We start from the raw sequence: 56,060 nt of genomic DNA on the forward strand, positions 1-56,060 counted from the left end.
TAGCTCAGGAAGCTGAAGAACGGCAGCAGCACCTGGCCGGTGGCGAACATGTGGTGCGCCCAGACGCTCATCGACAGCGCCGCGATCGCGATCGTGGCGCCGACCAGACCCTTGTAGCCGAACAGCGGCTTACGCGAGAAGACCGGGATGACCTCGGTGACGATGCCGAAGAACGGCAACGCGACGATGTAGACCTCCGGATGGCCGAAGAACCAGAAGAGGTGTTGCCAGAGCAGCGGGCCGCCGGCCGACGGTTCGTAGACCTTGGCGTCGAGTATTCGGTCGGCACCGAGCGCCAGCAGGGTCGCGGCGAGCAGCGGGAACACCAGGATGACGAGCAGGCTGGTGATCAGGATGTTCCAGGTGAAGATCGGCATTCGGAACATCGTCATGCCGGGCGCCCGCAGCGTCACGATCGTGGTGATCATGTTGACGCCACCGAGGATCGTGCCCAGGCCGGAGATCACCAGGCCGAAGAGCCACATGTTGGGGCCGATGCCGGGCGAGTTCTCCACGTCGCTGAGCGGCGTGTAGGCGAACCACCCGAAGTCGGCGGCACCGCTGGGCGTCGCGAACCCGAGGACTACCAGCGATCCGCCGAACAGATAGAGCCAGTACGCGAACGCGTTGAGCCGCGGGAACGCGACGTCGGGCGCGCCGATCTGCAGTGGCACGATGAAGTTGGCGAACGCGAACAGGATCGGCGTAGCGAACAGCAGCAGCATGATCGTGCCGTGCATCGTGAACAGCTGGTTGTACTGCTCGTTCGACAGGAACTGCAGCCCCGGCCGGGCCAGTTCGGCCCGCATCAGCAGCGCCATGATGCCGCCGGCGATGAAGAAGCCGAACGCCGTGGTGAGGTAGAGAATGCCGATCTGCTTGGCGTCGGTGGTCCGGATCAGGCGCCCGAGTGCGGATCCGCGGGTCTGTTCCCGCACCGGCCACGGCCGCGTCACGATCGGCTTTGGAACTACGGACGTCAAAACGTGCCCCCGAGGGTCGTCTGCCAACCAGCCTTGGGCCTAACGACCCGGACCGGCCGGCAGACGTGCCCCCGAACGGGGGAACCTCTCGGGAGGCTGTCCTCGCCCGGCTACGGATAGTCGGGCAGGTCGGCCGAGCTGGCCAGTGAGGTCGAACTGCTCACCAGCAGCCGGCGGACCGCGGCGCGGCGGAACATCGTGTTGCGCAACCACAGGCCGGGCCGGGACGACGGGGCCAGGAAGTGGCCCGGGCTGGCGCCCTTCTGCCACCGGCCGGCGAAGGAGCGCATCCATTTCTCGTACGCCGGGAAGGCCGTCGCCGGGTCACCGCCGGCTCGGGCCAGCTCCCCCGCCAGCACGTAGGCGCCGACCACCCCCGTGCCGACACCCATGCCGCCGAGCGTGACGCCCCAGGCCGCATCGCCGAGCAGCGCCACCCGGCCGGCGTGCCAGCGGGGCACCGAGACCCGGCTGATCGAGTCGAAGTAGATGTCGGACACGCCGTCGAGCCCGGCCAGCAGCGAAGGCACGTGCCAACCCAGGCCGGTGAAGGCCGCCCGGACCGCGCGCTTCTGCGCCGCGACGTCGAGCCAGCCCACGCCGAGCGCGCCCGACGACCAGACGAACAGCGCGCCCGCCCGCGCCGGATCCCGGTCGTCGGCGGCGACGCTGGCCATCCGGCCGGGCACGTTGTATTGCTGCGCCGTGGTGATCGCGCCGACGTCGTTGGGCACGTCCCAGCCGGCGATGTGATAGCCGAGGTGCTTGACGAACGCCTCCTCCGGCCCGATGGCCAGCCGGCGGACGGTCGAGTGGATCCCGTCGGCGCCGATCACCGCGTCGTAGGTCGCCTGCCGGCCGCTGCGGAACTCGACCTCGACCCCGGCGGGCCCGTCCCGCAGCGCGGCGATCGAGTCGCCGAACAGGTAGCTGGTGCGCTCGCCGCCGCGCCGGTGCAGGATCGCCGTCAGGTCGCGGCGGCGCACCTCGACGTCACCACCGGCGAACTCGGCCGGCAGCTCGAAGATCGTCTGCCCGGCTGCGTCGACCGTGCGCATGGCGCCGGCGTGCGTCTGGACGGCCTTGAGCTCGTCGAGCACGCCGAGCCGCTCCAGCACCCGCATGTGTGTCGGCCCGCGGAAGTCGACGGCGAACCCGCTGTTGCGCAGCCCCGGGGCGATCTCCACCACGGTCGTCTCGGCGCCGGCTTCGTTCAGGAAGCAGGCCAGTGCCGGCCCCGCGATCCCGGCGCCTGAGATCAACACCCGGAAGCCGCTCAGCTCGGACATTTCGTACCTCCAGCAACTGTGTCTTTCAGATACGGTTTACGATAGACACAGTTTTGAGCGCACGGCAAGCCCTAAGGTGGCGACGATGGACAAGCTGTTGTGGGAGCCTTCGCCCGGCCCGCGGCGTGGGCCGCGGCCGGCGTTCACGGTCGACGACATCGCGCGCGCCGCGATCGCCATCGCCGACGCCGACGGGCTCGGCGCGGTCACCATGCAGCGGGTCGCCGACCGGCTCGGGGTGACCAAGATGGCGCTCTACCGGTATGTGCCCGGCAAGGCCGAACTGGTCGCGCTGATGCTCGACCTCGGTCTCGGAGATCCGCCGGCGCGCGGCGACAAGGGCTGGCGGGCGGCCCTGGATGCGTGGTCGCGGGCACTGTTCGAAGAGTTCGCGGCCCACCCGTGGGCGATCGAGGCGGCCGTCGGCGCCCGGGTGATGGGGCCCAACGAGCTGGGCTGGCTCGAGGAGGCGGTCGCCGCGCTGACCGGCACCGGGCTCGACGGCAGCGAGATGCTCGACGTGGCGGTGACCCTGGTCGGCCACGTCCGCAGCCTGGCGCAGCAGACGGCCGGGTCCCCGGCCGACACCGAGGCCGCGCTCGACGAGGCCATCGCCGGGCTGATCCAGGGCCGCGAAGACCGCTTCCCCGCGCTGGCCGCCGCGATCGCCGAGGCGCGCGCCGGCGGCAAGCAGGACCAGGCGCTGGATTTCGGGCTGGCCCGCATCCTCGACGGCGTCGGCACGCTGATCGCCCACCGCGCTGGCGTCACACCTGCCCATCCCGCCCCGTGAATCGGTGGCGAAATAGTGGGTACGCACAGTCATGGGCGACCGCACCATCGACGCGTTGCAGGCGGAGCGGCGGCGCTACCCACCGCCGCCGGAGTTCGCCGACGCCGACGCCGGGCCTGGATTCCTCGACCAGGACCCGGACGCGTTCTGGGAACGCGAGGGCCGTGAGCGGGTCGACTGGGCGACTCCATTCTCGACACTGCGGGAGTGGACCCCGCCGTACGCGAAGTGGTATCTGGGCGGGAAGCTCAATGCCTGTTTCAACTGCGTCGACCGGCACGTCGATGCGGGCAACGGCGGGAAGGTCGCCTTTCACTGGGAGGGCGAGCCCGTCGGCGACCGGCTCGCGCTCACCTACGCCGACCTGCAGCGCCGGGTGGTGCGGTTCGCCAACACGCTGAAGAAGACCGGTGTCGGGCGCGGCACGAACGTGGCCATCTACCTGGGCATGGTGCCGGAGCTACCGGTCGCGATGCTGGCCTGCGCCCGCCTGGGCGCACCGCACACGGTGGTGTTCGGCGGCTTCTCGGCCGACGCGCTGGCGAGCCGGATCGACGACATGGGCTGCCAGGTGCTGATCACGCAGGACGCGGCCTGGCGGCGCGGCAAGCCGTTGCCACTCAAGGCGATCGCCGACGAGGCGATGGCCGGCGCCCTCGGCGTGCGGCGCTGCCTGGTCGTGCGCCGGACCGAAGTGGACACTCCGATGACCGCGGGCCGCGACCTTTGGTATCACGAGGCCAGCGCGCACGTCGACGACGACGCGGCCAACTGCCCGTGCGAGCCGATGGACGCCGAGGATCCGCTGTTCCTGATGTATACCAGCGGCACGACGGCCAAGCCGAAGGGCATCGTGCACACCACGGCGGGCTACCTGGTCGGCGTTGCGACCACGCACCACTACGTCTTCGACATCAAGCCGTCGACGGTCTACTGGTGCGCGGCCGACATCGGCTGGATCACCGGCCACAGCTACATCGTCTACGGTCCACTGTGTAACGGCGTGACGAGCGTGCTCTACGAGGGCACGCCCGACTTCCCCGACAAGGACCGCTGGTGGGACATCGTCGAGCGCTACGGCGTCACGGTGCTCTACACGGCGCCCACGGCGATCCGTACCCACATGAAGTGGGGTCCGGATTTCGCCCGCCGGCACGACCTGTCCTCGATCCGGCTGCTCGGCAGTGTCGGCGAGCCGATCAATCCGGAGGCCTGGGTCTGGTACCGCACCCACATCGGCGGCGACCGGGCGCCGGTCGTCGACACCTGGTGGCAGACCGAGACCGGCATGATCATGATCAGTCCGCTGCCCGGCGTGAGCACGCTCAAGCCCGGCTCGGCCGGCCGGCCGTTCATCGGCGTGGCGCCGGCCGTCGTCGACGAGCAGGGCTACCCGGTCGAGCCCGGCGAGGGCGGCTTTCTGGTGCTCCGGGAACCGTGGCCGGCGATGCTGCGCGGGATCCACGGCGATCCGGACCGCTTCGTCGCCACCTACTGGTCGCGCTTCCCGGGCAGCTACGCGGTCGGCGACGGGGCGCGGATCGACAGCGACGGCGACTGTTGGTTGCTCGGCCGGATCGACGACGTGATGAACGTGTCCGGCCACCGGATTTCGACGATCGAGGTGGAGAGCGCGCTGGTCGACGACCCGAGCGTGGCCGAGGCCGCGGTGTGCGCCCGGCCGGACCCGCTGACCGGCCAGGCCATCGTCGCGTACGTGACGCTCAAGGGCGGCCGCGAGGGCTCCCGCGAGGCGGTGGCCTCGCTGCGGCAGCACGTGGCGTCGAAGATCGGCAAGCTCGCGATGCCGGCCAACATCGTGTTCACGCCGGAACTGCCGAAGACCCGGTCGGGGAAGATCATGCGGCGGCTGCTGCGGGACATCGCGGCGGAGGGTGCGCTGGGCGACACGACCACCCTCGCCGACCCGTCGGTGGTCGAGGAGATCCGGACCAGGGCGGCCGCGGCCGGCTAGGTTCTCCGTGCACGGGACGCGCTTCGCCCGGTGGCGGGGCCGGCGCTGACCGTCGAGAATGCCAGGTGACCGTTCTTCCCGATCTTGGAGCGAGCGCCGATGGCTGAGGTGAACCCGGTCCGAGTGACCGTGTGGGGCGAGGGCCGGCACGAGAAACGCGACGCCAACGTGGCCGCGCACTATCCCGACGGGATGCATGCCACGATCGCGGCCGGCATCCGGGAACACGCGGGTGGGTCCGTCTCGGTGCGATGCGCCACGTTGGACGATCCCGAACAGGGCCTGCCGGATTCGGTGCTCGCCGCGACGGACGCGCTCGTCTGGTGGGGCCACATCGCGCACGACGAGGTTTCCGACGAGCTGGTCGACCGGGTGCAGCAACAGGTGCTCGCCGGGATGGGCCTGGTCGTGTTGCACTCCGGCCACTGGTCGAAGATCTTCAAACGCCTCATGGGTACGAGCTGCGCCCTCCGCTGGCGCAACGGCGACGATCGCGAGCTGGTCTGGACGGTGGATCCGACCCATCCGGTCGCGGCCGGCGTACCGAGCCCGATCGTCATCCCGGCGCAGGAGATGTACGGCGAGTTCTTCGACATCCCGGCACCCGACGAACTGGTCTTCGTCAGCTCGTTCAGCGGCGGCGAGGTGTTCCGCAGCGGATGCGCATTCCGCCGGGGCCGGGGCCGGATCTTCTACTTCAGCCCCGGCGACCAGGACTATCCCGTCTACCACCACCCCGACGTGCGGCGGGTGATCGCCAACGCGGCGGTGTGGACGGCCGCGCCGGCGCTTTCGGTGACGCCGATCGCGTACGCCCCGGCCGGTTGGTTCGAGGGTTCGTCGTGAGGGCGCTGGTGGTCGGGGCCGGCGCCATGGGCAGGGAGTGGCTGCGGGCCGTCGCCGACTCCCCGTCGGTCACCTTGGCCGGCGTGGTCGACGTCGACCTCGCGGCGGCGAACCGGGCGGCCGCGGGTGCGCCGGCCGCGCGGACCGTCACGGAGCTGGCGCCGGCCGCCGACTTCGTCATCGACGCGACCGTGCCCGCGGCCCACTTCGCCGTGACGACGGAGGCGTTGCGGCTGGGCCTGCCGGTGCTGGGCGAGAAGCCGCTGGCCGAAACGCTCCCGCAGGCCCTGGCCCTGGCCGCGCTGTCGGAACTGACCGGCACGCTGTTCGCGGTGAGCCAGTCCCGCCGCTACGACCCGCACCTGTCGGCGTTCCGGTCACAGATCGAGGGCCTGGGCCAGGTGGGTTCGCTGACGACGGAGTTCTACCGCGGCTCGCGGTTCGGCGGCTTCCGCGAGAAGATGCCGCACCCGCTCCTGCTCGACATGGCGATCCACGCCTTCGACACGGCCCGCTACCTGCTGGCCGACGAGCCGATCCAGGTCTATTGCGACGCCTACAACCCGCCGTGGAGCTGGTTCGACGGCGCCGCCTCAGCCCACGCGACATTCCGTTTCGCCGGCGGCGCCCGCTACCACTATTCGGCGTCATGGTGCGGCACCGGCTTCGACACGTCCTGGAACGCGACGTGGCGCGCGACGGCCGCCCGGGGCACCGCTCTGTGGGACGGCGACCACGCCCCATCCTGCGACACCGACGGCGAGGTCGTGACCGCTCCACCGGGCCCCGCCGCGCTGTTCTCGGAGAGCATCAGCGCCTCCCTGGCGACCTTCGTCGACGCGCTGCGCAGCGGCACCCGCCCGGCGACCGACGTCCACCGCAACGTGCTGAGCCTGGCGATGGTCCTGGCCGCGGTGGACTCCGCCGACACCGCCACCCCGGTGGTCATCGACAACACCCTGGCCACGGCCCACGCGACCGCGACCCAGGCGGCCCCGCCCGACCTGGCCGAAGTACTCCGCTCCTGGCCATCAGTCCGCGAAGCCCTACTGGCCGACCGCCCCACCCCGTCGACGCCCACCACCAGCACCAACACCCCGAAAGACCGGGCGCACAACCCCATTCCGGCCCAAGCAACAGACCACCCGGAACAACCCAGCACGACCTAGGAGCGGTGGTGGTGGTGATACCCGCACGCAGCGCCGCGGCGATCATCTGCAACGCCAAGGGATCGGCCAGGATCCCGCTCGACGCGGACCGGAAATCAGTGCCCGGTCAGGCACACACCGCCTCGAGGATCGACACATCTGATGTCGTCGCGACGACCCGCTCGAGCCGGAAACCGCAGGTCTGCAACAGCGACTCGTGTTCGCTGCGGGTGCGTTGCCTGCCCCCGGTGTGGATGAGCATCATGATGTCCATGGCTTTGGACCAGTCGGGCCCGGGGTCGTCGGGGATGACGCTCTCCACCAACAACAGCCGCGCATGCGGCGGAGCGGCCTTCCGCACGGCGGCCAGGATCGCCGTGGCCCGCTCGACGTCCCAGTCGTGGATCACGTCCATGAGCAGGTAGGTGTCGCAGACCGGCAGCGGGTCCTTGAAGAAGTCGCCGGCTTGCAGCGTGAGCCGATCGGAGGCGATCCCCGCGGCACGCTCGATCACCGGGGGCAGGTCGAAAAGGATGCTCGTGGTTCGCTCGGCCGCGTCCACCACCGCCCGCAGTAGATGTCCTTGGCCGCCGCCGATGTCGGCGATCGTTCCGCAGTCCGAGAAGTCGTAGGCGGCCAGGACACTCGCGACCTGGATACGCGCCTTTGAGACCATCGCGGCGTCGAATGCCCGGCCCGCCTCGGGATCACTCGCAAGGATGGCGAAGAACCCGTCCGGATTCAGCTTGTTCGTGGCCGGGAGTCCAGTCTGGAGTGAGTAGTCGAAGTAACCCAGTTGCTTCGCAGTACGTTCGGTTCCGAATGTTGCCAGGAAGTCACGCCAAGACTGGGGGTGGTCGGAACGGAGCATTCGCGACGCGCCGGTGTGGGTGAAGCGGTCGTCGCTGGCCGCGAAGACGCCATGGGCAGCGAGGAGGCGAAGCACACGACCGAGGGCCTCGGGATTCGCCCCGGTAACTTCGGCCAGCTCCTGGGCCGTCCGCGGCGTGTCGTCGAGCGCGTCCGCGACGCTGAACCTGGCCACGGAGGCCAGACAGTGCGCGACAAACAAGCCCCCAAGCGCCGCGGTCAGTGTGTCGAAGGGCCCTTTCTGTCGATCGAGCGCGGCGTGGTGATCATCACTGGCGGCCATGAAACGCCTCCGATTTGTCCCCGGCACGTGGACGGCGCAATCGTCGTCGCAATCATTGTGCGAGCCGTAAGGCGTCGACAGAGGGATAACCCCGGTTCGATCCCGACGAAGCGTGTTGACTCACCTGCGCCACGACCCGACTGCGTAGCCCTGACACGAGTCGGACCTACCGCGGCGGTCGTATGAGCACCGTGCCCGTACGGCAGCGGCACTCGTGATCTATGTGCTGGTGGTGGCGTCGCGGAGTTTGTAGCGGCTGCGTCCGGCGGTGGCTGGTGGCGTCGTCGCCACAGTGACCAGCGGATGGCGGTGGCCGGCGCGGGCGTGACCGGGGCGATGCTGGCTGCGATCCTGCGTAGTTCGGCGATAGTCAAGGCGATCAGGATGTCGTGGCGTGGGTCGACGTGGTCGGGCTGCTCGCAGGCAGGATGAACCAGTGCCAGGCGATCCAGCCGCGGCATTGGTAGTGGTCCAGCCCGATGTGGGTCTTGGCGGCCTGGAAGGGTTCTTCATTGCTCCACCGCCGACCAGCCACAGCGATAAGAGTGGCCATCGGTACTGGGCGCGGGGTCCAGCGGTGGAAGGCCAGTTCGCCGTCGCCGACGCGGCGGACCAGCAGGCTGGGTCACCCCGCCGTCGTCACTGCTGTGATCGTGTACCCAGGCCCAGTAATAGAAGCGTTCGCCCTTGAACCCGGCCCCACGTAAGCGTCGTTCCGAGGCCAGATCGCCCAGGCCAGCGGCGATGTCGTCCGGGCGCAGCCGCACCGGTTGGGTGGCCTGCACCGGCTGGTTACAGGCGATGGCCAGCACATAGCCCAGGCCCAGCCCCACTCCGGTAGCGGACCGGGGCGAACCGACCCACCCGCTCAGCCACCGCGGATGTCCCACCGCGAAGACCAGCCAATGGACTGTGTCCCCCGAGCCATGATCGTGCTCACGGCCGGCAACTAGGTCAGGTCCGGGGAGGGTGTCATGTGCTGGAGCGTAAAAGCGCTCTCCCCCAGCCCGTAGCTCCAGCGCATGACACCCTCCCCGGACCCAAACCGCAACCAGAGACGGCCGAAAGCCAAGAGAAGAACCGCAACCGATAGCCCGAAAGACCCGCGACCAACGACGAACAAAGAGTCCGGCGGGAGCGACGGCGCGCGCCCCCGACGGACCCGGGACCGTTATTGGTCCGAAAGCGGCACCGCACTCATCTTCGCGTAATCCGCGAAGCTCATGTTCCAGTCGGTCCAGCCGTTGCCGTTTTCGAGTTTGCGCTCGGTGCCCTTGACCGTGATCGGGTCGCCGATGCGGGTCTGGCCGAACAGCCACTCGCCGTCTTTCATCGAGACGTTGACGCAGCCGTGTGAGACGTTGACCGAGCCCTGCTGGCCCTCGGACCACGGCGCGGCGTGGATGAACTCGCCGCCCCAGGTCAGGCGTTGCGCGAAGTCGATGTCGGTGCGGTAGCCGTCGTCGGGGCCGAGTTCCTCGAACGTGTCGAAGACGGTCTTGCGCTTCTTCTCGATCACGATCATCGTGCCGCTGGACGACGGGGTGGTCTTCTTGCCAAGGCTGACCTTGATGGTCTTGATGACCTTGCCGTCCTTGGTGACCGTCATCCGCTTGGTCTTGTTGTCGACGGTCATCACCAGCGACGGGCCGATCTTCAGGTCGACGGTCAGGTCGTTGCGGCCGAACCAGCCGTTGCCCATCGGGAGGCCGCCGGTCTGCAGCTTGTAGTGGACCTTGGTGTTGGCCTTCCAGAACTCTTTCGGGCGGAAGTGGATCTCAGTAGGGCTGATCCACGCCCAGGTGCCCGTCTGCGCCGGCTCGGTGGTGACCTTCATCCGCTTCTGCACGTCGTCGCGGTAGTCCTCCGGGATCGCCCGGCCGAACTTGACGATCATCGGCATGCCGACGCCGACCACCGCGTTGTCGCCGAGGAAGCTGCTCACCGAGATCGTGTTGGCCGGCTTGGCCATCGTGGTGAACGTGCTTTCCGCGGTCGCGGTCTTGCCGTCGTCGCCGGTCGCGCTGACCGTCGCCGTGTAGGTCGCGCCCCACTTCAGGGCGCCGGTCGGCAGCCAGCTCTTCTTGTCGGCGGCCAGGGTGCCCTCGACCGTGTCGCCGTCGGCCGACTTGAGCTCGACCGAGGTGTCGACCGCGTCGACGGTCTCGAACGTGATCGCGGCCGACGCCGGCACGTCGTTGGCGTTGGCCGCCGGGCCGGTGATCGTGGCCTTGGCCTTGGTGTCGGGCTGCGCCGACTGGGAGCTGCCGGGCTGCGCGCCGTTCTGCCACGCAGGGCCGCCGCCCTTGGAGCAGGCGGCCGTCACCGACAGCAACCCCGCCATCACGGCAGCCGCCAGCACCACGCCACGCCGGCGGGTGGAACGGTGCCCTCGGCTGCTCAGCATGAGATCCCCTCACAAGTCCGTGGTTCGCAGCTATGGTGCCCCAAAGACGCTTGGGGACACGTCACGGTTTCGTGCCGTGTGCGGAAACACGCCAGACGAGTGTACGAACGATCGAGCTGAGCAACCGTACCCGAACGTGCCTTTAATCGGTGGTGGTCGGTGTCGGCGTGGCGTGCGAAGCCGGTGCGGCCGTCAAACTGGAGGGCACCGGCAGCGCGCTGCCCTTGATGTATTCGGACCACGTCTGGTTCCACGCAGTCCACCCGTTGCCCGGTTCAAGCTGGCGTTCGGTGCCCTTGATGGTGATCGGGTCACCCACCTTGGTCTGGCCGAACAGCCAGCTCGCGTTGTCGGGTGCGAGGTTGACGCAACCGTGCGACACGTTGCGCACGCCCTGGTCATCGACCGACCACGGAGCGGAGTGGATGTATTCGCCGCCCCAGGTCAGCCGCTGTGCGAAGTCGATGTCGGTGCGGTAGCCCTCTACCGGGCCGAGTTCCGCGATCGTGTCGAAAACCGTGTGCTCCTGCTTGTCCATCACGATCAGCGTGCCGCTCGACGACGGCGTGCTCGGCTTGCCGAGGCTGACGGGGAACGTCTTGACCAGCTTGTCGCTCTTGAAGACCTGCATCTTCTTGGTCTTGTTGTCGACCTTCATGACGAACTTTTCGCCGATCTTGGCGGTCGCCTTGCGGTCTTCGTCGCCGAACCGGCCGTTGGACAGCGGGATGCCCTCCAGCGCCGCCCGAACACTGATCTTCGTGCCGGCCTTCCAGTAGTCGGGCCCGCGATAGTAGGCCTGGGTGCCGCTGCTGACCCACGACCAGACGCCGGGCTGCGGCGGATCGGTCGTGACGAAGAGCCGGCGCTGCACGGCGGCGCGGTCCTTCTGCGGGATGCCCGGGTTGAATTCAAGAACGACAGGCATGGCGACGCCGTACGTCTTGCCGTTGAAGAGATACAGCCCGGAGCCGATGTCGTTGCCCGATTTGCCGCGCGTGGAGAACGACACCTTCTTCGTCTCCACCTGCCCGCTCGCACTGGTGGCGACCACGGTCGCGGTGTAGTCGGTGTCGTACTTCAGCGGCGCGCTCGGCACCCAGCTCGAGCGGTCATCGCGCAGCGCGCCCTTGACCGCCTTGCCGGCCTTGTCGGTCAACGTGACGCTGGTGACGTCGCCGCCCTTGACGCTGGTGCCGATCTCGGTGCTGACCGGCAGGTCCTTCTTCTTGTCGGCGGGCGTGACGGCGAACTCGAACGGCACCGGCGGCGCGGTCGGGCTGGCGGTCGCCGCCGGTGCCGCCGCGTGGTTGACGAAAGCCGGCGCCTTGGAATCCCCACCGCACGCGGCGAGGCTGAACCCGAGAGCACCGACCGCCATGGCGGCCAGGATCTGCCGGGTGGCTGCTTGACGTGTCACGAATCGGCCCATGAGCGTCCCCGTTTCTCCGCAACCTTGGGGTCATCGTGCCCCAGCCGAACCCGCCGTGTACCTCGATCCGGGAGGGTGCCAGATGGCGTCCATCACGCGCCTCAGCCACATGGTCAACGCTGAGGTGCGAACCGGTCGGAACCTCGCACGAGCGACGATTTCCCCGAAGTAACGCCTGGTCAGCACGTACCTGGGCATGCTGAGGGGGACTTTGACCGTATTCCGGGGGAATCATGCCGCTCTATCTGCTCGCGATGGACCACCGCGCGTCGCTTGCCGCCACGGTCTACCGGATCAAGGGCGATCCGAACCCCGCGCAGGTCAAACAGATCGCCGCGGGCAAGGAGCTGGTCTACCAGGGCCTGGTCTCCGCGCTGGGCCAGGGCGCCGCCTCTCCGAGCGCCGCCGTTCTGGTCGACGAGCGGTATGGGGAGCCGGTCGCCCGCCAGGCCAACGCCGCGGCCATCACGCTGGCGATGCCGATCGAAAAATCCGGACAGGAATGGTTCACGCTGGAGTACGGCACGCTGGGCGAGGGCGTCTGGATGGAACACGTCGAGGCCTTCGACCCCCGCTACGTCAAGATCCTGGTGCGAGACAACCCGACGTTCGACGTGCGCGCCCGCCGCCGGCAGATGGACGACCTGGCCACGGTCTCGCAGGTGCTCACCGAGGCCGGCCGTGACCTGCTGCTGGAGTTGGTGGTGCCGGCGACTCCCGCGCAGGAGTCGGCGACGTACGACGCGGATCTACGACCGGAACTGACCGTGCGGTTGATCGGCGAGATGCAGGCCGCCGGCGTCGAGCCGGCGATCTGGAAGATCGAGGGCCTGAGCACCACAGCGGACGCCACCCGCGTCCTGGCAACGGCCCGCCAGGGCGGCCGCAACGATGTGCAATGCATCGTGCTCGGCCGCGACGCGCCGCCCGACGACCTGGACCACTGGCTCCGGGCGGCGGCACCCGCCGGCTTCCTGGGTTTCGCGATCGGCCGGAGCATCTGGCAGGAGCCACTGGAGGCCTTCCTGACCGGCGACATCGGCGAGCAGGAGGTAGTGGCCGAGGTGGCCAACAACTACCTCCACTACGTGGGGGTATATGAGGGCGTTTGAGGCATTCGGCAGGTCGTTCGCCACCAGTTGGAAGATGCCTACAGGCGCGTGCTAACGTACGTGTCGTTGCCGATCGAGCGCCGCTAGCTCAACTGGCAGAGCAGCGGACTCTTAATCCGCGGGTTCGGGGTTCGAGTCCCTGGCGGCGCACCAGCAATAACTCACAGGGACGGCCCACATGGGACCGTCCCTGACCCCTTTTCTGACCCCTACGTCAGGCATCGAAGAGATAACCCAGCTTGTCCGCGGTCAACTTCTACGAAGCACGGGCGGTCGGCGAGCTTCGCCGCCGTCGCACCTGGCCGTTGGCCCGGGCCTACGATCTTTGTATGGCGCAGCCGGCTGACGAACGGCATGAGACCGTCGGTGACGCGGTGGCGCGACGGGTCGAAGATCGGCGTGGTGCGGCCTCGGCGTGGGTGGCGGCGTTGCGGGAGCTGGGCTCGGTCGACCTTGCGGTGTACGAGGCGGTGGCCCGCACACCTACCGCGACGCTGGACGGCCCTGTCCGTCGCCTTTCGCGCGCCGCCGACTACTCACGCCTTTGGCTGGGCATCGCCGCGGCGATCTCCTTGCTCGGCGGTGCGCGAGGACGCCGGGCGGCGGCGGAGGGCGTCCTGGCGATCGGCGTGACCTCAGCGACCGTCAACATGGGCGTGAAAAGCCTTGCCCGACGGCGTCGCCCGGGTGGTGCGGGTCCACGCCGGTTCCCGGCGCGGCGGGTGCGGATGCCGCAGTCCACCTCGTTCCCCTCCGGGCATGCCGCGGCGGGTTTCGCGTTCGCCTACGCCGTCGGCCGGCACATGCCCGAACTCGCGGTGCCGATGCGATTGCTGGCCGGTGGGGTCGCCTACTCGCGAGTGCACCTCGGCGTGCACTATCCGGGTGATGTGGTGTTCGGCTCCATCATCGGAGCCGGAACAGCGGCGATGGTCGCCGTAGCATGCGACCGGTTCAGCCTTCCTTAGGAAGCGAAACCGGGATTGGGCCCTGTATTCATCACTGGGTCGGCCGTTCGGGCGGTAGCAGCACGTGCAGGGCTCCGGGGCGAATCTCGCACACGATGGGTAGGTCGAGCTGCACCGCTTCTCCGTCGATGCCGGCCGGCAGGTGCGCCACCGAGCCGTGCACGGTGATACGGGTGGCCCTCCAGGTGATGAGTCCTTCACCGGGCGGCCCGGCCTGACCCTGTCGTAGCTCGCGGCTGAGGCGGGGAAGCACGTCCGGTGGCGGCGGGTTGGAGGGACGCTTGAGCACGACGCCGCCGAGTTGGCCGGTGTCCAGAGCGAAGCGGCGCCCGAGGTGTTGCGGCGTCGAGATGTGGTACGGGTTGTTGGAAACAAGGATCACCTGGGGAGATTCCACCGGGCCCTGCGGGGTGTCCACCATGGCCTCGACCCATTGCTGCCCGCCGAGGTAGCCGGGCGCGCTTTCGATGAGCGTGCGGGCCTTCGCCTCGCGGTACCCGGATGTCAGCAGGGCGTCCGCGTAGGCGCCGAGCGAGACGTTGTTGACGAACGTGTGCTGGCCGACCTGACCCAGATCGACCATGGCCGGAGCTTCCGCGCGCAACGCGGTCACGGCTGACGCGGGATTGGTGATGTCCAGGCCCAGATCCCGGGCGAAGTGGTTACGGGTTCCAGCGGGGATCACCACCAGCGGCAGTTGGGCCCCGGCGGCGACCGCGGCCACCGCGGCCACCGTACCGTCGCCGCCGGCGACGCCGAGAACGCCTGCCCCTTCGGCGACGGCAGCGGTGGCGAGCGACGCCGCGTCTTGGTCCGGGTCGGTCAGCCTGACCTGCGCGCCCGCCGCCCGGGCCTGCTCCACGAGCCGGAAGCGGGCCACCTTCCCGCCGCCCGAGCGCGGATTCATCACCACCACCGCGCCGCCGGCGGGCAGGTGGTCAGCGGCGTTCGCCATCGGCCTTGGCCGCCACAGCGAGTTGATCCGAGTACTGCATGGACCCTCCCCGTCTTTGGTCTCGGCTCGGCTGCTGGAACCGCCACCGTCGCCAACTCACGGCTCGACACGGGCTTCCGCTCTCGCGACACAGCCCGATATGTGCGGTCAGACATGACCTGGTCGCCTCTACCACGATACGGGCCCGGTTGACCGAACGGCCCGATAGCAGGCGGCGCTCCTCGTAACTAGTTGACACGCATCTAGTTGCACTGACACTATCTGAGCCATCCGAAGGAAGGAGCGAGACATGGGAGCGGTACGCACGGCACTCGTGATCGGGGGCGGCATCGCCGGGCCGGTCACCAGCCTTGCCCTGACCAAGGCCGGCATCCAGGCCACCGTCTTCGAGGCGCACGCCACCGCCGCCGACGGGGTCGGCGCGATGCTGAGCCTGGCACCGAACGGCTTGGCCGCGCTCGAGATCGTCGGGGCCGACAAGGCGGTGCGGGCCATCGGTCAACCTGTGCCCGGGGTGGTGATGGCCGACGGCGGCGGGAACCAGCTCGCCGAGTTCGCCGGTTTCCCCGGCCTGCCGGCGACGCTGGCCATGGCCCGGGCTGACCTGTTCCGCGCGCTTGCCGACCACGCCGTGGCCGGCGGCGTGCCGATCGAGTACGGCAAGCGCCTCGTTGCCGTGCACGAGTTCGCCGACAGCGTCACCGCGACCTTCGCCGACGGCACCACCGCGACCGCCGACGTACTGATCGGTGCCGACGGGATCCGCTCCACGGTGCGCACCCTGATCGACCGTGACGCGCCGGGCCCGCAGTACGGCGGCGTGCTGAGCTTTGGCGGCTTCGCGGCTGCCAGCGAGGTGACGGCGGCGCCCGGTGTCATGTACTTCGCCTTCGGCCGGACCTTCATCGGCTACTGGCGCCTGCCCGATGACCGCATCTGCTGGTTCGCCAGCCTGCCCCGCACCTCACCGCTCAGTTCGGCCGAGGTCCGCCGGGTCGACCCCGCCGACTGGCTGGCGCAGTTGCGCGACCTCTACGCCGGGCACGTGCCCGGCGAGACCCTGCTGCGGCACACCGCCCCCGAGGACCTGATGGTCGTGGGCCCGATGGAGCGCATGCCACCGGTTCCGCGTTGGCACCGGGGCCGGATGGTGCTCGTCGGGGACGCGGCCCACGCACCCTCGTCCAGTTCAGGACAGGGCGCGTCACTGGCCGCCGAGAGCGCCATCGAGCTGGCTCGCTGTCTTCGGGACCTGCCCGATCCCGCCGCGGCCTTCACCGCGTACGAAGGCCTACGCCGCCCCCGCGTGGAAATGATCGGCACCGACGCGGCGGCCAAGAACAAGGCCAAGGCCGGCCATGCCGGCGACCGGCCAGCCATGCCGACGCCGGAGCAGATGTTCGGCCCGGTCCACCGCCACCGGATCGACTGGTACGACACGGTCGGTCACTAACTCCTTCATCGCGGGCAAAGTGGCCTCGCCGGTCGCCAGCGGCACGCTGGCGGCGGTCGCCGGCGATCCGGCGGGCCACCCGGGCTGAGCGGAGACAACGAGCCTTCGCTACGCCCCGAAGAACCGTGCGACTAGCAGTTCGGTTCCGACGTACCCACCGCGCAGACGACGCTGACGCCCGACGAGGCGGTGCCGGACGCGGCCGAGGTGAAGACCGTCTGGGTCTCGGTGTTGAACCTCGGGCCGAACATGTAGGACAGTCCCGAGTAACCGTACGAGTTCACCGAGGTCAGCAGCGTCCCCGCGGTGTAAACGGCCGGGTCGGTCGTGCCGTAGATCCACGGGCCGCCCGACGAGCCGCCGTTCATGTTGCAGGCGATGCCCCATGTCGGTGCCCCGTACGGGTCGTCGCTTGTCGGGCCGGCGCAGTACACGAGGTCGTTGCCCTTGTACTTGCCCTCGGCGGGATACCCGAACGCCCACTTCGTCACGCTGTTGGCGATGGTCGCGGTGTTCAGGCCGTAGCCGCCGGTGGCGGCATCGAGTTCGGCGGTGCCGCTTCCGGCGATCCGGAGTCCGACCCGGGCGAAGCCGTAGTCGACCCGCACCGTCTCGTTCGACCCGAATCCGCCCGGAACGAAGTCGTCGTGGGCGGCGAGCAGGTTCGCCCGCCAGCAGCCATCCGCCCGCGTGGCGCAGTCGTAGCTGGGTTGGGCGTCGAAGTTCGGCAGGTACAGGAAGTTGTAGGACCAGCCGTCGCTGCCGTCGAAGACGCAGTGCCCGGCGGTCAGGACGACCGAGTAGCCGTTGCCGGTCGAGCCGTCGTTGACGACACTGCCGGAACAGATCCAGTCGGAGCCGCCGGAGGAGAACAGGATTCTGCCCGAGCGCTGCTGAATCGCGCCGCCGTTGGCCCATGAGGCGCCCTTGACCACGCCGCCGCCGGGGGCGGGCTTGGCGTTGGGAACCATCTTCCCGTTGTCGGTGCGGACGTAGTCGCGGAACTTCGCGTTGGCGATCCGCGCGGGGGTCCAGTAGGCGAGGACACGGGCGTCCTCTCCGCGGTCGGACGCGGACGGGTTGGCGTGCGCGGGTGTGCCGAGCAAGCCGACAGCGACGAGGACCACCGCGCCGATACGCGCGGCGATCCGGACCGTAGATCTCACACATCCTCCAGGGGGTCGTGGAGTTGTTGGTACTCGGATAGCGCACGCATCGACGAACGTGTTTCACCCCGCCGGACAATGACCGCCATTCATGCGATTTCGGCGGCAGTCGCCGTGGCCCGCCGGCGGCCTACGATGTCGCCCTACGCGTTCACAGGGAAGGCGACATGTCTGCAGGCAACACTGTGGAAAGCCTGATCGCTCTGGCTGATCGCCTACGAGCCACGTCAGCGCCGATCCAGGACCGTCTCGAGCTGGTCAGTGGTTGCGACGGTCTGCCGTGGCTCGCCCATGTTCCGGCTGCCACCGAATCGTGCATCAGCATCCTCGCCCAGTCCGACGCGGCGACCCGCTCGATGCCGTGCGAAGTTGGTATCTCCTCGATGGAGGTGCCCAGCGCCCTGGCCACCTTCCGCCGTTGGTGGCCGGAGTCGTTCATCGCCATGGGCGATCCCGGGCAGCCCGATCCGCGCGAGCCGCTGAAGCCCGGAATCGTGCAGTGGCGCTTCGACGGCGTCAACGCGTCGCCGGCGTTGGCCCCGCCGAGCACCGCTGGTGCTGCGGCCATCGCGGCCCACTTCGCCGGCCTGCCCTGGGAGCCACCGCCGCTCATCTACGACGCGGCCGCTCCTCTCGCGGACGTCGCGGTAGAAGACCTGCTGGCCAGCATGGTGCACCCACCGCCGATGCCGGCAGGCCGGTGGGATCGCCTGCCGGGCCTGTGGGAACGCTACATCCAGGCGTGGTGCTGCCTCGGTCTGCTGCACCATCAACGGGAGCAACCGTGGTCCACGTCGACACGGCGACAGATGTTGGTCGAGCTGGCCTACGGCGTCGAAGACTGGACTACCGAAGCCGCGCTCTACGCACTGGTCGCGGCGGCTTGGGTGGATCCGGCGTGCCGCTCGGATGTCGCCGCGCTGGTCGGAGAACGGTTCCTGATGATGCGTGCGGCGGCCGAGACCAGGCCCGTCACCATCGGCGTTTCCGTGGCGCAACTGGCTTTCATGACCCCGCAAATGCCACGCGAAATCCGTCGCCGCGCGTGGGAAGTGACCGCCGCGCATCAGAAGTGGCCAGGCAATGACAACCCTCTACCTGACGAATCGCCTGCGCCACCACCGCCGCGAAGGTCGCTGCTGGGCCGGCTCCGACGCCGTTGAGCTGGCCGCCCCGCAACAGTTTGCGGGGCGGCTCGCATCAGCCGATTCTGACCGGGGTGGAAAGCAGCTGGTTGTCTGACGGGAGTGCATCCCGGTTGTCCGTCAGCGTGGCGGTGGCCCGGAAGGTGATCTTACCGACGGCCGCGTCGTCGTTCGTGACGGTGTAGTTGAACGAGAACCGGGTGGTCTTGCCCGTCGTCGACACGCTCACCAGTTGGGTGGACGATCCGATGTTGACAAAGCCGTCGGGGCCGCCCTTGTCGAGAGTCACCCGTACGTTGTCCGGGTAGCGGGTGTTCTTGACGTAGACGTTGATGCTGATGGTCTGGCCGACCCGCGCGGTCGCCGGCGCGTTCAGGCGGTCGATCGAGACATCGTGGGTACGCACCCGCACGGGCTCCGTGGCCGTGTCACTGCGCCCGTCGGTCGTCCGCACGGTCAGCACGACGGTGTAGTCGCCGTCCGCGGCATACCGGTGGCTCGCGTACTGCTGCGTCGAAGTCGTGCCGTCACCGAAATCCCAGAGGTACGAGGAGATGCCGACGCCCGCCGGGTCCGTGGCGTAGCTGCTGAACTGCAGCGTGTCGTACGCGCTGGGATCGGACGGGTAGTAGGAGAAGTACGCGATCGGGTCCGGCGCCTCGTCGAGCCTGAAGGTGATCTGCTCGATGGTGTTCGCCTGGACCTGGAAGTAGTACGTCGTTCCGGCCTGGGCCACGAAGGTCAGCGGGTCGGAGCCGTACGTGGTGCGACATCCCACCCGGACGAGGTTGTCGAGCGATGTACCGGTGTAGGCCGCGATGCCCGGGTAGTAGGCGTCGGTACTCGCCGTGATCGGCCCGGTGCTGGTGGCCGTGTACGGACGTTGAACGTCAGCGGTCCACCACCGTCAGATCCGATGCCGCAGCAGCGGGCGATCATGAAGTAGTAGGTGGTGCCGCCGGTCGCGGTGCGAATCCTGACTCCCCGTCCAGGCGGAGAGCACCGTGTCGTACCCGCTGCCGAACGTGTCGGCCTGGATGCGCGTGGTCGAGGATGGCGCGTACGAGTACCACACCGAGCCGTTGCTCGAGCAGTTGGTGGGATCGGTCGGGCTCCACGTGGCGTCGGTGGTGTCGAGGGTGGTGGAAAAGGGCAGGGTGTCCACGGCGACGGCCGCGGTGAACTCGTCGTTCGTTGGCGCGGCGATCGCCGCTGTGGACCCCACGACGACCAGAGCGATCACCCCGGAAAGGGCGACCCCAGCCGTACGAGATGGCGCTTGACCACTGTCTCCTCCTGGGCCTTGACTACGTTGTCATATGGCAAGCGCCAGAGAAAACAGGATCGTTACATATGTCGATCTCGCGATTCAGGCGAGTGTCACCGCGGTCCAGGAGACCGGCGGAAGGGTTATCCGCAGTCGGCCGTCGACAATGGAGTGTGACGTGTTCGGCCCGAGGCCGACGCGCTCCGGGTCGTCGAGCGTGTTCTTCGCGTGGATGTCGTCGTCATGGAGGGTCTGGGCGTCGACGACCTCGACCTGGCCGAGGTTGCTGACGTCGACCGTCAGCTCGACCGGCTCGGTGAGGCTGCGATTGACCATGAAAACCGCGGTGTCGCCCGTGCTCGCATCGTGCGTCGCGACCGCGTCCACCACGCCGACCTCGCCGTGGAGGGCGGTGTCGTAGGTCGGGCTCTCCAGCTTGAGTTCCAGGGTGACCCCGCGGGCGAGCTGAGAGGTCAGGGCGAACGGGAAGAACGTCGTCTGCCGCCAGGCCGGGCCGCCGGGCTCGGTCATGATCGGCGCGATCACGTTCACCAACTGCGCGAGGCTCGCGGACGTGACCCGGTCCGCGTGCCGCAGCAGCGAGATGAGCAGGTTGCCGACGACCACCGCGTCGGCGACCGAGTACGCGTCCTCCAGCAGGCGCGGGGCAACCGGCCAGTCGTCGATCCCGGTGATGCGGTCGACCTCGGCATAGCGCGAGTGGTACCAGACGTTCCACTCGTCGAACGAGACGTTGATCGTCTTGCGGCTGCCGCGCATCGCCTTGACGTGGTCGGCGGTGGCGACGATCGAGTCGATGAACCGGTCCATGTTCACGGCGGACGCGAGGAAGCTGGCGTAGTCACCGTCGTGGGGCTCGTAGTAGGCGTGGCACGAGATGTAGTCCACCTCGTCGTACGTCGCCTCGAGCACGACCCGCTCCCAGCGCGCGAAGAGCGGCATCTGCGCGTTCGAGCTTCCGCACACCACGAGTTCCAGCGTCGGGTCCAACTGCCGCATCGCGCGCGCGGTCTTGACCGCCAATTGCCCGTACTCGTCGGGACTGCCGTGCCCGAGCTGCCAGGGTCCGTCCATCTCGTTGCCCAGGCACCACATACGGATGGCGTACGGCTCGACCGCGCCGTTCGCGATCCGCTGCTCGGAGAGCGTGGTGCCCGAGCGGATGTTCGCGTACTCGAGCACGTCGAGCGCTTCCTGCACCCCGCGCGTGCCGAGGTTCACGGCGTACATGAGCTCGCTGCCGACCTTCTTGAGCCAGCTCGCGAACTCGTCGAGACCGATCTCGTTCGTCTCCGTGGAGTGCCAGGCGAGGTCGAGACGCCGGGGCCGGTTCTCGCGCGGACCGACCCCGTCCTCCCAGCGGTATCCGGAGAGGAAGTTGCCTCCGGGGTAGCGGATCGTGCTCACACCGAGTTCCTTGACGAGCGCGATCACGTCGCGCCGGTACCCCTCTTTGTCAGCGTCGGGGTGCGAAGGCTCGTAGATGCCGTCGTATACGCATCGCCCCAGGTGCTCGACGAAGGAGCCGAAGAGCCTGCGGTTGATCGGCCCCACGACGAAATGCGGGTCGATGGTGAGATGCGCGGAGATCAAGGTGTCCTCGGTTTCGCTAGTGACTGATCGATGGTGGCGATGCGAGCGGGCTACTTCAGGGAGCCAACGGTCAGCCCTCCTCGCCAGTACCGCTGAAGGGAGAGGAACGCGATGATCAGCGGGATGATCGAGACCAGCGAGCCGAGGATGATGATGCTCCACAGGTTGGTTCCCGCGGCGCCGTACGTGGACGCGGTCGACTGCCAGAGCCCGATCCCGACCGTCACCGGGAAGAGCCGGTTGTCCACGAGCATCGCGAGCGGCAGGAAGTAGTTGTTCCACGACGACACGACCGACAGCAGCAGGACCGTGACGATCACCGGTCGCAGGAGCGGCAGCGCGACCTTGACGAACGTCCGGAACTCCCCCGCGCCGTCCACGCGTGCGGCGTCCAGGAGCTCGTCCGGCACCGCGTCACGCGCGTAGAGGTTGACGAGGAACACGCCGAACGGGTTGAGCAGGGTCGGCAGGATCACCGACCAGATCGTGTCCGTCAGGCCCGCCCGGGAGAACAGGATGAACGTCGGGATGACCAGCGCGGTCGCCGGCACCATGACCGCGCCGAGCAGGATCGAGAAGGAGGCGCGGCGGCCCACGAAGCTGTATTTCGCGAAGCCGTATCCGGCCAGCACCGACAGCACCGTCGCCCCGATGCCCCCGGCGAACGCGTAGAGGGCCGAGTTGGCCAGCCAGCGCGCGTAGAGCCCGCCGTTGTAGGTGAAGAGCTGCTTCAGGTTCTCGACGTAGTCGATGTTGGGGGCGAACCAGAGGGCGCTCGTGCCGCCGAACAGCGCGGCCGAGTCCTTCGAGCTGTTCACGATGACCCACCAGAAGGGGATCAGGAAGTAGATCACCAGCGCCGCGAGCACGAGATGCAGCGGGATGTGCCGCGGTGTCCGACGAACTCGCCTGCGCTCGATGTGGTTGGCGCTCATGACAGGAAGTTCCCTCGCTTGCGGGTGGCGAACATGAAGATGTAGACGCAGACGAATACCACGGCGCCGAGCGCGAACGAGATCGTCGAGCTGTAGTTGTTGTTCGCCAGCGTGAACGCCTGCTGATACGCGTACATGTTCGGCGTGAAGTCATCCGGGATGGCGCCGGCGGCGAGTTGCTGAAGGATCTTCGGTTCGTTGAAGAACTGCAGCGTGCCGATGAGGGCGAACACGAGGATGAGGACGAGCGCCGGTGTGAGCAACCGGATCTTGATCCGGACGATGATCTGCCACCGGGAGGCGCCGTCGATGCGGGCGGCCTCGTAGAGGGTCGGATCGATGCCCTGCAGCGCGGCGTACAGAATGATCATGTAATACCCGGCCCACTGCCAGGTCACCACGTTGAGCAGGCCGTAGAAGATCATGTTGCTGCTGAGGAAGTCCGGCCCGGCCGCGCCGAAGGCACCGAAGACGTCCGCGATCGGGCCGAAGTTCTTGCTGTAGAGGAAACCCCACATCAGGGCCCCGATGACGGTCGGGATCGCGTACGGCAGGAAGATCATGAGGCGCGAGAACCGGGCGAACCTGCTCGTCACCTCGTCGAGGATCAGCGCGATGGCCAACGAGATGGCCATTTGGATCGGGATGAGCACCAACGAGAACCGGATGACGAACCACACGCCCTTGAGGAACGAGGGATCGTCGAACGCCTTGAGGTAGTTGTCGAAGCCGGCGAAGGTGGTCCCGGTCATCAGCGTCTTCTGGAACAGGCTCAGATAGAGCGCGTAGCCGATCGGGAGCACGAGCAGGGCGAGGAAGACGATGCCGAAGGGTCCGACGAAGAGCCAGCCGATCATGTTCTGCCGTGCGCTCGTGCGTTGCCGTCGTTTCCTCGTGCGCGCGGTGCCGGGGGTCGAGGCGGTCATGCCGTCGTCCGGGAGGGGCGTGGGTGGGCGCCCCTTCGTCGGGACGGGGCCGCTGGTCGAGGCGGTCATGATGTCTCCGGGTCTGGGAAGACCCGGCTGGCCGGCCCGGGAATGCACGGACCGGCCAGCCGGGTCAGGTCACTTGACGGTGAGCCCTTGCTCTTTCGCGTACTTCACGACGTCTTCCTGCAACGCGTCCGCGGCCGCGGAGCCGGTCTTGGACCCGTCGTTGATCGCGGCGATCTGCTTCGTGAAGGCCGTGTAGAAGTACTGTCCGATCGGCGTGTAGGTCATGCCCTTGTAGGCGTTGGCCGCCGGGACGTAGACCTCCTTGTTGGCCTGCTGGCCGTCGAAGAAGGCGACCTTGGCGTCGATGAACGCCGGGTCCTTCAGCACCTTGAGGTTGAGCGGGAAGATGATCTGGTTCTCCCAGCCGTCCTTCAGCGACGCGTCGTCGGCGTAGACCCCGAACGCGACCTTGGCCGCGAGCGCCGGGTTCTTCGCCTGGGTGGTCACCGAGAATGCGGAGCCACCCCAGTTCACCGACACCGGGTTGGCCGGGTCCCACTGCGGCAGCGGGGCCGTGGCCCACACTTTCGCGTCGGCACCCTTGCCCACGCCGGCACCCTGCAGGTAGCCCGGCGCCCACGCCGCCGAGAGGTAGGTGGCGTACTTGCCACCGATCACACCCGAGATGTACTCGGGGGTGAACTGGTCCTGCTTGCCGACCAGGCCCTTCTTGACCAGCCCGGCCCAGTACTCGAGGACCTTCTTGCTGGCGTCGTCGTTCAGCTTGATGCCGATCTCACCCTTGTTGGCCGGGTCGTACGTGAACGGCTGCGCGCCGTTCTGGTACAGCAGCGCCGTGACGTAGGCCGGCTGGTTCGCCGGGAAGTCGCCGAAGAGCGGGCCGCCGGCGTCCTTCACCTTCTGCGCCGCGCTCTCGTACTCGGCCCAGGTCGTCGGAGGGGTGATCTTGTACTTGTCGAAGATGTCCTTGCGGTAGATCATGCCCATCGGCCCACCGTCGATCGGAGCGCCGTAGACGCCCGAGCCGACCGAGAGGTCCTTCCAGGCGCCGTCACTGAAATTCGCCTTGACGTCCTGGTAACCCTTGTCGGTGAGGTCCACGAGGGCTTTCTGCACCTGGAAGGTCGCGATCCGGTCCGCCTCCAGCATGACGACGTCGGGAGCGCCCTTGCCGGCCGAGATGGCCGTCTGGAACTTGTCGTATTCGTCGCCACCGGCGCCGGCGTTCGTCCAGCAGACCTGGACGTCGTCGTGCGCCTTGTTGAAGTTGTCGACAACCAGCTGCGTGTTCGGATACCAGGCCCAGAGAGTGACAACGGGTGCGTCGGGCTTGGAGATGGTGTTGGTGCAGTTCGTCGGCTTCTCGGCGTTACCGCCGCCGTCGTCGCTGCCACCGCATGCCGCGATCGCGCCTGTCAGCAAGAGGGCCAGCGACGCAGCGAGGACTTGCTTCGTCTTCACTGTTCGATTCCTTTCGGATGCGGGACGTCATCATCGGAGCAGGCGCATCCGCGGACCGGGTGATCGCGAAGGGGGACTCTCCGCTTACCCGCCCCGCGTCCTGGACGCGTTTCTCGCGTTGTATTTCCAACGTTGTAGGAGCGACTATCGCGGAGCGCACGCGCGCTGTCAAGACTGCGAGACACCGCCCAATGCGACCGCCGCAGGCATAGACGCCGGCAAGAGAGACGTGCTTGTGGCGCACAGGGCCGCCAAGAACGCGCCGCTACACTCTTTCAAGACCGCTTCTCTGCGGGCGCCGCGCGATGAGGGAGATTCCAATGGCCGCCACCATGCACGACGTCGCGCGCGTCGCCGGGGTATCGGTCAAGACGGTTTCGAACGTCATCAACGACTATCCATACGTGCGCGACGCGACCCGCGAACGGGTGCGCTCGGCGATCGAGGCGCTCGACTACCGCCCCAATCTCTCGGCCCGCGGGCTGCGTTCAGGGAAGACCGGGGTCATCGGGCTCGCGATCCCGGAGCTGCGGCAGAACTACTTCGCCGAACTCGCGGACGCCGTCATCCGTGCGGCCGAGCGGCGCAACGTGGCGGTGCTCGTCGACCAGACGGGCGCCACGCGGGAAGGCGAGATCGAGGTGCTGGCCGGACACCGGCTGCGGCTGACCGATGGGATCCTGTTCAGTCCCGAGCAGCTCGGTCAGGACGACATCGCGCTGCTGCGGGTGCCGTTCCCGCTGGTGCTGCTCGGCGAGCGGATGTTCGACGGCCCCACCGACCACGTCACGATGCACAACGTGGGATCGGCCCGCGTGGCCACCGAGCACCTGCTGGAAATCGGCCGCCGGCGCATCGCGGTGATCGGCGCGCACCCGACCCATCCAGACGACATCCGGTCCGCCAACCTTCGCGTACGCGGCTACCGGGAGGCCCTGGCCGCAGCCGGCATTCCCTACGACCCGGCACTCGTGCGGGTCGCCGCCCCGTGGCATCGCGAGAACGGCGCCGCCGCCATGCGCGACCTCCTGGCCGACGGCGTCGAGTTCGACGCCGTCTTCACCTTCAACGACACGCTCGGGCTCGGCGCGCTGCGGACGCTGGGACAGGCGGGCGTTCGCGTGCCGGAAGACGTCGCGTTGATCGGGCTCGACAACATCGACGAGGCGCGCTTCTCGGTCCCGTCGATGTCGAGCGTCGATCCGGGTCGGGACCAGATCGCGGAGGTCGCTGTCGACCTCCTGATCGAGCGGATCAACGAGAAGGGCGACCCGGCACCGCCGCGGCAGATCCTTGCCGACTTCCGGGTCGCGGCGCGTGAGTCCACGGGATTCGTGGATCCGGAGCCGGGCATCGCGTCGGCCGTGAGTCCGTCGGTGTTGGCGGAGCACCCTGCCGTCCATGGCGGATGACTAGCTGACGTCGAGAAACCAGACCGGCCGCGCCACCTCTCGGTGACGCGGCCGGTTCCTTACGGGTTGGTTAGGACGCGAGCCGCCAAGGTCCGTAAGGTGTCTCGGGCGACTGGTTGCGGGTCCACCACTGCGCCACGTAGCGCTTGCCCTGGTAGACCACGACATCGCCGCTCAGGAAGATCCGCGTCGGCGTCCAGATCGCGGTGCCGTCACCGTCGACCAGCATCTCCTGCCACGGTCCGTAGGGATCGCCCGGCGCCTGGTTCCGCGTCCACCACGAAGCCAGCCAGGTCGAGCCGTGATAGCTCACCTGGTTGCCCTCCGTGTATACCGTGGACGAACTCCAGGCCGGCACGTCCCGCACCGTGATCGTCACCTGCTTGGTCCCCGACAGGCTGTATGACTTCGTGCCGTCGCTGGCCTTGAAGGTGACCGTGTAGGTGCCCGCCTGGTTGTAGCCAGGAGTCCACGAGAACTCCCGCGTCGCCGGGTCGAAGGTCGCACCCGCCGGCAGGCCATCGGCCGAGTACGTAAGCGCGTCACCATCAGGATCGGTCGCCGCGACGGTGAACGTCAGCTTGCGGTTCTCGTCGACCGACTGCGACTCACCGCCGGCGGCGAACACCGGAGCGCCGTTGACGAACGCACCCCGCTGCCACAGGTAGTCGCGCGCGAATGTGGTGAACAGCTGGTTCCAGGTGTTGAAGTCGTGGGCACCGGCGACCACGACGTTCTTCACGTTCGCGTTGGTCAGTGCGGCCACCTGGCTCGGGTTGGGCAACCCGAAGTCCCATGCCCCGCCGCCGAAGAGGATGTAGGGCACGCCGAGGTTCGGCGTGGTATTGCGGACGCCGACGCCACCGCTCCACACCCCGTAGTAGCCGAACTTCGTCGCGTCGAAGTTGATGAGGTTGGAGGTGACCGCCGCACCCGCCGACAGACCGGCGAACGCCCGGTCCTTCGCCTGCGTCGAGACGTGGTAGTTGCTCTCGACGAACGGGATCACGACGTCGCGCAGGTTGGGGTAACCCTGTGCGGAACTGCCGAGGTAGTTCGTGTTCGTCGTGATGACGACCGCGGGCTCGGTAAGTCCGTCCTGGAGCAGGTTGTCCATGATGACGGGCACGTCGCCCATGTTCATCCAGTCGGACTGGTCCTGGCCGCCGCCGTGCTGCATGTAGATCGTCTTGTACGGCTCGGCCCGGTCAGGGTCGTAACCGGGCGGGACGTAGACGCCCACCGTCCGCGAGGTCGTGCCGATCTGGATCGGCACGTAGCTCCACGTGCCGTGCGGAGCGTTCGGCCGGTAGAGCTCGATCTGCCGCGCGGCCAACGGCGCGAAGTTCTGCTTCTCCGCGTCGTAAGGCACGAAGACCTTGTTGAACGCGCGTCGGGCAGTGCCCGTCAGGCCGTCCGGGGCGTAGATCGGCGAGTTCGCCGGGTCCGTCACCCACAGGCTCGTGTTGTTGTCCACATAGAACCAGTACTGGTTCGCGCCCGCGGCCAGGGGCACGTCGGTCACCCAGTAACCGTCGCCCGCGTTCGTCATCGGCACGTCGTAGCCGCCGCCGCCGCGCATCATGCCGGGCCGGTACTGCTGCGGCTGGTAGACCGTGGTGTCCGTGGGGTCCGCCCAGTTGCGCAGCAGCATGTCCCCGACGAACCGGACACTGGTTGCCGTCGGGTTGTAGTAGACGAAGTGCCCCGTGTAACCCGTCGGCGAGCTCGGATCCGCGATGACATGCGGACCAGGCGTCAGGGAGACCCCGTCCTCGGCATGCGCCACGCCCGACATGCTCAGCACCATCGCCGAAGCTAGCGCGACAGCCGCGACCGACTTGCGGACCAAGGCGCGATTGCCCGAGTCCCCTCCGGGTCGTCTCCGCAATTGCAGAACGCGTATCAACGTTCCTCCTTGAACGGCCGGTGAGCGCCAAACGGCGCCCGAGACCAAAGCTATCGTCGATTTACGACGTTGTAAAGACAGTATTTACAACACCCGATCTGGCCTTTATAAAAACGTCGAACTAGCCGGGGCCGAATACATCGACCCCGGCTCTCATTTCGATATGGAACGGCTACGAGATCAGCGTCCAGGGGCCACTGAGGACCCCCGGCGTCACATTTCGTGTCCACCATCGAGCCTGGTAGACCTGGCCTTGATAGGTGACCTTGTCACCGGCGTGGTAAATCGTGGTAGCGGTCCAGTTGGGCGCGCCAGCGGGCGTGGTCACGACCTCGGTCCACGGCCCGTTCGGGTCACCAGGAGTCTGATTGCGGGTCCACCACTGGGCCCGATACAGCCTGCCCTGGTAGTAGGCCTGGTCGCCGGCGTTGAAGGTTCGCGACGCCGTCCACGCCGTCGATCCGTCCGCCGTGACCGCCAGCTCCTGCCACGGCCCGAACGGATCGCCCGGCGCCTGGTTCCGCGTCCACCAGCTGGCCTTGTAGAGCTTTCCGTTGTTGATGACCAGATCACCGGTGTTGTAGGCGGCCGTCGACTGCCAGGCGGCGATCGTCTTGATGGTCACCGGCTCCGACGTGGCGCTGCCGTCCGGCCGACCGGCAGCGCTCGCTGTGACGGTGACCGCGACCGCTTTGCCGGAAAGATCCGGCGTCACCACCAACTTGGCGCTGGTGGCACCGGCGATGGCCTGGCCATCCACCGACCACTGGTAGCCGAACGTGGTGCCGTCCACGTCCCAGGTGCCAGGCACGGCGGTCAGGACCGCGTTCACCTCGGCGGGGCCGCTGATGGACGGCGCCGTCTCGGCCACCGGCGCGGGCATGTCGCGGACCGTGATGGTGACCTCTTTGCTGGCCGACAGGCTGTAGGACTTCGTCCCGTCGCTGGCGGTGAAGGTGACCGGGTAGGTGCCCGCCTGCGTGAAACCGGGAGTCCAGGAGAACTGCCGAGTTGCCGGATCGAAGCTGGCGCCCACCGGCAGTCCGCTGGCCGAGTAGGTCAGCGCGTCCCCATCGGGATCCGTCGCCTCGACGCCGAACGACAGCTCCCGGCCCTCGTCGACCGACTGCGACTCGTCGCCGGCGGCGAACACCGGGGCGCCGTTGACGAACGCCCCTCGCTGCCACACGTAGTTCCTGGCGAAATTCGCGAAGAGCTGCGGCCAGGCGTTGAAGTCGTGGCCACCCGCGATCTTGTCGAACTTGTAGTTGACGAGACCGTTCAGCGCGTTGAGCTGCGCCTGGGTCACGCAGAGGTTGAGGTTGTCCCACGCACCGCAGCCCAAGTAGATGTAGGCCTGCTTGATGTTCGCGGTGGTCGTGCGCGGCGGCGGGGTCCAGCTGAAGGCGCCGTAGTAGCCGAAGCGCAGCGGGTTGTTGTTGATGATGTTGATCGTCATCGACGCGCCCATCGACAGGCCGGCGAACGCCCTGTCCATCCGGTCCTTCGAGACGTTGTAGTGGCTCTCGACGAACGGGATGACGATGCCTTCGAGGTTGGTCGTGTACGGCGAGGCACCCAGGTACTGGGAATTCGTCGTCACGATGATCGCGGGTTCGGTCTGCCCGTCGGCGATCAGATTGTCCATGATGACCGGCACGCTGCCGATGTTCATCCAGTCGGACTGGTCCTGACCGCTGCCGTGCTGCAGGTAGATCGTCTTGTACGGCTCGGCCCGGTCGGGGTCGTATCCCGGCGGCAGGTAGACGCCCAGGGTCCGGGTGGTCGTGCCGATCTGGATCGGCACATAGCTCCAGGTGCCCTTCGGGGTGTCCGGCCGCGGGTTCGCGATCACCCGCTCGGCCAGCGGCGCGTAATCCTGCTTCGCGGCGTCGTACGGCACGTTGACCCGGTTGAAGGCGCGCCGGGCGGTACCCGTCAGACCGTCCGGGGCATAGATGGGGGAGTTCGCCGGGTCGGCCACCCAGAGGCTGGTGTTGTTGTTCACGTAGAACCAGTACTGGTTAGGGCCCGCGGCCAAGGGCACGTCGGTGACCCAGTAGCCGTTGCCGGCATTGGTCATCTGCACGTCATACGCGCCGGCGCCGCGCATCAGCCCGGGACGGTACTGCTGCGGCTGGTAGACCGTCGTATCGGTCTGGTCGGCCCAGTTGCGCAGCAGAATGTCAGCAGCGAACCGCACACTCGTGGCAGTCGGGTTGTAATACACGAAATGCCCCGTGTAACCCGTCGGCGAGTTCGGATCCGCGATGACATGCGGACCGGGAGTCAAATCCACCGCGTCGTCGGCGCTCGCCACACTCGCCATGCTCAGCACCATCGCCGAAGCGAGCGCGACAGCCGCGACCGGTTTCAGAGCCCCTCGAAAGCGCTTAGTCAGGTGCAAGACTCTCACTACCCTTCGTTGACTCGCGACCGCCAGGGGAGGGCGAACGTGTCCAGAGGGGCACCCCCGATGACTGACGGTTGGCGCCACGTTACAGTCGCTTTACGACGTTGTAAAGAAGTTCTTTACAACGTCGTACTACGCCCGCCGAATCATCCTCGACGTGCCCGAGGCTGCTCCCCGAGTCGGACGCTGATCCAGATAGCGGTAACTCCGTCCAATCAGGACGCAATCCCGCGAACATGACAGCCCGTGGCCGACCGGTCACACAGCAGCGGCGATCTTTACTACGCTCCCGTCGTCACAACCCAGCGATGAATGGGAGTACGTAAATGCGTATCCACGCTCGGTTCCGACGAAGGACGCTGGCCGCCGCCGTGATCGTCGCGGTCGTCGGGCAGTTGGCATTGTTCGCGGGCGAGGCGTCGGCGGAGGAGACGTCTCGATGGCAGGACGATGTCGCGAAGATACCGACGACTGCTTACACGCGCGACGCGCGGCAGTCCATCACGGAGGCCATCGACGGGGTACGGCCCTATCTGGGTGACGGGCTGGGCGACAGCCGGGTCGACGCGGTGGCCGCCGACGTCGCCAACCGCTACTTCGACGGCGCGCGCTTCCGCGGTGCCAGCGACGGCAGCGCGGCCTTCGACAACCTCAAACACCTGGCGTCCTACCTCAAGAGCCGGCTGAGCGGCGCGAGCGCGCCCAACGGCGAGGCCGAGCAGGCCCACGCCACGGCCCTGGTCAGGATTCTCACGGCGATCCGGCTGCTGTCGGACGCCGCGATCCAGGACGCCGAGGCGACCATCGGGCCGTTCCGGGCCAACCCGCCGCCCGCGCCCGCGCCACCGGGCCTCAGCGGGGCGTTCGGCGACCTCGACGCAGCCAGGTCCGGCCTCGACAAGGCCGACACGATGCTCGAGAAGGCCAACCCCACCCCGGCCACCGTGCACGCGGAGAAGGCCTGGTCCGACGGCTTCAACGTGCTGACCCGCCTCGGCATCACCTACGACGGCGACCACGACTCCGACGGCGTGATCGACGGGCTCGAACTGGTCTTCGGTGCCAGCCCGCTGCTCGTCGACTCCGACAGCGACGGGCTGACCGACAAGTTCGAGATCACGAAACTTGCCGGTTTCACCATGCCGGGCCGGCTCGACACCGACAACGACGGCGTGCCGGACGGCGCCGAAGACGTCGACGGCGACGGGCTGACCAACCTGCGCGAGCAGGAACTGGGCACCTCGCCGACCGAGGCCGACACCGACGGCGACGGGGTCAGCGACGGCGCCGAGGTCGACCGGGGCACCAACCCGTTGGTGCCGGACGCTCCCCCGCCGCCGGTCACCGGCACCGCGCCACCCATCGTGCCCGTTCCGACCGACACCGACACCGACGGCGACGGGCTGCCGGACTTCACCGAGGAAGACGACTGGGAGACCGACCCGCTGCGGGTCGACACCGACGGCGACGGGCTCTCCGACGGCGTCGAAGCCCTCGACTACCAGATCGACCCGCTGCGCGCCGACACCGACGGCGACGGGCGCGACGACGCCTACGAGATCGCGCACATCGAGGACCAGGGGCTGGACCCGACGGTCCCCGACGAAATCGTGAGCAAGTGGACGTACGTCAGCGATTTCCTGCTCGGGTTCTTCGCCGGTGACTTCAGCCCACGTGACTCGATGGCCTGGTTGTCGGGCTATCTCTGCTCGGGCGGGCTGAGCTTCGTCCCGGTCGTCGGCTGGATCCTCGGTGGGCTCGCCGATCTCCGCGACACCATCGCCGGGGTCATCCACCAGGACTGGGTCGGCGCCGGGCTGAGCATCATCGGGCTGATCCCCTACGGCGGTGACGCCGTCGCCATCCCCGGCAAGGCCGCCAAGTTCGCGCTGCGCTACCTGCACCGGCTCGACTCGACCATCCGGTTCGTCGCCAAGTGGGACAAGATCCCAGACAGCGTCAAGCGGCTCACGATCCGGGCGATCATGCTCGGCAACTACGCCACGCTCTCCAGCAGGATGTCGGAGGAGGTCATTCTGCGGCTCGCCCGGATGCCCCGGATGAGTCTTCCGCGCCTCGCCGACGCGCTCTCGAGCGCCAACCACGTGGCCGGTGCCGTGCCCACACCGTTCCTGCGCAACGCACCCGACGGCGAAGACTTCGTGGCCGGCCTGCTCTCGGGCACGGTGTTCCGCAACCAGCAGGGTCGGATCCCCATGCCGAACATGCCCAGGCCCGGCTCGGCCCGCGAACCCGACGACCTGGTGGAGACCGTGGAGGGCTACTTCCTGCACGAGGTCAAGACCGGCCTACCGGGCCACCCGGACACCTACCTGAAGCAGTGCGAGCAGGACGGTCACCTCAACCGGAACCGGCCCGTCGTCGCACCGGGCCGCCCGCCGAGGGCGGCGAAGCAGATCATCGGAGTGCTCTGGCACTTCGTGCCGAAGCAGTGGCCGGTCGACCACCCGATCTTCTCGCAGTCCGACGGCCTCGGTCCGCCGCAGGACCTGCTCGACTGCCTGAAGAGAAACAACATTCCCTTCACGATCCACCCCGCGATCTAGTACGTCCTCAGCAGTCCTGCCGGGGCCGCGGTGCCGACCCGGCCTCGGCAGGACCGTTACGATTGCCGCCATCCCGGATGAGGGCGAGGTGCCGACCCGTGTTCCGTCGCCGACATGGCCCACCTGGCGTGCGGCCGCGCCGAAGCTCCGACGGATGGGACCAGTTCGACGGAGACGCGCTGGCCGAGACGCCGGCGGTGCGGGCCGCGCTGGCCCGAGCGCCGCAGACGTTCCTCGCCATCGTCTTCGAGGCCGACGACATCGAGTCGGAGGCGATCCCCCGCGCGGAACTCTGCTCCTACCTGTCCGTGGCGACCAGAGACGGCACCTGGTGGGGGCTCGGCCTCGAAGACACCGCCAAGGTCGTCGTCGACCTGGATCAAGACGATCTCAAGCGGGCGCTGGCCGGCCAGCCCGACGTCGCCGAGGCCGAGCACGAGGAGCGTGAAACGTTCCAGGTCGTGCTGGCCCGGCAACTCACCGCCGACGAGGTGCTCGCCCGGTTCGTCGACGCAATCGCCGCGGCACACCGCGAGCAGGCACGCCAGCGCGGCATCACGGTCGCGGAGTGACGGCGGCCGTCACGCCAGGCGCTGCCCCGCGAGCCATTCGTCGAAGGTGGTGGGCATGACGCGGGCGCCCTCGCCAGGCAGCAACACGTTGCCGGCCGCCGACGAGTCGAAGATGGCCGACCACGACGGCACGAGCTTGACGGTGTGGCCGCGCGCGTCGTTGGTGCGCCGCGCCATGTCGACCAGGTCCTGCGGGTCCGGGCCGGCGACGTCGGCGTAGCGGCCGCGCGGTTCGCCCACCGCGACCTCGGCGAGCACCCGGGCGACGTCCTGCGGCGCGATCGGCTGCACGAGCAGCGGCGCGATCGGCGCGACGCCGTCCTGCTCGGTCCAACTGGCGACCATGGCGGCGAAGTCGTGGAACTGGGTGGCCGGGACGATCGTCCACGGCACCGGGCCGGCGGCCACCAGGCGCTCCTGCTCACGCTTGCCCGCGTAATGCGCGTTGCCCTCGATGCGGTCGAGCCCGACGATCGAGAGCAGCACGTGGTGCCGGACGCCGGCCCGCTCCCCGGCGGCGAGCAGGTTGCGGGTGGCGGTGCCGAAGTAGGCCACCGTCTCCGCACGGTCGGCGGGCGGCGCGCTGGTGACGTCGATGACCGCCGCGACGCCGGTGAGCGCCTCGTCGAGCCCGGCACCCGTTGACAGGTCGACACCCAGCGAGCGGCTGACGCGTACGACGTCGTGCCCCTCGGTTTCGAGGGCGGCGACGGTGAGCGTGCCGATGTTCCCGGTCGCCCCGGCGACTGCGATCCGCATGATGATCTTTTCCTCTCGTCTGTTGCCAGGGGAGACGCTATCTCGGACTTATTAGATCCGCAATATCCGGGATAAGCTGGTCCGGTGAAGCTGCCGGTGAGCACCGAATGGTTGTTGCATTGCGCCGCGACGCTGGCGCAGCTCGATCCCGGGGCGAGCGCGTCGGCGGCGCAGCTCGCGACCTACTTCGACGTGCCGGCGGCCTATCTCGCCAAGCAGCTACAAGAGCTGGTCAAGGCCGGCGTGCTGGTCGCGACGACCGGTCCGCGGGGCGGCTTCCGGCTCGCCCGACCGCCGTCCGAGATCACCCTGCTGCGGATCGTGGAGGCGGTCGACGGCACGTCCTCGCCCTACGAGTGCCGCGAGATCCGCCAGCAAGGACGGGGAGCGCTGCGTCCGGAGGAGTGCCGGAGCATCTGCGTCCTCGCCGAGAAGATGGCCGACGCCCACGACGCATGGCGGCGCAGCCTCGCGAGCGTTTCCCTCGCCGACATCGTCGCCACGCTGCCCGCGACGGCACCGGCCCGCACCCGATCCCGCCTGAGGCCGGCCTAATACGATCGCCGGCATGTCGTTGCGCCCCGTTCAGGTGAACATCAAAGCCGTCGATCCGGCGGCGGTCGGCCGGTTCTGGGCGGGCGCGCTCGGCTGGACCGCGTTCAGCGGCGAGACCTCCTACGTGGGCCCCGGCGACGACCTGGTCTGGCCCGACCCGGTCGTCCTCGGCATCGACATCGTTCCCGTCCCGGAGGCCAAGACGCCGACGAAGAACCGTCTGCACCTCGACCTGGCCACCACCTCCGCGGCCCACCAGGCGGCACTCGTCGCGCGGGTGGAGGCGCTCGGCGCCAAGCCGGTCGACGTGGGCCAGCGCGACGTGCCGTGGACGGTCCTGGCCGACCCGGAGGGCAACGAGTTCTGCGTGCTGGAGCCCCGGGACGCCGATCGGGACACCGGCCCCATCGCCGCGGTCGTGGTCGACTGCGTCGATCCGCGGGCCATGGCCCAATTCTGGGGAAAGGCGATCGACTGGCCGGTGCGCGAGGCCACCGACAACCACGCGGTGCTGCGCGCCGCCACGGGCCCACGCCTCGAGTTCCTCCGCACGCCCGGCACCAAGACCGTCCCCGACCGCGTCCACCTGGACCTGCTCCCCTACCCCGGCGACGACAAGGCGGCGGAAGTGACCCGGCTACGCACCCTGGGCGCCACCGACCTCGACCTGGGCCAGGGCGACGTCCCATGGACCTGCCTGACCGACCCCGAGGGCCACGAGTTCTGCGTCCTGGCCCTGTCCTGACCCGGAGACCCCATGCCCGCCGACCTGTTGCTGGTCACCTGCGTCAAGGACAAGCTCGACGCGCCGGCCGCCGCGGCCGACCTCTATGTCGGAGCCCTTTTCCAGAGGCAGCGGGTGTACGCCGAGCGCCAGGCCGTGCCCTGGTTCATCCTGTCCGCCGAGCACGGTCTCGTGGCACCGGACGAGTGGCTGGCGCCCTACGACCGCTACCTACCCGAAACCCCGGCGAGCTATCGCACCGCCTGGGGCGCCTGGGTGGTCGAGCGTCTCGCCCTCCTGACCGGCAAGCTGGCCGGACGCGTCGTCGAAGTGCACGGCTCGGCGTCCTATGTCGACGCCTTCGCAAGGCCGTTGCGGGCCAAGGGTGCCACCCTCCTAGACCCGCTGCGGGGACTGAGCCTCCGGAAGCGACTCGACTGGTACGACTCGGGCGGCATCAGCACCGGGCCCAGGATCGAGGTGTCCTATGTCGACGCGGCCGATTTCGTACATCTGCTGCGGTCGCACGAGGCCGCGGTCGGTCCGGCCGAATTCCTGGCCACACAGGGCGCCGGGTTGCGGGTTCCGGGTCTCTACAGCTGGTGGGTCGACAGCGCCGGCGCCGCCGACCTGTCCCGCGGGCTCGGGTTGCCGGTCACGCCGGGGCTGATCTACGCCGGGCTCGCCGGCGCCACCCGGTGGCCCAGCGGCAAGCGGTCCACGAACACGCTCTGGGCGCGCATCGCCACCATGCACCTCGGCGGAAACCACGAGTTCTCCACCTTCCGCCGCACCCTGGGCGCGACCCTGGCCAACGCGGCCCGGAGCGACCGCATAGACGAAGCGCGGCTCTCCACCTGGATGCGTGACCGCCTGAGGATCGTCACCGTCCCCTACGAGGCTGCCGACACCCTTGGCCGGCTGGAGGAGGTCGTGCTCAAGGCGCTCGACCCACCGTTCAACCTCAAAGGCATGTCCCGCACCGCCATCCGGGTGCGGCTCACGCGACTGCGGAGCCGCTACGCCTCTGTCCACCATGGACAGGCGCTCGACAGCTGACGACAGCGGCCGGATTCGGCCCACACACGGCGCTACGGGTGCTGCTCGCGTGCGATCTGTGCCATGGCCGCCAGTTCGACCGAGGTCCGGCCCGCCTCATATGCCAGGGCGACCTGCTGCGGCGCCAGGTCGACGACGAGCCGGTGGACCACGTCCGGTCGTGTGTAGAACCGTGCCGTCGACTCCGGCAGGATCACCACGCCGCGTTCGCCGGCCACCAACTCGAGCTTTTCTTCGACAGTACGGGTCCGCGGGCGCGGTCCAGGCCGGGCGGCCTGCCACTCGGGCACGGCGGCGGGGTCCTGCAGCAGCTCCAGTTGGCCGAGGTCGAGGATGCTCACCGTCTCGCGCGCGGCCAGCGGGTGCGCGGCGGACAGCACGACCACCCGTGGCTCGGTGTAGAGCGGGACCACCGTGAGCCCATGGGGATCGATGGGAAAGCGTACGAAGCTCGCGTCGACCCGCCCGTCCAGAACCATCTCCACCTGGTCGTCCCACGACGTGCGCACGACGTCGACGGCCAGGTCCGGGAAGCGCTCGCGCAACGCCCGCACGGTCTCGGTCGGCAGGATGCCGGGCATGAACCCGATGGTCAGCCGCGACCCACCACGGGCGGCCTGGCGCACCCGGCGCTGTACCGCGGCCGCCGACCGGAGCATCGACCGGGCGTCGTCGACGAACCCCGCACCGGCCGGCGTCAGTGCCGTGCCGCGGGTGGTGCGGACGAACAGGTCGACGCCGAGTTCCTTCTCCAGCGCCTTTATCTGCCGGGTCAGCACGGGCTGCGCGATGTGCAGCCGATCGGCCGCGCGGATGAAGTTGAGCTCCTCCGCGACGGCGACGAAGTAGCGCACCTTCCGCAGGTCAAGATCATCCAACAGCGTGACCGCCGCCTTTCATACCTCGCGAGTATCAACTCTGCCACGAACAGGTATTAGCCGACCGGCCCGGCCCGCGCGACCGTTGAGCGGCACAGACAGACACTGCGAAAGGTCGATGAACGATGCTCGAAGGAACCCGCGTTCTGGTCGTCGGCGGCACCTCCGGCCTCGGCCTCCGGGTCGCCCAGGCGGCCGCCGAGGCGGGGGCGACCCCGATCGTGGCCTCCCGCAACAAGGACAACGTCGATCGCGCCCTCGACACGCTGCCCGACCGCGCGGTCGGCACGACCGTCGACCTCACCGACCCGGACTCGATCGCCGGACTCGTCAAGATCGCCGGGCCGATCGACCACCTGGTCTACACGGCCGGCGAACCGTTGCGGCTCACGATGCTGGCCGACCTGACGCCGGAGATCGCCCGGAGCTTCTGGGAGACCCGCTACTTCGGCGCGCTGAGCGTGATCCGCGCGGCCACCGCTGACGGCGCCATCCGCGACGGCGGCTCGGTCGTGCTCACCGGCGGCAACGCCGGCGCCCGCCCCGCACCGGGTTGGGCCCTGGGCGCCAGCATCTGCGGCGCGTTGGACGCCCTCACCAGGCAACTCGCCCTCGAGCTCGCGCCGATCCGGGTCAACCTCGTCGCGCCCGGCGTCACCCGCAGCCCGCTCTGGTCGGCCCTGTCACCGAGCGACGAGCAGACGATGTACGAGAGCCTCGCCGCCAGACTGCCGGTCGGCCGGGTCGGAGAGCCGTCCGACGTCGCCCTCGCATACCTGTACGCCATGACCCAACCGATGGCAACCGGCACCTCAATCCTCGTCGATGGCGGCGCGGTGCTCGTCTAGATCGTGTCCGGTCGACCATCACGCGCCGAGCCGTCTCGCGGGACACCACCAGGCCGCGGTTGGGCCCTACGCCGCCAGGTGGCCCGGGACCACCCACGGACCGGATCTCCCGGGACACCACCAGGCCGCGGCTAGGCCTCGACGCCGCCAGGTGGTGGCCCGGGACCACCCACGGACCGGGTCTCCCGGGACACCACCAGGCCGCCGTTGGGCCCGACGCCGCCAGGTGGCCCGGGACCACCGACGGACTGGTGTTTCCCGGGACGCGGTCACGTTGCGGCTGGGTGGGGCGCAGGCCGCGACCATCGGCGGGCACGGCCTGAGCCGGCCGCGCCGCGTAGCCTGTCATGGGCAGGAGGGGCAGATGACGGAGACGGTGCTGGCCGAAGTGCTGGCCGAGCTGGCGGAGCTGGACGATCCGAAGGCCCGCGCGGTCAACGAGCGGCACGGTGACGACCACGGTGTCAACCTCGGCAAGCTACGGGCGGTCGCGAAGCGGCTGAAGACGCAACAGGACCTCGCGGTTCAGCTCTGGCAGACCGACGACACGGCGGCGCGGCTGCTGGCGCTCCTGGTCTGCCGGCCGAGGGCGTACGACCGTGGCGATCTGGATCTGATGTTGCGCCAGGCTCGTGCGCCCAAGGTGCACGACTGGCTGGTCAACTACGTGGTGAAGAAGAGCCCGCACGCCGAAGAGCTCCGCCGGGCCTGGTTCGCCGACCCGGACCCGGTGGTCGCGAGTGCCGGCTGGGCGCTGACCACCGAACGCGTCGCCAAGAAGGCCGCGGGCCTCGACCTCGTCGGGTTGCTCGACGTGATCGAGGCGGGGATGGCGACGGCTCCGGACCGCCTGCAGTGGGCGATGAACCACTGCCTGGCCCAGATCGGGATCGAGCACCCCGAGCACCGCACCCGAGCGATCGCGATCGGCGAGCGGCTGGGGGTGCTCAGGGACTACCCGACCCAGCCGGGCTGCACGTCACCGTTCGCGCCCATCTGGATCACCGAGATGGTCGCGCGGCAGGGCGCTGCCGTTGGCAGAGCGAACGCCTCGCCGGGCCGCTGAACGGCGACCCGCCGGGCTCGTTCCGGGAACGATGGGCGACGTGGTTCAACTTCCGCATCGCGGCGACCCGGGACCGCAACCGAGCGCGGCACAAGCGCCACCGCAACCGAGCGCGGCACCAGGCGCGCCACCGCACACGAGCGCGGCAGCGGCCGCCACCGCAGCGGACCGCCTAGTTGTCGCACCAGACGATGTCGAGTTCGTTGCCCTCCGGGTCGGCGACCGTGCGCCGGTCCGGTGCGTCCTCGCCGACCACCCGTCCGCCGGCGGCCACCGCCGCCGCGACGTGGGCCTGCGACGCGTCGTGCGGGACGACGAGTTCTATGTGGACGCGGTTGCGATGCCGCCGCCGCTCGGGGTCGGACCCGTCCATCTCCTGGAAGAACAGCACCGGGTTGAGCCGGCGTGGGTCGACGATGTCGGTCACGTCCGGGCGCGGGTCGTGCCCGTAGCCGAGCGCCGACGTCCAGAACGCGCGTACCGCGGCCACGTCGACCGCGTCGATGCCGAACTGGACGAAACGCAGCCGGGTCGGGTCGGCGGCGAGGCCCAGATCGCGGGCCGCCAGCTGGATCCGGCCGGCCAGGTCGACGAAGCCGGGAATTGCCCCGCCAGCCGGGTCTTCCCACAGATCCTTCCCGCCGTCGATCGTCACGCCGTCTGGTCGCAGGTCGACCGACAACGGTAGGCCCGCCTCGTCGGCCAGACCCGCGACGGCCGACGCGAGCTGCGCGGCCCGCCGCGGCGAGCCGGTGGGATAGAACGTCATCGCGCCGAACAGCACCCGCCAGTCGGCGGTCTCCGGCCCGTCGGTGAGTCGGTCGCCCGGGACCAGGTCGACCTCGTTGCCGTCGTGGTCGGCGAGCCGCACTCCGTAGGGACCTGACGGCGCGCCCCCGATCGCGGCCCGGGCCGCGTCGACGGCGTCAGGCGTGCGCACCACATCGACATGGATCCGGTCACGCGGTGCCCGCCGCACGCCGTCACGGAACGACACCATCGGATCCCGCCGCAGCGGATCGCCCAGCCCATCGTCACCGGCACCGACACGGGCACCGACCGGCTCGTAGCCGAGCACCGTCTGCCAGAACGATCCGACCGACGGCCGATCCCCGGCATCGATGACGAGCCGCACGTTCTGCAGCACCGCGGGGTCTGCGGCCAGCCCCAGATCCCGGGCCGCCACCGACATCGATCGGGCCAGCACCGGATCGGCCCGGTTCAGCCGCACCCGCACCCCACCCGGTCGCAGGTCCAGGTCCAGCACCCCGACGCCATCCACCAGCTCGGCGATGCGACCGACCAGCACCGCACCCGCGGTCAACGACGCCGCTTCGAACCAGGCGGCCGGGCCGGTGTCGAGCACACGCCAGTCTCGAACGTTCACCGTGACTCCCTAGGGGCACGAACGATGCCGGGAACCATACAAGCATGTGCCTGTTCAGATGGCGAACAGCAGAGCCGCGCTCACGAGCACCACGACCGCGGTGGCGAAATGGATCCCGAAGGCGACCGCCCTGGTGCCGCCGTTGCGCAGCACGATCAGCGTGTCGCCGAGTGGGACGAGTGCGACGACGAGCATGAACCAGGCCGCGGCATAGGGGCTCACGAACGCGATCAGAGCCAGCCCGAGAATGCCGTAGCTGAGATCGCGCAGCCCTTTGACGGTCAGGTAGGCGCTGGGCCTGGCCGGCACACCGTATCCGGTCGCCGCGGCCTCGGGACGCAGCAGGAATCGGGCGCCGATAAAGGCGACCAGCAGGTCAAGAACGACGGCCAGGGTGTACGCGACGGGGCTGAGCATCAGCGTCTCCAATTCTAGCGTTGCTAGCGAACAGGTCGACGCTAACATAGCGACGCCACGCAAGCTAGCGGTGCTAGCATGGCGGGCATGTCGATACACGCGCGCCGGGAGCGCGAGCGGGCCGAGCGGGAGCGGTTGATCGTGACGGCGGCCCGCGAGCTCGCCGAGGCCGAGGGCTGGGAGGCGGTGACGACGCGACGCCTCGCGGACCGCGTCGAATACAGCCAGCCGGTGCTCTACAGCCACTTCAAGGGCATGGACGCGATCGTCGCGGCGGTGGCGGTGGACGGGTTCGCCGACCTCGCCGCCGAGATGCGGGCCGCCCGCACGTCGACCCGCGGCCCGAAGCGGGCCCTGGCCAACGTCGCCGCCGCCTACGTCGCCTTCGCCGAGCAGCGGCCCGCGCTCTATGACGCGATGTTCAACCAGACGGTGAGCCTGGCGTTCGCCACACCGGAGACGCCTGCGGCACTGCGGGCCGGCTTCGACGAGTTGCGCCAGGTCGTCCGGCCCTTCGCCGCCGACGACAACGAAGACCTGCTGGCGGAGGTGCTGTGGAGCGGCCTGCACGGCCTCGTGTCCCTCACCCGGGGCGGCCGGCTACCACGCGAAAACCACGACCGCCGACTGGCGTTGCTGCTCAGCCGGCTCGCCTGACAGGACCGCCGACGGCGCTGCGTGCCGGCGGGAAGAGAAGGGCAGTCACTGCCGTCGCGGCGCGACCGGCGCGGAGAGGCCGGCGCTGAACAGCCGGTCGTCGACCTCGTGCAGCGACAGCTTCAGCGCGCCCAGCGCCACCGAGTCGGCTCCGAGCGTGGAGGCCCGCACCTCGGGCATCCGCAGACACAACCGCTGCAGTTCGTTGCGCAACGGGTCGAGCACCAGATCCGCCGATCGCGAGAAGCCACCACCGAAGATGACGACCTGCGGGTCCAGCGTCAGCACCAGCGCGGCAGCGCCGACGGCGAGGTCCTTGACATAACGGTTCACCGCCGCCTTGGCCGCTCGGTTGCCGGAGCGGGCCGCGTTGAACACCCACGCCGCGGCGTCATCCGGGCCCACCGTCGACGGGACGCCGGGACAGTTCTGCAAGTGCTCGGGAGCGTTGAGCCAACGAACCTGCTTGAGCGCACCGATCTCCCCCGCCGCGCCACCGAAGCCGCGGCGCAGAACGCCGTCGATGATCAAACCTGCGCCGTTGCGCATGCCAGCCAGCAGATAGACGATGTCGTCGGCGTCGCTCGCCGCGCCCTTCCAGCGCTCGGCCAACGCGGCCAGCTTGCAGTCGTTCTCCACCAGAACCGGGCAGGAGAAACGGACGCCCAGGTGACTGGCCAGGTTGACGCTCTTCCAACCGGGCAACGGCGTGAAGAAGCTCGTCTGCCCCGAGGCGTCGACCGCGCCGGTCACCGCGACCGTCACCGCCCAGATGTCGGACGGCACTTTGCCCGCCGACGCCACGCAGGCGTCGATGACACTGTCGAGTTCGGCGAGCCGGGCCTGCGGACCCGCGTCGGGATCGACGGAGTGGCGCACCGTCTGCACGATGTTGCCGTCGAGATCGGCCAGCAGCGCCAGTATCTTGTGGACGCCCACGTCGACGCCGAGCACGTGGCCGGCGCCGGCGTGGAACTGGTAGCGGCGCGCCGGGCGCCCGACCGCGCTGCTCGCGCCGGGCTCGAGCACCCGGGCCCAACCGTCGGTGACCAGGCCCTGCGCGATGACGTCGACGGCGGGACGGGACAGGCCGGTGCGCTGCGACAACTCGGTGACCGTCGATGGCGGGTGGTCGCGCAGCGCACGCACGATGCTCAGCGAGTTGAGCTCGCGCAGTCGCGACAGGTCCGTCCCGGTTGTTGCCAGCTCTGTCACGCCTGTCCCTTTGACTCCTGCGGTCGTGCCCGCCTAATACGCTTTAATCTTTACAAAATGCGTGGGTAACCGCAAGCCGACGGACCGTCACGAGATCGGGTACGCGCCCGACCCGGGCGTGATCGCGGCGGCGAAGTCCGCCTTGCGCCCGTCGATCGTGTACTCGTAGCGCCCCACCCGGCGGATCTCCGGCCGCGCCGACAGGTAGGCGCGCATGCCGGCGAGCTCCGTCGGAGTGAGCCAGCTCGGCGGGTCCGAGACGGCCCGGAAGCGGCAGACGTCGGCCAGGTCACGCAGCCACCCCAACTGCTGGTCGGTGAGCAGGTTGAGCCGGCTCCGGAAATAGACGACGTCGGGGTCGACCTCGGCCAGCGGCTGGTGCCACAGCCGGTGCACGGCGTTGACCACCGCGTTGCGGGCCATGGCGTCCGACGGGTCGTCGCTCGCGTAGTTCTGCCACATCGGCGCGACGTCGGGCCCGCTGCGCAGCCCGTCCAGGATCCCCAACGACGGCAGCAGCATCGCCCCACTGCCGAGCAGGTAGACGTCGTCGCCGGCGGCCTCGCGGATCAAGGCCAGTGCGGCACGGTACGTCGACTCGCGCTCCGCGTCGTCCGCGCGTACGCCGAGGGCCACCCCGGCATTGATGAAGTCGAGCTTCAGGTATTTGAAGCCCCACTCGTGCACCACCCGCTGGGTCAGCTCGCCGAGGTAGTCCAGTGTGGTCGGTCGGGACAGGTCGAGGGCGTGATAGCCGGTCCCCCAGTTGTGCCCTGCGATGACGGGCTCGCCGCGGGCGTCGCGCAGCAGCAGTGCGGGGTTCTGCTGCGCGGTCTGCGACCCGGGCAGCGCGATGAACGGCGCGAGCCACAGGCCCGGCGTCATGCCCGCGTCGGCGATCCGGTCGGCCAGCGCCTTCATCCCGGACGGGAACTTCTGGTTGGGCTGCCAGTCGCCGACCAGCTGCTCCCATCCGTCGTCGACCTGGACGACATCGAACGGCAGGCCGCGCAGGTCGTCGATGTCGGCCGCGAGCTGCTGTTCGGTGATCGTCTCGTAGTAGGCGTACCAGGAGCACCAGACGTTGCCGGCCCGGCGCGAACGACGGCCGAGCCGGGAGGCCAGCTGACGGGTGTACGCCGCGAACACCTCCTCTTCCGGCCCGAAGGCCAGGAACCAGGGGTGGGCACCGTGCTCGTACCAGCCGGCAAGGGTGTCGAGGTCGGCCGACAGGCGCGGGCTGCCCAGCCCGAGCGCGCCGAGGAGCAGGACGTTGCCGTCGCCGGTGTCCAGCGCGGCGACCGCCGACGAGTGGTGCCGTGCCGGGTCGTCCCAGGCGTCGTCGTCGGCGGTGAGCCGGCGCTGCGGGTTGGCGATCCGCAGCGGTGGCTCGGTCAGCCGCCGCCATCCGCACGGGCTCCAGGAGTTGTGCCCGTGCCGGTAGAACAGGGCATCGCCCAGTCCGTGCAGCAGCGCGACGCGTCCTGGCGGCAGGACCAGGCCGCCGTCGGCTGCTTGCGGGCTGCCGGGGCCGTCGTGTTCGAGGGCGAAGGTGCGGCCGGCCAGCTCGATGAGCAGTGCCATGTTTCTCCTTGGCGGGTGAGGTGCGGGTGCAGGGGGGTGCGGCGGGTCAGAGGCGGCCCGCCGCACCCGGTTCCGGAGGTCGCGCCCTACTTGAACAGCGCGTTGACCTGGTCGTTGGCCTTCTTCAGGGCCGTGGCCGAGTCGGTCTGGCCGAGCACCGCCGACTGGATCGCGTCCTGCACGATCTGGCTGACCTCGCTGCCGTGGTCGGTGATGGGCAGGAAGAACGTGCCGCCCTGCGCGGTTGCCTCGTCGATGAACGGCTGCACGTCGCGGCCCTTGCTCTCGTGCGCGGCGAGCGCCTTCTCGCTGGCCGTCTTGATGGCCGGGAAGACCACGGCGTTGCCGCCGACGATGTCCTGGCAGTCGGCGGAGGCCAGGAACTTGACCCACTTCCAGGCCTCGTCCTTGTGCTCGGTGCCGGCCCAGATCGCGTCAGAGAGGCCGTTGATCGCCGACTTGCGGCCCTGCGGACCGGCCGGCAGCGGCGCGAACGCGAACTTCAGCTTCGCGGTGTCGCCGAGGTAGCTGTTGATCATCCAGGAGCCGGTGATGGTCATGGCGCCCTTGCCGGCGTTGAGCAGCGCGTCGTTGGCCAGCGTCGAGGCCTTGTCGAGCCGCGGGCTGTAGCCCTTCTCGATCAGGCTCTTGTACCAGTCGATGACCTGCGCGAGCCGCGGGTCGTCGTACTTGTACTGGGTGCCCCACGGGTTCTTGTCGAGGTAGGTGAAGCCGAGCATCGCGGCGAAGTTGCCCCAGCCGTTCTGGCCCTGCGAACCGTCCTTGAACTCGGGGAGGAAGCCGAACGTCTTCACCTTGGTCTTGTCGAACGCCGGGTCGAGTCCATTGTGGCCGGCGGTGTCGACGGTGGCCTTGGCGATGACCTGCTCGAAGGTGCCGCCGTCGGTGGGGTTCCAGGTCAGGTCTTTCAGGCTGGCGGCGTCGATGCCCTGCGCCTTGAGGTGGTCGGTGTTGTAGACCACCGCCATGGTGTCCCAGTCCTTCGGCAGCCCGTAGCGCTTGCCGTCCTTGGTGAACAGGTCGGCCAGGCCCGCCTGGTATTGCGAGAGGTCGACCTTGTCGGCGTCGACGAACGGCTGTAGGTCGAGGATCTGACCCGAGGTGACGAACTGCGGGTAGTAGGAGCCCTGGTTGGTCCACACGTCGGGCGCCTGGCCGGCGGCCACCTGGGTGGTCAGGTTCTGCCAGTACTGGTCCCAGGCCGACTGCGTGATCTTCACGGTGATGTTGGGGTTGTCGGCGTGGAACGCGTCGGCGCAGGCCTGGTAGGACGCCTTCTGGTTGTCGTCCCAGAGCCAGTAGTTCAGGGTGACGGCCTCACCACCGGCGTCGTCGCCCGACGACTTGGAGCAGGCGGCGGCGAGCCCGGCCACGACGACCAGCGACAGGAACATGGCGCCGGCACGTGATCTCCGGATCATTTCATCCTCTTCTCTGCGGGTGGGTCACTTGCTTCCGGTGAAGTTCAGCGACTGGACCAGCCGCTTGCCCATGACGACGAGCAGGATCAGGACCGGCAGGACCGACAGCGTGGAAGCCGCCATCAGCCCGGTCCAGTCCGGTGCGGTGTTGGGTGACTGCTGGCGGAACACGCCGAGCGCGACGGTGACGAGCCGGTTCTCTTCGCCGCGACCGACCAGCAGTGGCCAGAGGAAGTCCTTCCAGGCCCACACGATCGTGGTGAGCCCGATGGTGATCAGCGGGCCGCGGCTCATCGGCAGCGCGATGCGCCAGAAGATGCCCCACGGGCCGTTGCCGTCGAGGATCGCCGCCTCCTCCACGTCGCGCGGCAGCGACAGGAAGAACTGGCGGAGGAAGAACACCGCGAACGGCGTCATCAGGATCGTCGGCGCGACCATGCCGCCCATCGTGTTGATCAGACCGAGATCCTTGACCAGGATGAAGTTGGGCAGCAGCGTGAAGATCGGCGGCACCATCAGCGCGGCGATCAGGATCGCGAAGACCGTGTCGCGGCCCGGGAAGCGCAGCCGGGCGAAGGCGTAGCCGGCCATCGCGCAGAACAGCGTCTGGAAGCCGGCGATCAATCCACAGTAGATCGCCGAGTTGAGCAGGTAGCGGGCGAAGTTGATGTGCGCGCCCGAGCCGCCGGCGGCACGCGCCTGCGCCTCCGTGGTCAGGCCGAGCACCCGTGTGAAGTTGATGAACGTCGGGTCGTGCGGTAGCAGGGTGGCGTTGTCGGTGTAGAGGTCGGCGGCCGGGGTCAGCGCGGTGCGGATCATCCACCAGAACGGGAAGACCGTCACCACCAGGAACACGATCATGACCACCCACGCGAATGCCCTGCTGGCACTGAAGTTCTTCCTGCGCATGCGTCAGTCCCCCTACGCCAGGTCCGAGCGGGACGCGCGCAGCAGGCGCATCTGGATCGCGGTGAGCACGCCGAGGATCAGCGCCAGGCAGATCGCCGCAGCCGCGGCATAGCCCATGTGGAAGTACCGGAACGCCTGTTCGTAGATGAAGTAGTAGATGACCCGCGTCGCGTTGACCGGACCGCCGAACGTGGTGACCGCGATGGTGTCGAAGATCTGGAACGACCCGATCAGCGAGACCACCAGCACCAGCGCCAGGACCGGTCGCAGCAGCGGCAGGGTGATCCGGCGGAACATCCGCCACTCGTTGGCGCCGTCGATCGCCGCACTCTCGTAGAGGTACTGCGGCACCTGGAGCATCCCGGCGTAGAGCAGCAGCGCCGTGTAGCCGGTGTAGGCCCACGTGTTGATGGCCGCGATCGACGGCATGGCCCAGGTGTCGTCGGTGAGGAACCCGATCGGGCCGATGTCGAGCGACGTGAGCAGGTGGTTGACGAACCCGAGGTTGGTGTCGAGCAGCCAGGTCCACAACAGGCCGACTGTCACGTTGGGAACCAGCCAGGGCAGCAGCAGCGTGGCCCGCAGCACGGTCGACCGGGTCAGCCGGTGCATCAGCGCCGCGATGCCCAGGGCCAGGATGGTCTGCGATCCGATGTTGAGGATCACGTACCAGACGGTGACCAGCAGCGAATGCCAGAACTCACCGTCGTGCGCCAGCTCGGTGTAGTTGTCGGCGCCCACGAACGAGGGCGTGTTGAGCATCGTGTAGTCCGTGACCGAGTACCAGGCACCGCGCACGGCCGGATAGCCGTAGAAGACGACGAAGCCCACCAGCACCGGCGCCAGGAAGAACCAGGCCGCGCGGCGGTCGTCGCGTCGTTTCGTCACACTCATCGATCGCCTCTGATCTTTGTCCGGCTCGGCTCTTGCCAGCCGACCCGTTCCCGAATAATGATGTAGACCTTCGAAATTTTGTCAACACCTCTTCGTATTACGTCGTTAATGCCGAGGGAGACGACCACCCCATGATCTTGAAAAGAGCGCTCCGCGTCATCGCCCTGCTGACGACGCTCGCGGTCGCCGTGGGCACGCCCGCCGCCGCCGAGCCCCCGAGCGGTCCGCAGTGGACCCCACTGACCTACGCTTCGGCGCCCGCGGACAACCCCCTCAAGGGCTTCATGCCGTACGCCGGCAGCTACCAGACCTTCCCGTACAGCATGGAATGGTTCTATCTGCCGCTGCGTGACGTGATGACCGGCCCGCACCAGTTCCGCTGGGACGCACTGGAGCGCCAGCTCAACGACATCGCGAGCCGCGGGCACCAGGCCGTTTTCCGCTTCTACCTGGACTATCCGGGCAAGCCGAGCGGCGTGCCGCAGTACCTGCTCGACCAGGGCCTGGTCACACACCAGTACGCCGAGAACGGCAACAACGGCGTCAGCGTCTCGCCCGACTACGACGACCCGCGCCTGGTCTCCGCGCTGGACACGTTCATCACCGCCCTCGGCCGGCGCTACGACGGTGACCCGCGAATCGGGTTCATCACGCTCGGCCTGATCGGCTTCTGGGGCGAGTGGCACACCTGGCCCTACGACGGCTATACCCAGCCGGAGAACTGGATGCCAGCCAACGACGTGCTCGTCGACGTCCTCGGCCGTTACGAGCGCGCGTTCGACAAGACCAGGCTGCTGGCCCGCTATCCGAGCCAGGACAACAAGAACCTCGACATCGGCTACCACGACGACTCGTTCGCCTTCGAGACACTGCCGGGCCAGTCCTGGCACTTCGTGCAGCGGATGATCGACGAGGGTACGACCGAGAAGTGGCGCCAGGAGCCCATCGGCGGCGAGCTGCGCCCGGAGATCCAGTCCTGCCTGTGGGACCAGCCGGTCAGCTGCGGCCAGTACCAGGACTTCGCCGAGTCGGTCGCCCAGACGCACGCCTCGTGGCTGATCAACCATGCCGCGTTCGCCGGCGCGGGCTACACCGGTGACAACTACTTCCGGGCGCTGGCGGCGTCGAAGTCGCTGGGTTACGAGCTGACCGTCACCGAGGCCGCGCTCGCCCGCGACTGGGTGTCGGTGCGGGTGGCCAACCGCGGCGCCGCGCCGTTCTACTACGACTGGCGGGCCGAACTCGCCGCCGTCGACAGCCAGGGCCGGATCGTCAAGCGATGGAAGACGCCCTGGGCCATGACCGGCATCCAGCCCGGCCAAGACCCCGCGACGCTGTCGACCCGGATCGACACACACGGCCTGCGCGCCGGCCGCTACGGCATCGTCATGCGCGTGGCCAACCCGCTGCCCAACGGCATCCCGTTGCGGTTCGCCAACACCAGCCAGGACAACCAATCCGGCTGGCTGCACCTCGGCGCCGTCACCATCCGCTGACGGCACCCGCACCTGTTCCTGCCCCCGTCCCGAAGGGAACACGGTTCATGCCATCCATCCGAAAGCTGCTCGCCACCACCGCCGCGGCGTTGGCCCTGGTGCTGGTGTCGAGCTCCGCGGTCGCCGCGCCGGCGGGCCCACCGTCCCGCCCGCCGGCCGGTCCCGGCCCGGACACCAGCCTGGCCACCCACACCTACGCCTACGCCGACGCGCCCGTCGGGCAGCCCCTCAAGGGCTTCGCGCCCTACTACTTCCCCGGCGACAACCTGTCCACGAAATACCCCGGTGGGCTCACCTGGAGCTACTTCGCGCTCAACGAGGTGATGAAAGACCCCAGCAGTTGCTCGGTCTTCGACTGGAGTGTCTTCGAGAAGGCGCTCGACGAGGCCGCCGTCTGGGGGCGCCAGGTCGCCTTCCGGTTCTACCTCGAGTATCCCGGCGGCAGCGGCACCCACCCCGGCAACGGCATCCCGCCCTGCCTCAACGGCAAGATGGCGTTGCGGACCAACGGTTTCTGGGGCACGGTCAGCCCCGACTACGACGACCCCGACGTGGTCGCCGCGCTGGTCAGCTTCATCAACGCGTTCGCCGCGCGCTACGACCACGCCGGCCCCGGCGGCACCGCCGACCCCCGCATCGGCTTCATGACGATGGGCCTGGTCGGGCTCTGGGGCGAGTGGCACACCTGGCCCTACGACCGCGACACGGCCGACGGATATCCGAACCTGATGCCGACCGACACCACCATCCGCACCATCATGGGCGCGTTCGACAGCGCGTTCGACAACATCCAGATCGAGACACGCTATCCGTTGGCCGGCACCGAGAACGCCAACATCGGCTTCCACGACGACTCCTGGCCCTACAAGGAGTGGCGCGGCAACGCCCTCAAGGGCATGACGCTGCCGGTATCGATGGGCGGCTGGGACGACGCGTTCCTCCAGTTGCAGCTCAACACCGGCACCGAGAACCGGTGGGTGACGAACTCGATCGGCGGCGAGGCCCGCCCCGAGATCCAGGGCAGCCTCTACGCCAACTGGCCCGCCGGTGGCGGGCAGGTCGACGACGTGCTGGCCGCGACCGAACTGACCCACATCTCCTGGATGATCAACCAGACCGGCGCCGGCGGCTACAGCGCGACCGACCCGAAGGTCGCCGCGGGTGTCCGGAAGATGGGCTACAACCTGCACATCCCGCAGGCCAACTTCAACAGCACGGCTTCGGGTACGTTCAAGGTCGGCGTCACCATGCAGAACAACGGTGTCGCGCCGTTCTACTACCCGTGGACGACCGTCATCGGCCTGCGCGACGCGTCCGGCGCGATCGTGAAGACCTGGGACACCAACTGGGATCTGCGGCAGGTGCAGCCGCTGAAGATCCGGGCGTTCCCCGACTGGGGTGTCGGCGCCGACCCGACATACCTCGACTTCGGCCGCCCGGTCAACTTCTCCGCGAGCCTCAGCACCGCGGGCGTGCCCGCCGGTTCCTACAGTCTCGTGTTGAAGGTGCGCAACCCGCTGGAGACGGTCACCCCGGCGGTTCTGCGGGCCCGGCCCGCCGCCAGCCGGCTGACCGACTGGATCATCGACCAGTGGCGGCCGGCTCTTCCGCTCTCGTTCGCCAACGCCAACCAGGGCACCGACGGCTGGGTCAACCTCGGAAGCATGAGCACCGGCTCGTGTACGGGCGACTGCGCCGCCCCTTCGGTGCCGTCGGGGCTGGCGGTCACCGGCGTGACCAACACGAGCGTTTCGCTGTCGTGGTCGGCGGCCACCGACAACGTCGGTGTGACGGGCTACCAGGTGTTCCGCGACGGCGTGCTGGCCGGTTCGCCGACCGGGACGACGTTCACCGACACGGGACGTTCGCCCGGACAGACCTATCAATACACCGTGCGGGCGAGGGATGCCGCGGGCAACATCTCCGGAGCGTCGACGGCCGTTCCCGGGACCACGAGCGGGTGTGCGGGTGACTGCACGGCGCCGAGCACGCCGACGTTGTCGTCACCGGGCAAGACCGACACCACGGTCTCGCTGTCCTGGACCGGATCCACCGACAACGTCGGTGTCACCGGATACGAGGTTTTCCGCGGCGGAACATTGGTCGGTTCGCCGACCGGGACATCGTTCACCGACAGCGGGCTGACCGCGTCGACGGCCTACAGCTACACGGTCAAGGCCCGGGACGCGGCCGGGAACCGGTCGGCGGCCAGCAACACGGTCACGGTGACGACGAACGCGGGAACGCCGCCACCGACGGGTCTGGTGCTCGACAACTTCGACGGCACACCGGCGTACCCGTCGTCGGCTCAGAATGATCTCGGCAAATGGACCGGGGCCAACTGCTTCCTCGACGGCGGCGGCTCCGGCGTCGTGACCGGCGGGGCGTTGAGCCTGCGCTACAACAACTGCGGCTGGTTCGGCTCCGACGTCGGCGTCGACCTGTCCGCGTACACCTATCTGGTCGTGCGGGTGAAAGGTCTCGCCGGCGGCGAGCAGAGCCATTTCAACCTCGGGCTCGGCGGCACCACCAAGGTATTCGGCGACTTCACCTTGGACGGTGGCGGCCACCCGGTCATCACCACCGCCTATCAGGACATCCGCATTCCGATGACCGCCAACGGAATCAACCGCAACTCGCCGTCGCAGCTCGCCATGGGCTTCTGGTACGGCGGCAACTCGACCATCACCATCGACCACATCACCTTCCAGTAGGGGAAGGCATCACGATGCTTGCTCGAACCCTGCGGCTGCTCACCGTGACGACGCTGCTCGCCGGCGTCGCCGCGGTGGCGGTCGCCGCACCGGCCCAGGCCGCCACCGTCAGCTACGGCGCCGATCTCGGCACCGCGTTCGCCAATCCGGAACGCGGCTACCACAACCGCTACGAGATCATCAACGATCCGGCGGTCAACGACTATGTCAACGCCGCCACCATTCCCGGCTTCAACCCGGACCTGCTCGACCGGACCTTCGCCCGGGCGAAGACGAACGGCAACACCCTGCTGCACAGCTACGTCCATCTCGACAAATACAAGACCCAGCCGTTGCCGCAGGCGCTGCTCGACAACCTGGCCTCCGGGCTGGCGGCGGTGCGGGCCGCGGGCATGAAGATCGTGCTGCGGCCGGCGTACACCTGGGATGGTTATGTCAGTGTCGACGAGGCGCAGATCCTCGCGCACATCGCGCAACTCGACGCCGTCATCACCGCCAACGCCGACGTGGTGCTACACCTGGAGACCGGATACCTCGGTGCCTGGGGCGAGTGGCACACCGGCGGCCTGACCAACCCGTCGTCGGTCGAGGAGGCACCGGCGCGCTATCGCATCGTCAAGAAGATCGCCGACACCACGCCGGCCAGCATGCCGATCGTGATGCGCTACCCGATCTACATCAAGGAGGTCACCGACCCGACCTCGTGCGTCGTGCCCGGTGGGTGCGACCTGACGCAGGCGCAGGAAGACCGGATCGGCTTCCACAACGACTGTTTCCTGGCCGACTACAACGACATGGGCACCTACGACAACCCGTCCTGGATGGGCTGGTACTACATCGAGCAGAAGAAGCAGTGGATGTACGACCTGGCCACCTCGACCGGGCAGAACAAGATGGTCGGCGGCGAGACGTGTGGCGCCGACGGCTACAACGACGCGGCGTGCGTCAACGCGCAGACCGAGATGCAGAAGCTCAACTTCACCGAGATCAACGAAGACTATGCGGCGGTCAACACCGACAAGTGGAAAGCGGCCAACCTGGCCGCCAGCGGGAACGACCCCGCCGAGACCTGTTTCACCCGGATCAAACGCAAGCTGGGGTATCGGCTCCGGTTGCTGGACGCGACGTTCCCCACCACCGTCGCGCCCGGTAGCAGCCTGGCGTTGACCGCGCACCTCAACAACGACGGCTGGTCGGGCCTGATCAGGTCGCGGCCCGCCTATCTGGTGCTGGACAACGGCACCAACCGCTACAACCTGCCGCTCAGCGGGGTCGACCCGCGCAACTGGCTGGCCGGTGCGAGCACGCTCACCTCGAGCGTCACCGTGCCGGGCGGCGCGGTCGCCGGCACCTACAAGCTGGCGTTGTGGTTGCCGGATCCGGCTTCCGGGTTGCAGAGCCGGCCGGAATACTCCGTGCGGCTGGCCAACACCGGGACGTGGGATGCGACCAAGGGCTACAACGTGCTGTCGACCTCGGTCAGCGTCGGCACCTGCACCGGTGACTGTGCGGCGCCGTCGGTGCCGTCGGGCCTGACGGTCTCGGGTGTGACCAACACGAGCGTCTCGCTGTCGTGGTCGGCATCCACCGACAACGTGGGTGTCACCGGCTACCAGGTGTTCCGCGACGGTGTGTTGGTGGGCTCGCCCACGGCCACGTCGTTCACCGACACGGGGCGGTCGCCGGGGCAGACCTACCAATACACGGTCCGTGCTCGGGACGCCGCGGGCAATGTGTCCGGGCCGTCGTCGGTTGTTTCCGGGACGACCTCGGGATGTTCGGGTGACTGCACGGCGCCGAGCACGCCGACGTTGTCGTCACCGGGCAAGACCGGCACCACGGTCTCGCTGTCCTGGACCGGATCCACCGACAACGTCGGCGTGACCGGCTACGAGGTGTTCCGCGGTGCGACGCTGATCGGATCACCGACCGGCACGTCGTTCACCGATACGGGTCGCACGGCCTCGACCGCCTACAGCTACACGGTCAAGGCCCGGGACGCGGCCGGGAACCGGTCGGCGGCCAGCAACACCGTCACGGTCACCACCGACGCGACGGCCCCACCGCCGACGGGTCTCGTGCTCGACAACTTCGACGGCACACCGGCGTACCCGTCGTCGTCTCAGAATGATCTCGGCAAATGGACCGGGGCCAACTGCTTCCTCGACGGCGGCGGCTCCGGCGTCGTGACCGGCGGGGCGTTGAGCCTGCGCTACAACAACTGCGGCTGGTTCGGCTCCGACGTCGGCGTCGACCTGTCCGCGTACACCTATCTGGTCGTGCGGGTGAAAGGTCTCGCCGGCGGCGAGCAGAGCCATTTCAACCTCGGGCTCGGCGGCAGCACCAAGGTATTCGGCGACTTCACCTTGGACGGCGGCGCGCATCCCGTCATCACCACCAGCTATCAGGACATCCGCATCCCGATGACCGCCAACGGAATCAACCGCAACTCGCCGTCACAGCTCGCCATGGGCTTCTGGTACGGCGGCAACTCGACCATCACCATCGACCACATCACCTTCCAGTAACCGGCACGGCGCTGCCCGCGTGTTTTCAAGGAGTTCTGTGTGAGAACCATCGTCTTCCTCGGCGCGGGCAGCGTCGTGTTCGCCCGCGAGTTGCTCACCGACCTGCTCGGATATCCCGAGTTGGCCGGTGTGCGGATCGTGCTGCATGACATCGACCCCGCACGTCTTGCGACAGCGTCGGCGCACGGCGACCTGCTGCCGGCTAGCCTGCGAGCATGATCGATCTGCTTGTGGTCGGGGACGCGAACCCCGACGTGGTGCTCGCCGGCGTACCGTCGTCGCTGGGTTACGGGCAGCGCGAACAGCTCGTCTCCGCGGGCGAGCTGACCCTCGGCGGCTCGGCCGCGATCACGGCCTGCGGGGCCGCGCGGCTCGGGCTGCGGACGGCCTTCGTCGGCCGGGTCGGCGACGACGCCGCCGGCCGGTTCTGCCTGGACGCGCTGCGCGCGCGGGGCGTCGACGTCACGGGTTGTGTCGTCGACCCGGTTGCGGCAACGGCGTTGACCGTGGTGCTGACCGCCGACGGCGGTGACCGGGCGATCCTCACCGCACCAGGTTGCCTGCCGCTCCTCGGCGTCGACGACGTAGACCCGGCGCTGGTCGCGTCGGCGCGGCATGTCCACGTCAGCTCCTATTTCCTGCAGCCCCGGCTCGCGGCCGGCCTGCCTTCGTGGTTCGCCTCCGTGCGGGCCGCCGGCGGGACGACGTCGCTGGACACCAACGACGATCCGTCAGGCCGTTGGGCCGGCGGCGTCGTGGCCGCCCTGGCGCAGACGGACATCTTCCTGCCGAATGAGGCGGAGGCGCTGGCGTTGGCACGTTCGCTGCGCGGTTCTGGCCACGACGCGGCGGCGCCTTCACTGGCCGGTCCCGGCGACGACGTGGCGGCAGCTCCAGGTTGGTCGGCCGGTTCTGCCGACAAAGCGGTGGCGGCCGCGCGTGCGCTGGCCCGTTCCGGCGACGACGCGGTTGCGGCGCCTTCGCTGGCCCGTTCCGG

The 56,060-nt window shown here is 68.6% G+C and carries 47 protein-coding genes and 1 tRNA gene; 23 read left to right on the forward strand and 25 right to left on the reverse strand.

Annotated elements, in window-relative coordinates:
- Positions 1-983 (reverse strand): cbb3-type cytochrome c oxidase subunit I (locus AB0J74_RS31530; RefSeq protein WP_363454441.1); only part of this gene is annotated, 983 nt, incomplete at its 3' end.
- Positions 984-1,093: 110 nt separating this feature from the next.
- Positions 1,094-2,272: an FAD-dependent monooxygenase gene (locus tag AB0J74_RS31535; protein WP_363454443.1), complete on the reverse strand. Its 1,179-nt coding sequence runs from the start codon at positions 2,270-2,272 to the stop codon at positions 1,094-1,096.
- Between the two features lie 85 nt (positions 2,273-2,357).
- Here AB0J74_RS31535 and AB0J74_RS31540 point away from each other — a divergent pair, with 85 nt between their 5' ends.
- From AB0J74_RS31540 to AB0J74_RS31555, 4 genes are all read left to right on the forward strand, one after another.
- Complete coding sequence (locus AB0J74_RS31540; RefSeq protein ID WP_363454445.1) at positions 2,358-3,065, forward strand: TetR/AcrR family transcriptional regulator; 708 nt, start codon at positions 2,358-2,360, stop codon at positions 3,063-3,065.
- A 31-nt stretch (positions 3,066-3,096) separates the two neighbouring features.
- A complete protein-coding gene (gene acs, locus AB0J74_RS31545; RefSeq protein ID WP_363454447.1) occupies positions 3,097-5,040 on the forward strand; it encodes an acetate--CoA ligase in 1,944 nt (647 codons plus the stop codon).
- A 99-nt stretch (positions 5,041-5,139) separates the two neighbouring features.
- Positions 5,140-5,886, forward strand: coding sequence for a ThuA domain-containing protein (locus AB0J74_RS31550; RefSeq protein WP_363454449.1), 747 nt, complete (start codon positions 5,140-5,142; stop codon positions 5,884-5,886).
- Positions 5,883-7,055 (forward strand): Gfo/Idh/MocA family oxidoreductase, encoded by a 1,173-nt coding sequence (locus tag AB0J74_RS31555; RefSeq protein WP_363454451.1) that lies wholly within the window; start codon positions 5,883-5,885, stop codon positions 7,053-7,055. Before AB0J74_RS31550 ends, AB0J74_RS31555 begins: the two co-directional genes overlap by 4 nt.
- A gap of 106 nt (positions 7,056-7,161) precedes the next feature.
- Here the strand turns inward: AB0J74_RS31555 and AB0J74_RS31560 are convergent, their stop codons facing one another.
- The 4 genes from AB0J74_RS31560 to AB0J74_RS31575 form a co-directional block, all read right to left on the reverse strand.
- Positions 7,162-8,187 (reverse strand): methyltransferase, encoded by a 1,026-nt coding sequence (locus tag AB0J74_RS31560; protein WP_363454453.1) that lies wholly within the window; start codon positions 8,185-8,187, stop codon positions 7,162-7,164.
- A 509-nt stretch (positions 8,188-8,696) separates the two neighbouring features.
- Entirely contained in the window at positions 8,697-9,020 is a 324-nt protein-coding gene (locus AB0J74_RS31565) for a hypothetical protein (RefSeq protein WP_363454455.1), read from the reverse strand.
- Between the two features lie 338 nt (positions 9,021-9,358).
- The gene (locus AB0J74_RS31570) at positions 9,359-10,594 is read right to left on the reverse strand and encodes an Ig-like domain-containing protein (protein WP_363454457.1); all 1,236 of its coding nucleotides are present in this window, start codon (positions 10,592-10,594) and stop codon (positions 9,359-9,361) included.
- Positions 10,595-10,736: 142 nt separating this feature from the next.
- A complete protein-coding gene (locus AB0J74_RS31575) occupies positions 10,737-11,975 on the reverse strand; it encodes an Ig-like domain-containing protein (RefSeq protein WP_363454680.1) in 1,239 nt (412 codons plus the stop codon).
- 284 nt (positions 11,976-12,259) lie between these two features.
- Here AB0J74_RS31575 and AB0J74_RS31580 point away from each other — a divergent pair, with 284 nt between their 5' ends.
- The 3 genes from AB0J74_RS31580 to AB0J74_RS31590 all read left to right on the forward strand — a co-directional run bounded on the left by AB0J74_RS31580 (position 12,260) and on the right by AB0J74_RS31590 (position 14,106).
- On the forward strand, positions 12,260-13,138 hold the full coding sequence (locus AB0J74_RS31580) for a 2-deoxy-5-keto-D-gluconate 6-phosphate aldolase domain-containing protein (protein WP_363454459.1): 879 nt from the start codon (positions 12,260-12,262) through the stop codon (positions 13,136-13,138).
- A 77-nt stretch (positions 13,139-13,215) separates the two neighbouring features.
- Positions 13,216-13,291, forward strand: a tRNA-Lys gene (locus AB0J74_RS31585).
- A 176-nt stretch (positions 13,292-13,467) separates the two neighbouring features.
- Positions 13,468-14,106 carry a phosphatase PAP2 family protein gene (locus AB0J74_RS31590; RefSeq protein ID WP_363454461.1) on the forward strand — a complete coding sequence of 213 codons (639 nt, stop codon included), beginning with the start codon at positions 13,468-13,470 and terminating at the stop codon, positions 14,104-14,106.
- A gap of 31 nt (positions 14,107-14,137) precedes the next feature.
- Here AB0J74_RS31590 and AB0J74_RS31595 read toward each other — a convergent pair whose 3' ends face one another.
- A complete protein-coding gene (locus AB0J74_RS31595) occupies positions 14,138-15,061 on the reverse strand; it encodes a diacylglycerol kinase family protein (RefSeq protein WP_363454463.1) in 924 nt (307 codons plus the stop codon).
- 289 nt (positions 15,062-15,350) lie between these two features.
- Here AB0J74_RS31595 and AB0J74_RS31600 point away from each other — a divergent pair, with 289 nt between their 5' ends.
- A complete protein-coding gene (locus AB0J74_RS31600; protein ID WP_363454465.1) occupies positions 15,351-16,514 on the forward strand; it encodes an FAD-dependent monooxygenase in 1,164 nt (387 codons plus the stop codon).
- A gap of 131 nt (positions 16,515-16,645) precedes the next feature.
- Here the strand turns inward: AB0J74_RS31600 and AB0J74_RS31605 are convergent, their stop codons facing one another.
- Entirely contained in the window at positions 16,646-17,680 is a 1,035-nt protein-coding gene (locus AB0J74_RS31605) for a hypothetical protein (protein WP_363454467.1), read from the reverse strand.
- Between the two features lie 167 nt (positions 17,681-17,847).
- On the opposite strand from AB0J74_RS31605, the gene AB0J74_RS31610 reads away from it, so the two are divergent.
- A complete protein-coding gene (locus AB0J74_RS31610) occupies positions 17,848-18,843 on the forward strand; it encodes a hypothetical protein (RefSeq protein ID WP_363454469.1) in 996 nt (331 codons plus the stop codon).
- 37 nt (positions 18,844-18,880) lie between these two features.
- Here the strand turns inward: AB0J74_RS31610 and AB0J74_RS31615 are convergent, their stop codons facing one another.
- The 6 genes from AB0J74_RS31615 to AB0J74_RS31640 all read right to left on the reverse strand — a co-directional run bounded on the left by AB0J74_RS31615 (position 18,881) and on the right by AB0J74_RS31640 (position 25,058).
- Positions 18,881-19,603 carry a PKD domain-containing protein gene (locus AB0J74_RS31615; protein WP_363454471.1) on the reverse strand — a complete coding sequence of 241 codons (723 nt, stop codon included), beginning with the start codon at positions 19,601-19,603 and terminating at the stop codon, positions 18,881-18,883.
- Between the two features lie 129 nt (positions 19,604-19,732).
- On the reverse strand, positions 19,733-20,068 hold the full coding sequence (locus tag AB0J74_RS31620; protein WP_363454473.1) for a hypothetical protein: 336 nt from the start codon (positions 20,066-20,068) through the stop codon (positions 19,733-19,735).
- A gap of 126 nt (positions 20,069-20,194) precedes the next feature.
- Entirely contained in the window at positions 20,195-21,706 is a 1,512-nt protein-coding gene (locus AB0J74_RS31625) for an alpha-N-arabinofuranosidase (protein WP_363454475.1), read from the reverse strand.
- Between the two features lie 50 nt (positions 21,707-21,756).
- Positions 21,757-22,641, reverse strand: a complete 885-nt coding sequence (locus AB0J74_RS31630; protein ID WP_363454477.1) for a carbohydrate ABC transporter permease — start codon at positions 22,639-22,641, stop codon at positions 21,757-21,759.
- Entirely contained in the window at positions 22,638-23,636 is a 999-nt protein-coding gene (locus AB0J74_RS31635) for a sugar ABC transporter permease (protein WP_363454479.1), read from the reverse strand. Before AB0J74_RS31635 ends, AB0J74_RS31630 begins: the two co-directional genes overlap by 4 nt.
- Before the next feature lie 69 nt (positions 23,637-23,705).
- Positions 23,706-25,058: an extracellular solute-binding protein gene (locus AB0J74_RS31640; protein WP_363454481.1), complete on the reverse strand. Its 1,353-nt coding sequence runs from the start codon at positions 25,056-25,058 to the stop codon at positions 23,706-23,708.
- 320 nt (positions 25,059-25,378) lie between these two features.
- On the opposite strand from AB0J74_RS31640, the gene AB0J74_RS31645 reads away from it, so the two are divergent.
- The gene (locus tag AB0J74_RS31645; RefSeq protein WP_363454483.1) at positions 25,379-26,470 is read left to right on the forward strand and encodes a LacI family DNA-binding transcriptional regulator; all 1,092 of its coding nucleotides are present in this window, start codon (positions 25,379-25,381) and stop codon (positions 26,468-26,470) included.
- A 70-nt stretch (positions 26,471-26,540) separates the two neighbouring features.
- Here the strand turns inward: AB0J74_RS31645 and AB0J74_RS31650 are convergent, their stop codons facing one another.
- Both AB0J74_RS31650 and AB0J74_RS31655 read right to left on the reverse strand, forming a co-directional pair.
- On the reverse strand, positions 26,541-28,268 hold the full coding sequence (locus tag AB0J74_RS31650; protein WP_363454485.1) for a putative Ig domain-containing protein: 1,728 nt from the start codon (positions 28,266-28,268) through the stop codon (positions 26,541-26,543).
- A 283-nt stretch (positions 28,269-28,551) separates the two neighbouring features.
- Positions 28,552-30,876: a carbohydrate-binding protein gene (locus AB0J74_RS31655; RefSeq protein WP_363454487.1), complete on the reverse strand. Its 2,325-nt coding sequence runs from the start codon at positions 30,874-30,876 to the stop codon at positions 28,552-28,554.
- A gap of 242 nt (positions 30,877-31,118) precedes the next feature.
- Between AB0J74_RS31655 and AB0J74_RS31660 the strand changes: the two genes are divergently transcribed.
- Complete coding sequence (locus AB0J74_RS31660) at positions 31,119-33,359, forward strand: hypothetical protein (protein ID WP_363454489.1); 2,241 nt, start codon at positions 31,119-31,121, stop codon at positions 33,357-33,359.
- Positions 33,360-33,487: 128 nt separating this feature from the next.
- Positions 33,488-33,931: a hypothetical protein gene (locus AB0J74_RS31665; protein WP_363454491.1), complete on the forward strand. Its 444-nt coding sequence runs from the start codon at positions 33,488-33,490 to the stop codon at positions 33,929-33,931.
- A gap of 9 nt (positions 33,932-33,940) precedes the next feature.
- On the opposite strand, the gene AB0J74_RS31670 is transcribed toward AB0J74_RS31665, so the two are convergent.
- Positions 33,941-34,690 carry an NAD(P)H-binding protein gene (locus tag AB0J74_RS31670; RefSeq protein WP_363454493.1) on the reverse strand — a complete coding sequence of 250 codons (750 nt, stop codon included), beginning with the start codon at positions 34,688-34,690 and terminating at the stop codon, positions 33,941-33,943.
- A gap of 84 nt (positions 34,691-34,774) precedes the next feature.
- On the opposite strand from AB0J74_RS31670, the gene AB0J74_RS31675 reads away from it, so the two are divergent.
- From AB0J74_RS31675 to AB0J74_RS31685, 3 genes are read left to right on the forward strand one after another with little or no spacing between them, the layout of a single operon-like run.
- Positions 34,775-35,245 (forward strand): Rrf2 family transcriptional regulator, encoded by a 471-nt coding sequence (locus tag AB0J74_RS31675; protein ID WP_363454495.1) that lies wholly within the window; start codon positions 34,775-34,777, stop codon positions 35,243-35,245.
- 13 nt (positions 35,246-35,258) lie between these two features.
- Positions 35,259-35,990, forward strand: coding sequence for a VOC family protein (locus tag AB0J74_RS31680; protein WP_363454497.1), 732 nt, complete (start codon positions 35,259-35,261; stop codon positions 35,988-35,990).
- A 12-nt stretch (positions 35,991-36,002) separates the two neighbouring features.
- A complete protein-coding gene (locus AB0J74_RS31685; protein ID WP_363454499.1) occupies positions 36,003-37,028 on the forward strand; it encodes a DUF6884 domain-containing protein in 1,026 nt (341 codons plus the stop codon).
- Between the two features lie 32 nt (positions 37,029-37,060).
- On the opposite strand, the gene AB0J74_RS31690 is transcribed toward AB0J74_RS31685, so the two are convergent.
- A complete protein-coding gene (locus AB0J74_RS31690; protein WP_363454501.1) occupies positions 37,061-37,906 on the reverse strand; it encodes a LysR substrate-binding domain-containing protein in 846 nt (281 codons plus the stop codon).
- A gap of 125 nt (positions 37,907-38,031) precedes the next feature.
- On the opposite strand from AB0J74_RS31690, the gene AB0J74_RS31695 reads away from it, so the two are divergent.
- Entirely contained in the window at positions 38,032-38,754 is a 723-nt protein-coding gene (locus AB0J74_RS31695; protein ID WP_363454503.1) for an SDR family oxidoreductase, read from the forward strand.
- 364 nt (positions 38,755-39,118) lie between these two features.
- The gene (locus AB0J74_RS31700) at positions 39,119-39,820 is read left to right on the forward strand and encodes a DNA alkylation repair protein (protein ID WP_363454505.1); all 702 of its coding nucleotides are present in this window, start codon (positions 39,119-39,121) and stop codon (positions 39,818-39,820) included.
- A 172-nt stretch (positions 39,821-39,992) separates the two neighbouring features.
- On the opposite strand, the gene AB0J74_RS31705 is transcribed toward AB0J74_RS31700, so the two are convergent.
- Entirely contained in the window at positions 39,993-41,207 is a 1,215-nt protein-coding gene (locus AB0J74_RS31705; RefSeq protein WP_363454507.1) for a VOC family protein, read from the reverse strand.
- A gap of 54 nt (positions 41,208-41,261) precedes the next feature.
- Positions 41,262-41,624 (reverse strand): DUF4267 domain-containing protein, encoded by a 363-nt coding sequence (locus tag AB0J74_RS31710; RefSeq protein WP_363454509.1) that lies wholly within the window; start codon positions 41,622-41,624, stop codon positions 41,262-41,264.
- An 87-nt stretch (positions 41,625-41,711) separates the two neighbouring features.
- On the opposite strand from AB0J74_RS31710, the gene AB0J74_RS31715 reads away from it, so the two are divergent.
- Entirely contained in the window at positions 41,712-42,281 is a 570-nt protein-coding gene (locus AB0J74_RS31715; RefSeq protein WP_363454511.1) for a TetR/AcrR family transcriptional regulator, read from the forward strand.
- A 45-nt stretch (positions 42,282-42,326) separates the two neighbouring features.
- Here the strand turns inward: AB0J74_RS31715 and AB0J74_RS31720 are convergent, their stop codons facing one another.
- The 5 genes from AB0J74_RS31720 to AB0J74_RS31740 form a co-directional block, all read right to left on the reverse strand.
- Positions 42,327-43,496, reverse strand: coding sequence for an ROK family transcriptional regulator (locus tag AB0J74_RS31720; protein WP_363454513.1), 1,170 nt, complete (start codon positions 43,494-43,496; stop codon positions 42,327-42,329).
- 87 nt (positions 43,497-43,583) lie between these two features.
- Positions 43,584-45,080 (reverse strand): alpha-galactosidase, encoded by a 1,497-nt coding sequence (locus AB0J74_RS31725; protein WP_363454515.1) that lies wholly within the window; start codon positions 45,078-45,080, stop codon positions 43,584-43,586.
- An 86-nt stretch (positions 45,081-45,166) separates the two neighbouring features.
- Positions 45,167-46,522 (reverse strand): sugar ABC transporter substrate-binding protein, encoded by a 1,356-nt coding sequence (locus AB0J74_RS31730; RefSeq protein ID WP_363454517.1) that lies wholly within the window; start codon positions 46,520-46,522, stop codon positions 45,167-45,169.
- Positions 46,523-46,546: 24 nt separating this feature from the next.
- Positions 46,547-47,431, reverse strand: a complete 885-nt coding sequence (locus AB0J74_RS31735; RefSeq protein WP_363454519.1) for a carbohydrate ABC transporter permease — start codon at positions 47,429-47,431, stop codon at positions 46,547-46,549.
- A 12-nt stretch (positions 47,432-47,443) separates the two neighbouring features.
- Complete coding sequence (locus AB0J74_RS31740; RefSeq protein ID WP_363454521.1) at positions 47,444-48,325, reverse strand: sugar ABC transporter permease; 882 nt, start codon at positions 48,323-48,325, stop codon at positions 47,444-47,446.
- A gap of 131 nt (positions 48,326-48,456) precedes the next feature.
- Here AB0J74_RS31740 and AB0J74_RS31745 point away from each other — a divergent pair, with 131 nt between their 5' ends.
- The 5 genes from AB0J74_RS31745 to AB0J74_RS31765 all read left to right on the forward strand — a co-directional run.
- On the forward strand, positions 48,457-49,821 hold the full coding sequence (locus AB0J74_RS31745; RefSeq protein WP_363454523.1) for a DUF4832 domain-containing protein: 1,365 nt from the start codon (positions 48,457-48,459) through the stop codon (positions 49,819-49,821).
- A gap of 47 nt (positions 49,822-49,868) precedes the next feature.
- The gene (locus AB0J74_RS31750) at positions 49,869-52,535 is read left to right on the forward strand and encodes a DUF4832 domain-containing protein (RefSeq protein WP_363454525.1); all 2,667 of its coding nucleotides are present in this window, start codon (positions 49,869-49,871) and stop codon (positions 52,533-52,535) included.
- A gap of 14 nt (positions 52,536-52,549) precedes the next feature.
- On the forward strand, positions 52,550-55,063 hold the full coding sequence (locus AB0J74_RS31755) for a DUF4832 domain-containing protein (protein ID WP_363454527.1): 2,514 nt from the start codon (positions 52,550-52,552) through the stop codon (positions 55,061-55,063).
- A 39-nt stretch (positions 55,064-55,102) separates the two neighbouring features.
- Positions 55,103-55,282, forward strand: coding sequence for a hypothetical protein (locus tag AB0J74_RS31760; protein ID WP_363454529.1), 180 nt, complete (start codon positions 55,103-55,105; stop codon positions 55,280-55,282).
- On the forward strand, positions 55,279-56,060 hold a 782-nt coding region (locus AB0J74_RS31765), incomplete at its 3' end, for a carbohydrate kinase family protein (protein ID WP_363454531.1). The genes AB0J74_RS31760 and AB0J74_RS31765, both read left to right, overlap by 4 nt.

It is taken from the genome of Asanoa sp. NPDC049573 (assembly GCF_040676615.1).
Classification (GTDB): domain Bacteria; phylum Actinomycetota; class Actinomycetes; order Mycobacteriales; family Micromonosporaceae; genus Asanoa.

Bases quoted from the DNA above. Each gene is read 5' to 3' on its own strand.
- AB0J74_RS31535 (WP_363454443.1), bottom strand. From the start codon at position 2,272: ATGTCCGAGCTGAGCGGCTTCCGGGTGTTGATCTCAGGCGCCGGGATC.
- AB0J74_RS31540 (WP_363454445.1), top strand. From the start codon at position 2,358: ATGGACAAGCTGTTGTGGGAGCCTTCGCCCGGCCCGCGGCGTGGGCCG.
- acs (WP_363454447.1), top strand. From the start codon at position 3,097: ATGGGCGACCGCACCATCGACGCGTTGCAGGCGGAGCGGCGGCGCTAC.
- AB0J74_RS31550 (WP_363454449.1), top strand. From the start codon at position 5,140: ATGGCTGAGGTGAACCCGGTCCGAGTGACCGTGTGGGGCGAGGGCCGG.
- AB0J74_RS31560 (WP_363454453.1), bottom strand. From the start codon at position 8,187: ATGGCCGCCAGTGATGATCACCACGCCGCGCTCGATCGACAGAAAGGG.
- AB0J74_RS31570 (WP_363454457.1), bottom strand. From the start codon at position 10,594: ATGCTGAGCAGCCGAGGGCACCGTTCCACCCGCCGGCGTGGCGTGGTG.
- AB0J74_RS31575 (WP_363454680.1), bottom strand. From the start codon at position 11,975: ATGGCGGTCGGTGCTCTCGGGTTCAGCCTCGCCGCGTGCGGTGGGGAT.
- AB0J74_RS31580 (WP_363454459.1), top strand. From the start codon at position 12,260: ATGCCGCTCTATCTGCTCGCGATGGACCACCGCGCGTCGCTTGCCGCC.
- AB0J74_RS31590 (WP_363454461.1), top strand. From the start codon at position 13,468: ATGGCGCAGCCGGCTGACGAACGGCATGAGACCGTCGGTGACGCGGTG.
- AB0J74_RS31595 (WP_363454463.1), bottom strand. From the start codon at position 15,061: ATGGCGAACGCCGCTGACCACCTGCCCGCCGGCGGCGCGGTGGTGGTG.
- AB0J74_RS31600 (WP_363454465.1), top strand. From the start codon at position 15,351: ATGGGAGCGGTACGCACGGCACTCGTGATCGGGGGCGGCATCGCCGGG.
- AB0J74_RS31610 (WP_363454469.1), top strand. From the start codon at position 17,848: ATGTCTGCAGGCAACACTGTGGAAAGCCTGATCGCTCTGGCTGATCGC.
- AB0J74_RS31630 (WP_363454477.1), bottom strand. From the start codon at position 22,641: ATGAGCGCCAACCACATCGAGCGCAGGCGAGTTCGTCGGACACCGCGG.
- AB0J74_RS31635 (WP_363454479.1), bottom strand. From the start codon at position 23,636: ATGACCGCCTCGACCAGCGGCCCCGTCCCGACGAAGGGGCGCCCACCC.
- AB0J74_RS31645 (WP_363454483.1), top strand. From the start codon at position 25,379: ATGGCCGCCACCATGCACGACGTCGCGCGCGTCGCCGGGGTATCGGTC.
- AB0J74_RS31650 (WP_363454485.1), bottom strand. From the start codon at position 28,268: ATGTCGGGCGTGGCGCATGCCGAGGACGGGGTCTCCCTGACGCCTGGT.
- AB0J74_RS31660 (WP_363454489.1), top strand. From the start codon at position 31,119: ATGCGTATCCACGCTCGGTTCCGACGAAGGACGCTGGCCGCCGCCGTG.
- AB0J74_RS31670 (WP_363454493.1), bottom strand. From the start codon at position 34,690: ATGCGGATCGCAGTCGCCGGGGCGACCGGGAACATCGGCACGCTCACC.
- AB0J74_RS31680 (WP_363454497.1), top strand. From the start codon at position 35,259: ATGTCGTTGCGCCCCGTTCAGGTGAACATCAAAGCCGTCGATCCGGCG.
- AB0J74_RS31685 (WP_363454499.1), top strand. From the start codon at position 36,003: ATGCCCGCCGACCTGTTGCTGGTCACCTGCGTCAAGGACAAGCTCGAC.
- AB0J74_RS31695 (WP_363454503.1), top strand. From the start codon at position 38,032: ATGCTCGAAGGAACCCGCGTTCTGGTCGTCGGCGGCACCTCCGGCCTC.
- AB0J74_RS31700 (WP_363454505.1), top strand. From the start codon at position 39,119: ATGACGGAGACGGTGCTGGCCGAAGTGCTGGCCGAGCTGGCGGAGCTG.
- AB0J74_RS31710 (WP_363454509.1), bottom strand. From the start codon at position 41,624: ATGCTCAGCCCCGTCGCGTACACCCTGGCCGTCGTTCTTGACCTGCTG.
- AB0J74_RS31715 (WP_363454511.1), top strand. From the start codon at position 41,712: ATGTCGATACACGCGCGCCGGGAGCGCGAGCGGGCCGAGCGGGAGCGG.
- AB0J74_RS31725 (WP_363454515.1), bottom strand. From the start codon at position 45,080: ATGGCACTGCTCATCGAGCTGGCCGGCCGCACCTTCGCCCTCGAACAC.
- AB0J74_RS31730 (WP_363454517.1), bottom strand. From the start codon at position 46,522: ATGATCCGGAGATCACGTGCCGGCGCCATGTTCCTGTCGCTGGTCGTC.
- AB0J74_RS31735 (WP_363454519.1), bottom strand. From the start codon at position 47,431: ATGCGCAGGAAGAACTTCAGTGCCAGCAGGGCATTCGCGTGGGTGGTC.
- AB0J74_RS31740 (WP_363454521.1), bottom strand. From the start codon at position 48,325: ATGAGTGTGACGAAACGACGCGACGACCGCCGCGCGGCCTGGTTCTTC.
- AB0J74_RS31745 (WP_363454523.1), top strand. From the start codon at position 48,457: ATGATCTTGAAAAGAGCGCTCCGCGTCATCGCCCTGCTGACGACGCTC.
- AB0J74_RS31750 (WP_363454525.1), top strand. From the start codon at position 49,869: ATGCCATCCATCCGAAAGCTGCTCGCCACCACCGCCGCGGCGTTGGCC.
- AB0J74_RS31755 (WP_363454527.1), top strand. From the start codon at position 52,550: ATGCTTGCTCGAACCCTGCGGCTGCTCACCGTGACGACGCTGCTCGCC.